Genomic DNA, 46659 nt, shown 5'->3' with positions numbered 1-46659 from the left:
CATACATTAAGGAATGGTGCGGAAGAATATTTTATATCAGAGCGGCCCCGCGCCCGCCCCCACGCGCCGGCGCGCCTCGGTGCGTCGGGCGCGGGCTCAGTGGCCCGGGTTGGTGCCCTTCGCCGCGGCCTCGGCGTTGAAGATGTCGGGTTCGAGGTAGATCACGCGGGCGATCGGCACCGCCGCGCGGATGCGGGCCTCGGCGGCGTTGATGGCGTTGGCCACCTCGGTCGCCGTGTCGTCGCTCTGGACGGAGATCTTCGCGGCGACGAGGAGCTCCTCGGGGCCGAGGTGCAGGGTGCGCATGTGGATGACGCCGGTGACGGTGTCCCCGTCGACGACGGCGGCCTTGATCTTCTCGACCTCGTCGGTGCCGGCGGCTTCGCCGAGCAGCAGGGACTTGGTCTCGGCGGCGAGCACGATGGCGATGACGATGAGCAGCACGCCGATGCACAGGGTGCCGATGCCGTCCCAGACGCCGTTGCCGGTCGCCAGGGCGAGGCCGACGCCCGCGAGGGCGAGGATCAGGCCGATGAGGGCGCCGAAGTCCTCCAGGAGGACCACGGGGAGCTCGGGGGCCTTGGCGCGCTTGATGAACTGGCTCCACGAGAGGCTGCCGCGGATCTCGTTCGACTCCTTGATCGCGGTGCGGAAGGAGAAGGACTCCGCGACGATCGCGAAGACGAGGACGCCGACCGGCCAGTACCAGTGCGTGATCTCGTGCGGGTCGTGGATCTTCTCGTAGCCCTCGTAGATGGCGAACATGCCACCGACGGTGAACAGCACGATGGAGACGAGGAAGGCGTAGATGTAGCGCTCGCGCCCGTATCCGAAGGGGTGCTCCGGCGTCGCCTCGCGCTGGGCCTTCTTGCCGCCGAGCAGCAGCAGGCCCTGGTTGCCGGAGTCCGCGAGCGAGTGGACGCCTTCCGCGAGCATCGACGAGGAGCCGCTGAAGAACCAGGCCACGAACTTGGCTACAGCGATGGCGAGGTTGGCGGCGAGTGCCGCCACGATCGCCTTGGTACCGCCCGACGCGCTCATGGTTGCGATGTGTCCCTTCCTCGGTGCGGCGCCCCGGTCCGGGGCGCCGCGCTACGGCCGCAGATTCTCACAGCCACCGAGAGGGACGGTACGTCAGACCACCACCGTGGCCCGGAAGACGGTGCCGGTTCCGGACAGTTCGGCCTTTTCGCCCGCCGGCACGAACACCGACTCCCCCGGGGCCAGCGTCAGTTCGCCGGACACCGGGGAGGCGGCCTTCGGGGAGCCCGCCGTGCACAGCAGGATCTGCGGGGTGGTGTCGGGCAGCACCCGGGCGGTGCCGCCGGGGGCCAGGACGAAGCGGGAGAGCCGGAATTCGTCGATGGGGGTCTCGTAGACCTCTTCGCCGTTGCCCTCGGGGCGCATCACTCCCGGGTCGCTGGGCGCGAAGACGGTCACCTTCAGCAGCTCCGGGACGTCCACGTGCTTGGGGGTGAGCCCGGCGCGCAGCACGTTGTCGGAGTTGGCGAGCAGTTCGACGCCGAGGCCGTCGATGTAGGCGTGCGGGACTCCGGCGCCGAGGAACATGGCTTCGCCGGGCTGGAGCCGGACGTGGTTGAGCAGCATGGCCGCGATCACGCCCGGGTCGCCCGGGTAGTCGTGGACGAGCGTGGCGTACGGCTCGTACGGTCCCCCGAGCCGTACGGCGGCGGCCGCGGCCTCGGTGACCGTACGGGCCATCTCGGTGCGGTCGGCGGTCAGTACGGCGGTGAGCACCTCGCGCAGGGCCGCTTCCTCGGGGTGGGCCCGCAGGAGGTCGGCGTAGGGCTTGAGGGAGTCGACGCCGAGGCCCTCCAGCAGCTCGGCGGCCTCCAGCGGCGGGCGGAATCCGCACAGCCCGTCGAAGGGGGTGAGCGCGCAGATCATCTCGGGCTTGTGGTTGGGGTCCTTGTAGTTGCGGTGGCCCGCGTCGATCGGGACGCCGCGCCGTTCCTCGTCCTCGTAGCCCGCCCTGGCCTGTGCCAGGTCGGGGTGGACCTGGAGGGAGAGCGGGGCGCCCGCGGCGAGGAGCTTGAGGAGGAAGGGCAGCCGGGGGCCGAACTTGGCGACGGCCGCGGCTCCCAGCTCGCGCTCGGGGTCGGCTGCGATGACGTCCGAGAGGGTGGTCTCGCCGGCGCCCCGGTCGAGGCGGGAGGGCGCGCCCGGGTGGGCGCCCATCCACATCTCGGCCTGGGGCTCACCGGTGGGCTCGACTCCGAGGAGCCGCGGGATCGCGGTGGTGGATCCCCAGGCGTAGGGGCGGATCGTGTTCGTGAGGCGGTCCATCGGTCGTCTTCCTGGGTCAGAGGCGCGCGGGCGCGCCTCAGCTGTGTCCCCCGGAGGCCAGCGCCAGGTAGGCGGTGGCGAAATCCGTGACGGCGAGGAGTTCGGCGAGCTGTTCCAGCTCGGTGCCCTCCTCCGGTTCGAGCTCGCTGATGGCCGTGTCGTGGCTGAGGGCGAGCTCGCGTGCGGCAGGGGCGGCTGTCAGTCCGCCTGCGGGCCGGTCGCGCAGCAGGACGATGCGTGCGCGGAGGGCCTGCGGTTCTTCCACTCGGTCGCGGAAGAAGTCATCGGGATCGGCGCCGGCGGCGAAGGAGCCGGCGAGCAGGACTCCGTGGGCCGGCAGGGCCTCGGGGAGGTCGGCGGCCAGTGCGGGGCGGCCGGCGAGCTCGGCGAGGGTGGCGGCGAAGCGGCGGCCGGCCGCTCCGGCTCCGGTGCCCTCGCTCCAGATGAGCGGGAGGGAGTCCGCGAGCTCGGAGGCGAGGGTCTTGGCCGGGTTGGAGTAGGTGGCGATGGCGGGGCCGCAGCGGGCGGCGGTGCGGTCGAGCCGGTCGGCCACGGCCTCCAGGGTGCCGGGGGCTGCGGCGATCAGGCCGACCCGGTCCAGGAGCACCAGCAGCGGGGTGAGCAGGGCCCACAGGGCCCCGGGTCCGGCGGCGGCCGACTCGTCATACTCCTGGTACGGGGCTTTCGCCATCGGTACGAGGAGTCCGTGCGCTCCGTCCACCGCTTCGCTGAGCGGCGAGCGCTCGGGGGCCACGGCGACGACGGTGGAGCCGCGCCGGTAGGCCTGCTCGGCGAGGACGGCGAGGCCGGGCTCGGTCCCGTCGGTGGTGGCGATGAGCAGCAGGTCGACGGGACCGGCCCAGCCGGGCAGGGTCCAGCGCAGGGCCCCGGCGGCGTGGGCGACGCCGGTGGGGTGGAGCCTGATGACGGGCGCGGAGGCTCCGGCGAGCGCTCCGAGCAGGTCGGCGACTCCGGTCGCGGCGGTGCCGGGCCCGGCGATGAGGACCGCGCGGGGGCGGCCGTCGGGGCGCAGGTCGGCGAGGCCCGCCTCGGTGGCGTGCCGGGCCGCGGTGCGCACCCGGGCCCCGGCGTCTGCGGCGCCGCGGAGCAGGCCGCGGCGGTCGGCGCGGGCGAGATCGTCCGGTGCGTCGAGGAGCGACTCGTCGAGCATTGGCGGCCTCCGGCTATGTCTGTGACGTGACCAGTGGTGACGGAACCAGGGTGGTGACGGTGACGGTTACCAGTCTCAGCGTTTGCGCGGGGTGGCTGTGGCAGGTCAGGCGGGTCGGCGCGCCTCGTCCACCAGGAGCACCGGGATGCCGTCGCGGACCGGGTAGGCCAAGCCGCATTCGCGGCCACCGGTGCAGATCAGCTCGGGGGTCTCCGCGTCGGCCGACTTGTCTTCCAGGGGGGCGTGGCAGGCGGGGCAGGCGAGGATCTCCAGGAGACCGGCTTCGAGCGGCATGGGGGCGCTTCCCTTCGGGATACGGACGGGCCAGGTCAGCGTACCGCCGAGTCATGTGCGGTGCGGGCCGGAAGTGTCGGTGCGGCGCCGTTGCCGGGGCTCCGCCCCGGACCCCGCGCCCCAATCGCCGGCGGGGCTGATTTTTGCCGGGCCGGGGCCTGCGGGTGCGGGCGGGCCCGGAGTCTGCGGCCCGCCCGCGGAACTAGGCCCGGATCAGGGCCAGTACCTCGTCGCGGACCTTGGCGAGGGTCACCGTGTCGCGGGCCTCGACGTTCAGTCGCAGCAGCGGCTCGGTGTTGGAGGCTCGTACGTTGAACCACCAGTCCGTGCTGGTCACCGTAAGGCCGTCCAGTTCGTCCAGGGTGACGTCCTGATGGCCCCCGTACGTCTGTTTGACGGCGGCCAGGCGGCCCGCCTGGTCGGCGACCGTGGAGTTGATCTCGCCCGAGCCCGCGTAGCGGTCGTAGGAGGAGACCAGGGCGGAGAGGGGACCGTCCTGGCCGCCGAGGGCCGCGAGGACGTGGAGCGCGGCGAGCATGCCGGTGTCCGCGTTCCAGAAGTCCTTGAAGTAGTAGTGCGCGGAGTGCTCGCCGCCGAAGATGGCGCCGGTCTTCGCCATCTCCTCCTTGATGAAGGAGTGGCCGACGCGGGTGCGGACCGGGGTGCCGCCGTGCTCGCGGACGACCTCGGGTACGGACCAGGAGGTGATCAGGTTGTGGATCACGGTGCCGGCGCCGCCGTTGCGGGCCAGCTCGCGGGCGGCGACCAGGGCGGTGATGGCGGACGGGGAGACGCCCTCGCCCCGCTCGTCGACGATGAAGCAGCGGTCGGCGTCGCCGTCGAAGGCGATGCCGAGGTCGGCGCCCTCGGCCTTCACGCGGGCCTGGAGGTCGACGATGTTCTTCGGGTCGAGGGGGTTGGCCTCGTGGTTGGGGAAGGTGCCGTCCAGCTCGAAGTACATGGGCACGAGGTCCAGGGGGAGGCCCTCGAAGACGGTGGGGACGGTGTGGCCGCCCATGCCGTTGCCCGCGTCGACCACGACCTTCAGCGGGCGGATGGCGGTGAGGCCCACCAGGCCCTTGAGGTGCTCGGCGTAGCCGGTGAGGGTGTCCTGCTCGGTGACGGTGCCCGGGACGGTGCCGGCGGGGATCGCGGGGGCGCCCTCGTCGCTCCACTTCTCGGCGAGCTCGCGGATGGTGGAGAGGCCGGTGTCCTGGCCGACCGGGGCGGCGCCGGCGCGGCAGAGCTTGATGCCGTTGTACCGGGCCGGGTTGTGGGAGGCCGTGAACATCGCGCCGGGCAGGTTCAGCTTGCCGGAGGCGTAGTACAGCTGGTCGGTGGAGCACAGCCCGATCAGGGTGACGTCCACGCCGCGGGCGGCGGCGCCGCGGGCGAAGGCGCCGGACAGGGCGGGCGAGGAGGGCCGCATGTCGTGGCCGATGACGATCGCGCTCGCGCCGGTGACCTCTACGAACGCGGCACCGAACAGTTCGGCCAGGGGCTCGTCCCACTCGTCCGGTACAACGCCTCGTACGTCGTACGCCTTGACGATGTTCGATAGATCGGTGGCCACTGCCTGCCCTCCTGAGGGTGATGTGCGGTGGGGCACAACCTACCGTGGAGGCGCATCCGTCAGTCGGACGATCAGAACAGTCGGATGAACGTCAGGAGTCCGGTGAGCGCAGGACCCGCAGGTGTCCGCGCCGGGTCTCGCCCGTGGCGGGACCGCCCTGGCCCGTGCCGCCCCGGGCTTCGGCCGTGCGCTCCGGAGGGCGGGCGGCTTCGCGTACGGCGTTGGCGAGGGCTTCGAGGTCGTCGCCGGTGGGGCGGGAGGGCGGGGAACCGTCGGTGAGACGTACGACCTCCCAGCCGCGCGGGGCGGTCATGCGCTCCGAATGCTCGGCGCACAGGTCATAGCAGTGTGGTTCGGCGTAGGTGGCGAGCGGGCCGAGAACTGCGGTCGAATCGGCGTAGACGTACGTCAGTGTCGCGACGGCAGGGCGGCCGCACGCAGTGCGCGAACAGCGACGTACAAGGCTCACGACGTTGGACGGTACCGCACTCTTGACCGGGCCGCGACGACTCTCCCCCCGGCCGCTCCCCCGTGTCGGCTGATCACCCCCGCCCCGGCGGGGGTGTGCGGGCTACGCTGCGGGGGTGACGGACAGCACCCTGCCTCCCCTTCCCCCGCCCCTTCCCGACGCCTCCGCCGCCGGCGGCGAACCGCGGGTGCGGCGGCGCGACCGGCACGGGCGGGGGATGCGCGGGCCGGTGGCCCCTCCGCAGGTGCCGCTGTCGGCGAGCCGGGCGGAGCTCTTCGGCGACCTCGTACGGGATTCCGTGGAGCGGCTGGAGCGGCGCTGGCCGCAGCTGGCGGAGGTGGAGTTCATGGTCGGCGACGTCCCCGGCCCGCCGGGCGGCGCGGACGCCGGCTGGAACGACGAGGCGGTACCGCTGGGGGGTCTGGCCGAGGCCGGGGACGGGCGGCCTGCGCGGATCGTGGTGTTCCGGCGGCCGGTGGAGATCCGCACGAAGACGCGGGACGAGAAGGCGATGCTCGTGCACGAGATCGTGGTGGAGCAGGTGGCCGAGCTGCTGGGCCTGTCACCGGAGACGGTGGACCCGCGGTACGGGCAGGACTAGGTCGGATCGGACCCTGGCTCAGGCCGTCAGGCGCTGCGCCGGGAAGGGCGCGAGGTCGGGCTCCGCCCAGGTCTCCTTGCCGGCCGCCAGGGTCTCGGGGCGGTAGTACCGGGACAGCAGGTCCTTGTCGAACAGGTCGGGGTGACGGTCGGCGAAGGCATCGAAGTCAGCGGCTTCGGTGCCCTCGGCGTCCCCGGCCGCGTGGCCGACCAGCTCGACCCAGGCCCGGGTCATCGTCGCGTGGTACTTCTGCGGGGCGCCGGCCGCGGTGGCCGTGCGCTGGATGCCCTCGGCTACGAGTCCGGTCGCCGCGGGCACGCCGTGGCGGCGGACGGCGAGCCAGGTGAGGTGTACGTGCTGACGGTGTCCGAACCGGTCGCTGGTGGCCATGACCTCGCCCAGTATTTCTTCGAAACTCATGCGTCCACGGTACGCGGCCGTTCAGTCCGTGAGGACCGACAGATCCTGCGCGGCCTTGGGGACCGAGACCGTCGCGTGGTCGTCCGACGCGGTCTGGACCGTGAACATCGGGGTCCCGTCGCGTGCCAGCGTCAGGGTGCGGGCCGCGTAGACCGGGCCGCCGGAGACGGTCTCCACCGTCAGCGCGTAGGAGCCCTTGCCGCCCGCCGGGGCGAGCGTCACGTTCTGGGTCGTGCCCGCCTTGACGGTGACCTCCTGGCCGGCCTGCTCGCCGCCCTCCGTGCCCGGTGAGGCCGTCACCTTGACCTTGGCGTCGGATCCGGACGCAGTCAGCGACAGCACCGTCGCGTTCTCGTCGGTGCGGTTGTCGGCCACGGTCGCCCGCGGGCCCACCGGAGCGGCCGCCTGGATGAAGCCGACGTCCTGCTTGGCGCCGCTGCCGCGGACCACCCGCAGCGCCGCGACCACCGGGACGGCCTTCTTGCCTTCGGCCGGGGCCAGTACGAGCGAGCCCGGTTCGCCGCGGGTGACGTCCTTGAGGTCGACGCTCGCGGTCATCCCGGCCTTGACGTGGATCTGCTCGTTGCCCGCCGGGCTGATGGAGCCGGTCGCGCCGGCGAGGCGGATCCTGAGGTCCGCGTCCTCCTCGCCCGGGGCGAAGACGACCAGCCGTACGTTGGTGGCGTCCGCCGGGATGCCCGGCATGACCAGCGTCCCCGTCGGGTCGACGGAGGCGGGCAGCCAGTCGGAGCCGACGCCTTCCTCGCCCGACTGGGTGGTGGCCCCGACCCGGCCCGCGCGGGTGGTCACGTGCGCGGTGAGGTCCGCGAGCTGTGCGCCGGGGGCGATGGAGGACAGGGAGATGGCCTTGCTGGACTTGGGGTCGATGCGGATGTTCTCGCTGGTGCCCGCCTCGGCCTTGACCGCCCCGTCCGGGCCGAACAGCTTGATGTCCACCACGGCGGCGTTGTCGTCGGGGTTGGTGAGGTGAACGTAGTCCTCGCGCCCCTTGGCGGTGCTCACGCCGGGGAACCAGAAGTCGGTGCCGGGGGCGGTGCAAGCGGCGCCGAGGAGTCCGCGGGTGCGGCCGACCGAGACCACGGTGGTCTGCTGCGCGGTCCAGCCGGGGGCCAGGACCCCGTCGGCGGTGCCGGTGAGCGCGGGGGCCTCGGCGCCGGAGGCCTTGGCGCCCACGGGCTTTCCGGGCTCCTTGAGCTCCAGTACGGGCTTGGCCTCCTTGGTCGCGCCCAGCAGCCGGGCCGTGCCCTTGCCGCCGGCGGCGGCCGCGCCCGGGGTGATCGAGGTGTACACGGTCTCGGCGATGTCCGAGGTGCTGGGCGCGGGGCACACCAGCAGGGACCGCTCCACCGGCATCCGGGCCGCGCCCTTGCCGGACGCGGCGGGGGCGCCGTCGGCGGCGGGCGCGATGAGCGTGGCCAGGCCGGTGACGGCGGCCAGCGCGGCCGTCACGGCGGCGAGCGTCAGGGGTACGCGCTGCTTCATTGCTGGGGGCTCCCGTCCGGACGCGGGGCGTGCTGTCCGTCGTGCTGCTGTCCATAGGTGTCGTACGGCTCGTACGGGTACTGCTCGTACTGCTGCTCGTGGGGCTGCGCTGCCTGGTGCTCCTGGTACGGCTGCTGTTCCCCGTACTGCTGCGGCTGCTGCTGCGTGTACGGGTAGGGCTCGTACGGCTGCTCGTACTGCGGCTGCTCGTACTGCGGCTGCTCGTACTGCGGCTGCTGCGGCTGGGGCTGCTGCGGTTCCTGCTGGCCGTAGGCATAGCCGCCCTGGTCCCCGTACGCCTGCTGGTAGGCGTACGCGTCGTCCCCGTACACCTGCTGCTGCGGGATCTGCGCGTACGGGTCGGCCGCGACGGCCGCCTCGGCGGGGGCTTCGGCCTCCGCCTCGGACTGCTCGCGCAGCCGGCGGGCGCGGCGGCCCTCGCCGGCCTCCTCGGCGGGCGCGGTCTCCTCCTCGGGGAGGTCGTCGTCGAGGCTGGTACGGCGGCCCGGGAGGGCCATGACCAGGAGCACGAGGGCGAGCAGGCCCTGCGCCCAGTGCCAGGCGGACCGGGTGAGGGCGTCCCGGTGGACGAGGTCGAGACGGCCGCCGGCGGCGGGGAGTTCGAAGCCCTGGGCCCAGCCGTCCAGCGTCTTGGCCTTGAGGGGCTTGCCGTCCAGGGTGGCCTGCCAGCCGGGGGCCGCCTTGTCGGCGATGCGCAGGGTGCGGCCCGCCTCGCCCGCCGGGATCTTGGTGTGGGCCTCGACGGGTCCCGAGGCGACGGGGACGGGTGCCTCGCCGTCCTTGGCGGGCACGATGACGGCCCTGGCGACCTGCCGGTCCACGCGCCACAGGGCGCTGCCTTCGAGCTTGCTGAGCCGGCTGAGGCCGGGGGTGGCGTCGAGGACGCGGCCGATCTGCTGCGGGGCTCCGTCGCGGACCAGGACGTAGCGGATGGCGAAGCCGCCGAGCTGGTCGGTCTGGTCGGCACCGGATCCGGCGACGAGGCTGGAGACGACCTTGTCGAGGCGGCTGTCGCTGCCTGCCTGGGCGGCGAGTTCGGCGTCGCCGAGGCGGCCGCCGGAGCCGCGGACGAGGCTGTACGAGAGGGCGGCGGGCGAGGTGGCGCCGATGACGAGGGTGCGGGCCTGGTCGCGGGTGCCGCTCTCTTCGGCGACGAAGGCGGGGACCTGTACGGGGTCGCGGCGCTCCAGCGGTCCGGCGGCGCCGCTGAGCATCCAGCCGGCCGCGCCGATCAGGGGTCCGGCGGCGGCGGCCAGCGCGATGAGGGCGGCGAGCGGCTGGCGCCAGCCGAAGCTGCGGGCGGCGACGCGTTCCTTGGCTCCGTCGGCGCCGATGGCGGCGGCGGCCAGCAGGGCGAGTCCGTAGACGAGGGTGGCGGGGCCGGCCCAAGTGGTGCGGTTGACGAGGACGGCGAGGACGAGCGCGGCGAGCGCGGCGGCCCAGGCGGTGCGGACGGCGAACTGCCGGTCGGTGCGCAGCAGGGCGCCCAGCGCGGCGAGCACGATGCCGATGAGGATCAGCCCGCCGGCGGTCCGGGGTCCGCCGGGGCTGATGCCGAGCAGGTCCAGGGCGGTGGCCGAGCCGGCCCCGTAGGGCAGTCCGGCCTCGCGCAGGAAGCGGGCGGGGTGCAGGAGCAGGCTCAGCGACCAGGGCGCGAGGGCCAGGAGCGGCACGGCGAGCGTCGCGAGGAGGCGCGGGCCGTACGTCTTCCAGTGCGCGCGGCGCAGGACCAGGGCGGCGGCTCCGAGTGCGGCGGCGAGCGGCCAGACGACGGGGGTGAAGGCGGTGGCCAGGGTCAGCAGGAGGGTGTAGGTCCAGACCGAACGCCAGCTGCCTCCGGGGCCGTCGGAGCCTGCCGCGCCGCCGAATCCGAGGGCGGCGACGGCGGAGCGGGCGATGAGCGGGAGCAGGATCGCGAGGACGGCGGTGCCGAGGCGGCCGCCGGCGAGGGCTCCGGTGACGGCGGGCAGGAAGGCGTAGGCGATGGCGGCCCAGGCGCGCAGCAGCCGGGATTCGACGAGCGGCCGGGAGGCGAAGTAGGCGGTGAGTCCGGCGAGCGGGACGGAGCAGACGAGGAGCAGGGTCAGGGCGGCGTTGGTGGAGCCGAAGAGCAGGGTGGAGAGGGCTCCGAGGACCGCGAGGTAGGGGGGTGCGCCGGTGGTGGTGCCGGTGCCGACGGGCTGCCAGTCGTCGGCGTAGACGTGCCAGAGGGCGAGTCCGCTGCCGGGGGCGGGGAGCAGGGCTCCGCCCATGAGGGCGCCGCCGCCGAGGAGGGAGCGGCAGGCGACGACGGAGACGAGCAGGAGGAGGCCGAAGAGGACGGGCGCGGGCTTGCGGGCGATCCGCTTGATGCGCGCGAACTGTTCGATCTCCAGGTAGTCGGCGTCGTCTCCGCCGGGTCCTGATTCGACGGCTCCGCCGTGCCGGCCCGCGTTGTTGCTCTCGGTGTCGCGGTCGGCGCCGAAGTAGCCCGCGAGCTGTTCGGCGTTGGCGCGCAGGGTGGCGCCGGGCGGCGGGAAGAGGGGGCGGAGTTCCTTGGCGGGGACGGCGGGACGCCCTCGTCTACGGCGGGCTCCGAGGATGCGGCCGGGGCGGAGCAGGGTGGCGAGGAGGCCGGTGATCTCGTCGACGGCCTGTCCGGGTGCCTTGCCGATGAGGTAGGCGAGGGCGCGCAGGACGGTGCCGACGAGGACGCGGAGCAGGACGTACGGGAGGGCGCGGCCGGAGCTGTTGGCCAGCATCGTGTAGACGGCGCCGGCCTTGTCGACGCGGTGCGGGCTGGCGCTGGTGCGGCCGGCGCAGTCGACGGTGCGGCGTTCGCGGGCGGAGGCCTCGGCGTGCCGGACGACGGCGTCGGGGGCGATGAGGACGGTGTGGCCGGCGCTCTGGGCCCGCCAGCACAGGTCGACGTCGTCGCGCATGAGGGGCAGTCGGCGGTCGAAGCCGCCGAGGGCGTCGTACACGTCGCGGCGGACCAGCATGCCGGCGGTGGAGACGGAGAGGACGGGCTGGACCTGGTCGTGCTGGCCCTGGTCCTGTTCGCGGCGGTCGAGCCCGGTCCAGCGGCGGCCGCTGCGGGCGATGGTGACGCCGACTTCGAGGAGCTGCTTCTTGTCGTACCAGCCGCGCAGCTTGGGGCCGATGACGGCGGCGTCGGGGTTCTCCTCGGCCACGCGCAGGAGTTCGGCGAGGGCGTCGGGCTCGGGTGCGCAGTCGTCGTGGAGCAGCCAGAGCCACTGGACGGGTTCGCCGTGGGGCAGTTCGGGGAGGTCGTAGTTGTCGTCGCGCCAGGTGCGGCTGACGGGGTCCCAGCCGGAGGGGCGCTTGAGGTACGGGAGGTCTTCGGGGCTCAGGGTGCCCGCGGTGCGGGCGGCCTCCTCCACCGCTGCGCCGAAGCCGGTGCGGCGGGCGAGGTGGAGGACGCGTTCGTCGCCGAGGGCTTCGCCGAGCAGGCGCGCGGAGTCGTCGGCGCTGCCGGTGTCGGCGGCGATGTGGTTCTGGGCGGGGCGCTCCTGACCGAGGAGGCCCGCGAGGGTCCGGGGCAGCCAGCGGGAGCCGTCGTGGGCGACGAGTACCGCGGTGACGACGTGCCGGGGGAACTCTGGTGCGGCGGCAGCCTGGTGGGAGGCGCTCGACTGGCTGTGCAGGGACATCGCGGTACGGGCCCTCCGGCCGGGGGTCCGGGGGTGGTGTGCCCTCGGAGGCTGCTGGACAGCGCCCCACACTAACGGCTGGGAACAAGTCGGTCCGCCTCCTGCGGGGAAGGTGCGGGAGGCGGACCGTTTGTTCTGCTCGTTGTACCGCTCGTTGTGCTGCTCGTTGTACTGCTGGTCGTGCTGCTTGCCGTGCTGGTCGTTGTACTGCGATTTGTGTTGCTATGCCGGCGGCCGGGCCGTCGGATATGTCGTCGTGCGCGGTGCCGTAGGCGCCGATCGCCGCGCGCCGAGGGCGTTTCAGACGGCGGCCTTCTTCAGACGCCGGCGCTCGCGCTCGGACAGGCCGCCCCAGATGCCGAATCGCTCGTCGTTGGCGAGGGCGTACTCAAGGCATTCGGAGCGGACTTCGCACGCGAGGCAGACCTTCTTGGCCTCGCGGGTGGAGCCGCCCTTCTCCGGAAAGAAGGACTCGGGGTCGGTCTGGGCGCAGAGAGCTCGCTCCTGCCATCCGAGCTCTTCGTCCGCCTCCTCGACCAGCAGTTCCTGAACCAGCTCGGTCATGTGCGCCCCTCGCTCTGTCTGTGCGTCCCCGTGGTGTTGCCGTTACTCATCGCTACGTAACGACACGAGTGAAATTACAAGTGCGAGGCTCCAGCGCAGTCAAGCCGAGATCTGCTATTGGGCCTCTTATTCACTCTGCGGAACCAAGCCTATGCAGAAAGTGTTCATATCGCCAAAAATCGTGACACATGCCACACGCATCACGCGCGACACCCTCTCCCCTGTAGTCGACGCGTCACTCTGTGGTGTGGTTCCGATCCAGCCTAAGAAGCGGCGTAGATCACATTTCAGCCACAGGGCGACATCGCACCTCTTGACAGGTTTGAGACGGCCACAGCAGTTGTGGCGCGACTTGCAGCGCCACATCCCCTGGTGGGGAGTGCACAAACCTTTCTCCGGGCACGGTAACCGGATGAGGTGAAACTTTTCTACCAAATCGGACATTGGGTTGACAGTCCGGCCCTTCAACCGGTCTTCTTGTTGCCATGTCAGCGCCCTCAGCCGCCACCCGGACCCCCATTCGTGGGTTCCTGTGCGCTGCCCAGGTTCGCTGTTGCTGTTGCAGCTGTTGATGCCTACGGAGCTCCGGCTCCGCTGAGCTCCAGCCCGGCCCCCCACAGCAACCGCCTGCACGACTGACATCCGTCGAGGAACCCCCCGATGAACAGCACCAGCACCCTGCCCCCCACGGCCACCCCCGCCGCCGCCCCCGCGATGGTCGAGAGCGACCTCCAGATCGCCGGCGACATCCTCTCCGTCCAGCACCTCCTGCGGCCCGCCCGCGAGCATCCGGCCACCGTCGCCGAGTTCGTGGGCCTCGCCCGCTCCATCGCCGGGGACCGCTCCCAGTGGGAGCACCTGGTCCGCTACGACGCCACCACCCGCTGGTACCACCGGCTGCGCACCGGCCCCGGCTACGAGGTCTGGCTGCTCAGCTGGGTCCCCGGCCAGGGCAGCGGCCTGCACGACCACGGCCCGTCCTCCGGCGTGCTGACCGTCCTGGACGGGGAGCTCACCGAGCACACAGCCCGCGGCCCGCTCACCCTGCGTGCCGGCTCCCAGCGGGTCTTCGCCCCCGGCTACGCCCACGAGGTCGCCAACGACGGCCTCGAAGGGGCGGTCAGCCTGCACGTGTACTTCCCCGGTCTGACCGAGATGCCGATGCACAACTGCGCCCCGGCCCGGCCGCAGGCCGTCACGGTCTGAGTCGCCTCGGTCCCACCGGAGCGCGGCCCGCCGCAACCGGCCTGACAGACTGCGCTGCATGCGCATTGTTGTTCTGGCCGGCGGCATCGGCGGCGCCCGTTTCCTCCGCGGACTCAAGTCGGCGGTTCCCGACGCGGACATCACCGTCATCGGCAACACCGGTGACGACATTCACCTGTTCGGGCTCAAGGTGTGCCCCGATCTGGACACGGTGATGTACACCCTCGGCGGTGGCATCAACGAGGACCAGGGCTGGGGCCGCACCGACGAGTCCTTCACCGTCAAGGAGGAACTCGCGGCGTACGGGGTCGGACCCACCTGGTTCGGCCTCGGCGACCGCGACTTCGCCACCCACATCGTCCGAACGCAGATGCTCGGCGCGGGCTACCCGCTCAGCGCCGTCACCGAGGCCCTCTGCGACCGCTGGCAGCCCGGCGTCAGGCTGCTCCCCATGTCCGACGACCGGGTCGAGACCCACGTCGCGATCACCGAACCCGGGACCGGCGAGCGCAAGGTCATCCACTTCCAGGAGTACTGGGTGCGGATGCGCGCGGCCGTGGACGCCGAGGCCGTCGTCCCCGTGGGCGCCGAGCAGTCCAAGCCCGCGCCCGGCGTACTGGAGGCCATCGCGGCCGCCGACGTGATCGTCTTCCCGCCGTCCAACCCCGTGGTCTCGGTGGGCACCATCCTCGCCGTGCCCGGGATCCGCGAGGCCGTGGCCGCCGCCGCGGCGCCCGTCGTGGGCCTCTCCCCCATCATCGGGGGCGCTCCCGTGCGCGGGATGGCCGACAAGGTGCTCGCCGCCGTCGGCGTGGAGTCCACCGCCGCCGCCGTCGCCCTGCACTACGGCACCGGGCTGCTCGACGGCTGGCTCGTGGACACCGCGGACGCGGACGCCGTCGCGGAGGTGGAGGCCGCCGGCATCACGTGCCGGGCGGTTCCGCTGATGATGACCGACCTGGAGGCCACCGCGGCGATGGCGCGGGCCGCGCTGGAACTGGCGGAGGCCTCCCGGTGACCGCCCCGCACGCTCCTCACCCGGACCTCCCCTCGTACGAGGTGCGGGCGCTCGGCGGGATCCCGGAGGTGCGGCCCGGCGACGACCTGGCGGCGCTGATCGCGGCCGCCGGGCCCGCCCTGCGCGACGGGGACGTCCTGCTCGTCACCTCGAAGATCGTCTCCAAGGCGGAGGGCCGGATCGTCCGCGCCGACTCGCGCGAGGCCGCGATAGACGCCGAGACCGTACGGGTCGTCGCGCGCCGGGGTCCGCTGCGGATCGTGGAGAACCGGCAGGGCCTGGTCATGGCCGCGGCCGGGGTCGACGCCTCGAACACCGCCGCCGGCACCGTCCTGCTGCTGCCCGAGGACCCCGACGCCTCGGCCGCCGCGATCCGGGCGGGGCTGCGGGAGGCGCTCGGCGTCGACGTGGGCGTGATCGTGACGGACACCTTCGGGCGGCCGTGGCGCACCGGGCTCACGGACGTGGCGATCGGCTCGGCGGGCGTACGGGTCCTCGACGACCTGCGCGGGGGCACCGACGCCCACGGGAACCCGCTGAGCGCGACGATCGTGGCGACCGCGGACGAGCTGGCCTCCGCGGGCGACCTGGTCAAGGGGAAGTCCTCGGGGCTGCCGGTGGCGGTCGTACGGGGCCTCGCGCACGTGCTCGGCGAGGGCTCCTCGGCGGCGGACCTGGTCCGCTCCCCCGCGGACGACATGTTCCGGCTGGGCACCTCGGAGGCGGTACGGGAGGCCGTGACCCAGCGCCGTACCGTACGGGCCTTCACCTCCGAGCCGGTGGACCCGGGCGCGGTCCGCCGGGCGGTCGCGGCGGCCGTGACGGCCCCGGCTCCGCACCACACGACGCCGTGGCGCTTCGTCCTGCTGGAGTCGGCGGGGGCCCGGCTGGAACTCCTCGACGCGATGCGGGACGCGTGGATCGCGGACCTGCGGCGCGACGGCAAGTCCGAGGAGTCCATCGCGAAGCGGGTCCGGCGGGGCGAGGTCCTGCGGGCCGCGCCGTACCTGGTGGTGCCGTGCATGGTGACGGACGGCGCGCACGACTACGGGCACGCGCGGCGGGACGCGGCGGAGCGGGAGATGTTCGTCGTGGCCATGGGCGCGGGCGTGCAGAACTTCTTGGTCGCGCTGGCCGGGGAACGGCTGGGCTCCGCGTGGGTGTCCTCGACGATGTTCTGCCGTGACGTGGTCCGCAAGGTCCTGGGCCTGCCGGAGCACTGGGACCCGATGGGCGCGGTGGCGGTGGGCCACCCCGCGTCTTCGCCGCCGCAGCGCCCGGCCCGCGCGTCGGAGGACTTCATCGAGGTCCGCTGACACCGACCGCCGGGAAGGGCGGGTAGGGGACGAGCCCCGCAGGGCTACGCTCAAGGCATGGCCGGCCGCTTCGACCCCCTCACCCGCACCGCGATCCGCGGCGGCCGCACGGACGTGCCGCCGGCCGCGCAGAGGCAGCAGCCGCCGCCGGGGGATCCGGCCACCGGTACCGGCACCGGCAGGAGCCGGGTCTGGAGTCCGCCCGGGCCCGTCGACCTCGGGCTCGTGCTCGGGCCGCTTCGGCGGGGGCCCGCCGATCCCACCTTCCGGGCCGCGAACGGCGCGGTCTGGCGGGCCAGCCGGACCCCCGCCGGTCCCGCCACCCTCAGGGTGGCCGCGCAGGAACGGGAGGTCCTCGCCGAAGCGTGGGGGCCCGGCGCCGACTGGGTGCTCGACCGGCTTCCCGAGCTGCTCGGCGCCGCCGACGATCCGGCCGCCTTCATACCCCGTCACAAGCTGCTGCACGCCAGTCACCGCCGCCGCCCCGGTCTGCGGCTGACCCGTACCGGCCTGGTCCTGGAGTCCCTGATCCCGGTGATCCTGGAGCAGAAGGTCACCACCGACGAGGCGTACCGCGCCTGGCGCCGCCTGGTCATCCAGTACGGCGAGCCCGCCCCCGGCCCGGAGCAGGGCCTGTACGTCCCCCCGACGCCCCGCACCTGGGCGATGGTCCCCTCCTGGGACTGGCACAAGGCCGGCGTGGACTCCAAGCGCTCCGCCACCATCGTCCGCGCCGCCCGCGTCGCCGCCCGCCTCGAAGAGGCCGCCGCCATGGACCTGCCCGCCGCCACCGCGCGGCTCCAGGCCGTTCCCGGCATCGGGCCGTGGACCTCCGCCGAGACCCTCCAGCGCAGCAACGGCCACCCCGACGCCGTCACCACCGGCGACCTGCACCTCCCGGGCATCGTCGGCTACGCCCTCGCCGGGGACCGGGACGCCGACGACGCGACCATGCTGGAGCTCCTCGCCCCGTACGCCGGCCAGCGCCACCGCGCGGCCCGCCTGATCCTGCTGGCCGGCCCGGCCGCGGTCCCGCCCCGCCGCACCCCCCGGATGCCCCGGGGGGACATCGGGAGGCTCTGAGCCCCCGGTGAACCACGGCCCTAGCGGCCCTGGAGCTTCGCCGATGAAACGCGGGTCGGGGGGAGTTCCCCGTAGAGCAGTCGGCCCGGGCATTCCGTGGCGAAGCCGTCGCGGTGGCCGGAGATGACGTTCAGGCGGACGCTGCTGCCCTTCGGGTAGAGGTTGCCGCCGCCCGAGCGCAGCGTGGTCTTCGCGCGGGGGTCCGCTCCGAAGAGGCCGAGCTTCCACGCGGTGAGGCGGGCCACCGCGTCGACCGCCGCCTTCGGCGGGGCCGTGTTGGTGAAGGTGCCGATCACCGCGACGCCCATGCTGTCCGTGTTGAACCCCATGGTGTGCGCGCCCATCACCGGCTTGGCGACCCCGCCCGCCCGGCCCTCGTAGACCGTGCCGCACTTGTCGACGGCGAAGTTGTAGCCGATGTCCCGCCAGCCCTCGCTGACCACGTGGTAGCGGTACAGGCTGCGCAGCACCGCCGGGGCGTCCTTGCAGGCGTAGCCGTTGCCGGAGGCGGTGTGGTGGACGAAGGCGGCCTTGACCGTGTTCGTGTAGACGAAGCCCCGCTCGCGCAGGCTCTCGTCCGCGCCCCAGCCCTTGCGGGTGACGATGCGCGGGCGCGGGCCGATGAAGGGGCGGGCGGCGGCGCTCAGCGAGCTGTCGGCGAGGACCGCGTCGGCGGTGGAGTCGGCCTTGTTGAGGGAGGTGATCTCGTTGGCGCCGAGGGGGGCCATGGGGACGTTGACGGAGGAGGACTCCGTCATCTCCATGGTCATGCCGGGGAGCAGCGGCAGTTCGCCCTTGTCGTCGCCTTCGCCCGCGGGTCCCGGCGCGGGCCCCACACCGGGCGCCGTCTCGGGCCCCGCGCCGTTCTTGGCGTCCGCCGCCGGGCGGCCGGAGGTGTCCCCGGGGTCGACCATTTCGATCCGCATGCCCCGCGGGAGCTTGGTGTACTCGTGGGTGCCGCCCTCCGCCCGGACCCGGACCTGGATGCCGTTCGACGGGCCGACCCAGAGCGGGGCGGTGCTGCCGCGGACCCGGCCGGAGCCGCGTTCGGCCGTGCCGGGGTCGGCGGCGTGTTCGCTGTTGTGGTTTTCGACGTCCTGCCAGTCGGACCAGGCCGCGGTGGTCGCGGAGCGGGTACGGACCTGGACGCGGCCGTCGAGCCGGCTGCTCGCGTCGTCCCAGACGACGCCGACGAGCGAGAAGGTCCTGGCGTCGCGCGCGCCGAGGCCCTGCGTCTCGGGCAGGCGGGGCGAGGCGCTCATTCCGGGGACGCCGGGGCTGCGGTCCGCCGCGGGTCCCAGGGGGACGAGCGGCACCGACTCGGTGGACCCGGCGGGGGCCGCGGGTGCCTCGGGGGCGGCCTGCGCGGCCGGGGCCGTCGCCGTGGCCGCCAGGGCCGTAGTGGGGAGCGCGAGCGGCAGGGCCAGTACGGCAGCCGTCGCGACGCCGATCGAGGAAGCAAGGAATCCACGCATGGAAAGGATGCTGGGGACTCCCGGCGGCGCTCGCCATCCGAGAACTGACGCTCCGTCTGATGGAGCCCCCTGTACCCCTCCGCCGTACGGGGGACCGCGCTGCCGCCGTACGGAGGAGGGGGCCGCCGGGTCCCGCGTAGGCTCTGGGGCGTGAACGCCACTGACCGCACCCCTGCCGACCTGCTGCGATCCGCGCTCGCCGCCGATCCCGGCCGCCCGCTCGTCACCTTCTACGACGATGCCACGGGCGAGCGCGTCGAATTGTCCGTCGCCACCTTCGCCAATTGGGTGGCCAAGACCGCCAATCTGCTCCAGGGCGACCTGGGCGCGGAGCCCGGCGACCGGCTCGCCCTGCTGCTCCCCGCGCACTGGCAGAGCGCGGTGTGGCTGCTCGCCTGCACCTCGGTCGGAGTCGTCGCCGAGGTGGGCGGGGATCCGGCCGACGCGGACCTCGTCGTCTCGGGGCCGGACACCCTCGACGCGGCCCTGGCCTGCTCCGGCGAGCGGGTCGCGCTCGCTCTGCGGCCGCTGGGCGGGCGGTTCCCGCAGCCGCCCGCCGGGTTCGCGGACTATGCCGTGGAGGTGCCGGGGCAGGGCGACCGGTTCGCGCCGTTCCAGCCGGTGGACGCGGACGGCCCGGGCCTGGTGGTCGGCGGCGAGGAGCTCTCGTACGCCCGGATCTGCGAGCGGGCACGCGAGGACGCGGCGAAGCTCGGCCTCGGGGAGGGTTCGCGCGTGCTGACCGGGCTCGGCTACGACGGCTGGGAGGGGCTCTGCGCCGGGCTCTACGCGGCTCTCGCCACCGGCGGCTCCGTGGTGCTGTGCCGGAACCTGGACCGGCTGCCGGCCGAGGGGCTGGCGCAGCGGATCGAGAGCGAGCGCGTCACCCACACCGTCTGACCGCCGCGCCGCCCCGGCCGTCCGGCCGCCGCGCTGCCCGGCACGGCGGGACCGCCCGCCCCGTCCGGCCGTACCCCGTCACCCACACCGCCCAACGGCGTCCGCGGGCGATTTGTCACCCACATGGCCCAGTACAGGGCCCTGCCCCCGGGCCGCCTGGGCAACCCGGGGGCACGATCGGCTAAGGCCGTGCTCACCCGTACGGCCTGCCGGGACGGGTGAGGGGACGGAACGCGAGTGACGGACAGCGCGGGCATACCGGGCGGCACCGAAGCGGCCGGAGGCACTCCGAAGCCTCCGAACGGCCGTAGGCGCCGGCTGCTGCGCTGGGCCGGGATCGGGACCTCCCTGTTCGTCCTCGCCGGGGTGGCCGGAGGCTGGTGGGTCTACTCCAAGCTCGACGGGAACATCACCGAGGACACCTCCGCCGCCGCCGAGCTGCGCCGCTACGACCGGGAGCGCCCGGTCCACCTGGCGGGCGGCGCGCAGAACATCCTGCTGATCGGCTCGGACTCCCGCTCCGGCGAGGGCAACTCCCGCTACGGGCAGGACGAGGGGACCCAGCGCTCGGACACCACGATCCTGCTGCACCTGCCGGCGGACCGGAAGAGCATGACGGCGGTGTCGATACCGCGGGACCTGATGGCGGAGATACCCGCCTGCCTGAAGCCGGACGGGAGCCGCACCACGGAGCAGTTCGCCCAGTTCAACGGGGCGTTCGAGTGGGGCGGGGCGGCCTGCACGATCCGTACGGTGGAGGCGCTGACCGGGATCCGGGTCGATCACCACATGGTGGTGGACTTCAGCGGGTTCAAGAAGATGGTGGACGCCGTCGGCGGGGTGGAGGTCTGCCTGAAACGGCCGGTGGACGACCCGGAGGCCCAGCTGAAGCTGCCGGCCGGACGCCAGACCTTGCAGGGCGAGCAGTCGTTGGGCTTCGTACGGGCCCGCTACAGCCTGGGCAACGGCAGCGACACCGAGCGCATGGAGCGCCAGCAGCTGTTCCTCGGCTCGCTCGTGAAGAAGGTGCAGAGCAGCGGAGTGCTGCTCAATCCCGCGAAGCTCTATCCGCTGCTGGACGCCGCCACTTCCTCGGTGACCACGGACCCGGGGCTGGCCTCGCTGCGGGGGCTGTACGAGCTCGTACGGGGCATGCGCGACATCCCGACCGACCAGATCAAGTTCCTGACGGTGCCGCGCCGGCCGTACGCCGCCGACGCGAACCGGGACGAGCTGCGGGAACCGGACGCGAGCCAGCTGTTCAAGCGGCTGCGGGCGGACGAGCCGCTGAGCATCGCGCCGCCCGAGCCCACACCCCGGCCGGCCGACCCTTCCGGGCCCGCTTCCGCTTCCGCTTCCACCTCCGCAGCTGCTTCCGCACCCGCTTCCGCGCCCGTTTCCACCCCCCGGTCAACACCCCGGTCCACTCCTCAGAGCGACCGGGCCGCGGAGAGCGGAGCGGACGGGAAGGCGACCGCGAAGGCTCCCGGTAAAGCCGACGGAGACGGAAGCGCTGACGCCCCCACGCCCGTCCCCACCTTCACCGGAACCACCGCGGGCGTGGCCGACTGCCGGTAAAGCAATACCAAAAGCCGGTGCCGGGGCCGAGCTTGTTGAGGCGATTGCCCCGTTGTAAGAGCGTGGAATTCATCACCAGCATGGTTTGCGACGGAGCTGTCCGGATAAGGTGAGCGATCCGGTGACCGGCCAGTACCGAGGCCGCACACCAGCAGCCGGATCGTTGACCGGGCGCCCTGGGGAGGCGCGTCGCGAAGCACCGACGGAGGATTCGAGCAAACCGTGGATGCGCAAAGCCGTGGACGGGCCGACGAGATCGACCCCGCAGACCAGTGGGTGCTCAACCCCCGCACCGGCAACTACGAACTGCGACTGGAACAATCCGCTGCGCAAGCGCCCGCGCAGCGCCGCGCACCCGGCACCACACCGCGCAGAACCCCCGGTTCCCCCGCCTCCCCGGCCGTCCCCGGACCGCGCCGCGGTGACGCCCCGCCCGGCGGAGGCCGGCGCGGCGGGCGCCCGCGCAAGGGCGGAGGCGGCGGGCGGAGCAAGAAGATCCTGGTCATCACCGGCGGAACCCTGGCGTTCGTGCTGGTCGTCGGGTCGATCGCCGGGTACCTGTACTACGACCACCTGAACGGCAACCTCAAGGTCACCGACGTCGGCAACGCCGGTTCGAGCGGCGGCTTCAAGAAGGACCAGGCGATCAACATCCTGGTCATCGGCACCGACAAGCGCAGCGGTGCGGGCAACGAGGGCTACGGGGACTCCGGCAGCGTCGGCCACGCCGACACCACGATCCTCTTCCACGTCGCGAAGGACCGCTCCAACGCCACGGCGCTGTCCATCCCGCGCGACCTGATCACCAACGTGCCGGCCTGTCCCACGAAGCAGCCGGACGGGTCGACGAAGAACATCGCCGGCGAGCACGGCGTGCGTTTCAACACCAGCCTCGGGCAGGAGGGCCGCGACCCGGGCTGCACGATGCGCACGGTCAAGGAACTCACCGGGATCCAGGTCGACCACTTCATGATGGCCGACTTCAACGCGGTGAAGAACCTGAGCACGGCGGTCGGCGGAGTGCCGGTCTGCCTGGACAAGGCCGTGGACGACAAGGACTCCAAGCTCAAGCTGTCGGCGGGCGAACACCGGCTGCAGGGCGAGGAGGCGCTGGCCTTCGTAAGGACCCGGCACGCCTTCGGCGACCGCAGCGACCTCGACCGCATCAAGACCCAGCAGCAGTTCCTCAGTTCGATGATGCGGGAAATGAAGTCGAAGCAGACGCTGACGAGTCCGCAGAAGTTCTTCTCCCTCGCCGAAGCGGCCACCAAATCGCTGGGCGTGGACTCGGGAATAGGGTCTATCGGCAAACTCACTGATCTTGCCGGTGAGTTGAAGGACATCCCGCTCAAGAACATCACCTTCACCACTCTTCCGGTTCTCGACAACCCGGCGGAGCCGGTCGGCAAGAAGGCCACCGTGGTGATCAACTCGGGGCAGGCCGATCCGCTGCTGGAGATGATCCGCGGGGACGTCTCGCTGACGGAGGTCGAGAAGAAGGAGCAGGCCGCGAAGGACGCGGCCGGCGCGCAGGAGCAGGCGAAGCTGGACGCGCTCATGCAGGGACCCCGCGCCGCGGCCAAGGACGTCCGGGTGGACGTCTACAACGGCGGCGGGCCGGCCGGTTCCGCTTCCTCCACGCTGACCTGGCTGCAGAACACCAAGGGGGTGCTGAAGTCCGGGAACCTGGGCAACGCGCCCGCCAAGGTGGACACCACGCAGCTGGAGTACGCGCCCAACCAGGCCGACCAGGCCCGGGCGCTGGCGGACATGATGGGACTTCCGGCGACGGCGTTGAAGATGGGCACGGCCGACGCCGCACCCAAGACTCCGATGAAGCTGACGCTCGGCGCGGACTTCAAGGGGGCCGGGGTTTCCCAGACGGCTCCGCAGAAGGCGCCCGAGGACATCCAGCGGGTCGAGGCGGACAAGTCGGTCTGCGCGAAGTGACCGACGGGGCGGCCACCGGGCCGTACCCGAGCACCACATAGCATTCCGGAACGGTCGGACCGGCAGTATGCCGACACAGAGTGAGCTTGAGGGGGGACGCGTGAGGCACAGCAGCGTGCAAGGGGAGGGGGCGGCGGCCCAGGCCGGCGACGGCATATCCGCCGGCCGTCCGAACGCGACCGGATCCGTACCCCCGCCGCGGAGCGGGTCCCGCCGCCGCGGCGGCGGTGGCGGCGGCCGCGGGCAGCGCCCGGTCCGGCGCGGCCGCAGACGCGTACTGCGCTGGGTGGCCTGCATCGTGGCGCTGCTCATACTCGGTACGGCGGCGGGCGGTTACCTCTACTACCGCCACCTCAACGCGAACATCCGCAGCGGCCAGCGCCTGAGCGGCGACAGCGGGGTCGCCAGGACCGAGGCCGACGCGGCGGGCCGGCGCCCGATCAACGTCCTGATGCTCGGCTCCGACGTCCGCGACGAGGCGAACGCGAAGCTCGGTGGCGGCTGGGCCGACATCGGCGGCCCCGCGCGGGCCGACGTGCAGATGCTGATCCACATCTCTGCCGACCGGAAGAACGCCTCGGTCACCTCGATTCCGCGCGACACGGTCGTGGACATCCCGGAGTGCACCGACCCCAAGACCGGCGAGAAGTTCAAAGCCACCAAGACGATGATCAACGAGAGCCTCGCGCGCGGGGGTCCCGGCTGCACCCTGGCCACCTGGGAGAAGCTGACCAACGTCTACATCGACCACTGGATGATGATCGACTTCACCGGTGTCGTGAGCATGGCCGACGCGATCGGCGGCGTCGACGTCTGCGTCAACCAGAACGTCTTCGACCAGTCGAAGCCGGGGTCGGGGACGGGCGGTTCCGGCCTCAAGCTGAAGGCGGGCACCACCAAGGTCCAGGGCGAGCAGGCGCTCCAGTGGCTGCGCACGCGGCACGCCTTCGGCAGTGACCTGGGCCGGGCCAAGGCGCAGCACATGTACATGAACTCGATGATGCGCTCGCTCAAGAGCCAGAACGCCTTCAGCGACATCCCCCGCCTCACGGGCCTGGCGGAGGCGGCGACGAAGGCGCTGAAGGTGTCGGAGGAGATCGGGTCGGTCAAGAAGCTCCTCGACCTCGGCCTCGCGCTCAAGGACGTACCGGTCAACCGCATCACGATGGCCACGATCCCGGTGCAGGAAGCCCCGTGGGACAGGGACCGGTTGATCGTCAACCCCGCGGACTCCGAGAAGATGTGGACGATGCTCCGCAAGGACGTCGCCATGGACTCCAACGGCGCCCCGGCCGACAGCGGCAAGCCCGGTGCGAGCGCTTCCCCGTCCCCCGAGCCCTCCAAGGCCGCCCCGACCACCGACCCGGCGAAGATCGCCGTACAGGTGGTCAACGGCACCGGGGTCGGATCGGCCCCGGCGCCCAGGCGGGCCACGGCCATCTCGGGCCAGCTGGTCTCCAAGGGGTTCGCGCTGGCCAAGGCGGACGGCTCGCTCACCCCGGAGAAGACCACGATCGTCCGCTACGCCACGGACGCCCAGGCGGCCGACGCGCAGAGCGTGGCGACGGCCCTCGGGATTCCGGCCGACTCGGTGCAGAAGACCGCCGAGGCCACCAAGATCACGGTCGTGGTGGGCGCGGACTGGCGGGAGGGCAACGTCTACCCGAAGCAGGCGGCGCCCGATGCCGGATCGGTCCCGGAGTCGGCCGAGGTCCTCAACGGCACGGACACCAGCTGCATGGACATCTACAAGCCCTTCCGCTGGTGACCTGAGACTCCGCGGGTCATACGAAAAGGGGTGACCCGGTCCGTCCGGACCGGGTCACCCCTTTCGTGTGCGTACGCAGGCTCAGGCCTCGCTGGACCCCGCCGTTTCCACTGCCCGGCTCAGCGACGGGCGGCGGCTGGCGATGACCTTGGCGGCCAGCGAGCGCGGGCTGGTCAGGAAGCCGAAGCCCCAGCACATGTGCATGGTCGCCAGGGCCACGGGGATCTGCGCGCGGGCCTTGAGCGGGAGCCCCTTGCCGGCCGGGACCGACCCGGCGGTGATCGCCGCGAGGTAGCCGACCGGGATCACGAAGGCCCACGGGGTGAGCGCCGCGCCGGCTACCACTCCGGCGGCGATCGCGCAGACGGCGGCCGGCGGGGCGAGGTAGCGCAGGTTGATGGAGCCCGCGTGGTAGCGGGCCACCACGCGCCGCCAGCGCCCGTAGTCCTTGTACTGCTTGGCGAGCGCCCGCACGGAGGGCCTCGGGCGGTACTGGACCAAGAGCTCGGGCGAGAACCAGATGAGCCCGCCGGCCTCGCGGATGCGGAAGTTCAGCTCCCAGTCCTGGGCGCGGATGAACTCCACGTTGTAGCCGCCCGCGCGCTCCAGGGCCTCGCGGCGGAAGACGCCGAGGTAGACGGTGTCGGCGGGGCCGGCCTCGCCTCCGGTGTGGAAGGCGGCGTTGCCGACGCCGATCTTCGAGGTCATCGCGGCGGCGACGGCGTCTTCCCAGGCGTTCTCGCCCTCGGCGTGCATGATGCCGCCGACGTTCTGCGCGCCGGTCTCCTCCATGAGGCGGACCGCGGTGGCGATGTAGTTCGGGGAGAGCATGCCGTGGCCGTCCACGCGGACCACGATCGGATGGCGCGAGGCGCTGATGGCGGCGTTCAGAGCCGCGGGGGTGCGGCCGGTGGGGTTCGGCACGGTATGGACCCGGGCGCGTTTATTGGACGCTGTTTCCCGTACGAGTTCGGCGGCGATCTCGTCGGTGCGGTCCGTGGACGGCCCCAGCGCGATCACCACCTCCATCTCCCCTGCGTACTCCTGTCCGAGGATGTGGCGGACCGAGTCACGCAGATGGCGCTCCTCGTTGAGCACCGGCATGATCACCGAGACTGCGGGCTGCTGGACGGGCATGTGGTCCTTCAAGGTCGGGTATCGGTGTCACGTTACCGCGTACGGGGGACACGGGTGCGCGGCGGATGAGCGGTACGGACAGAGGCTGATCGTATGGACCTACTGTTCTGACGAATCAGCTGAATGCGAGCTTCCGAATCCAACCGAATCGGCCCGACCCGACCCGCTGACCCCGCGGAGGTTTCCCCCGTGTCCCAGCCGCACCGTCCCACCCGGCCCGCCCGGCCGACGCAGCGCGCGCCGCGGGAGCCCCGCCGGGCGGACAAGCCCCGCTGGGGGGTCCGGCTCGCGGCCGGCCTGTCGGTGGTGGTGCTGGGCTCCGGCGCGCTCGGCCACGCCGTGATGACCGGGCTGGACACCGGCATCCAGCGGGTGGACCCCTTCAAGGACATGAAGAACCGCCCGCAGGCGGGGCACGGGGTGAACTTCCTGCTCGTCGGCACCGACGGCCGCGAGAAGATCACCGCGGAGGAGAAGCGCGAGTACCGCCTGGGCGGGGCACCCTGCCACTGCACCGACACCGTCATGCTGGTCCACCTCTCGGCGGACCGGACCCGGGCGAGCGTGATCAGCATCCCCCGCGACAGCTACGTGGAGCTGCCCGCGCACCTGGACGAGTCCAGCGGGAAGCAGCACGGGGCGCACCCCGTGAAGCTCAACGCCGCCTACGCCGAGGGCGGGCCCAACCTGACCGTGCGCACGGTGGAGAACATGACCCGGGTGAAGATCGACCACTACCTGGAGGTCGACTTCACCAGCTTCATGAAGACCGTCGACGCCATGGGCGGCGTGGAGATCTGCACCGCCAAGACCATGCACGACCCCAACACCGGCCTCGACCTGCTCCCCGGCACCCACCGGCTGAGCGGCGGCCAGGCACTGCAGTACGTGCGCTCGCGCCATGTGGACGGAGCTTCGGACCTCGGCCGCATGCAGCGTCAGCAGCGGTTCATCGCCGCCCTGATCAAGCAGGCCACCCAGGGCGGGGTACTGCTCAACCCGGTCAAGTTCAAGGAGGTCAGCTCCACCCTGCTCGGGTCGGTGCGGGCCGACAAGGGCTTCGGATCGGAGCAGATGCTGGCGCTCGGGCAGGCGATGCGGGACTTCACCCCCTCCTCGTCGGAGTTCGCCTCGGTGCCCGTGGGCGACGCCTCCTTCCCGGTCAAGGGCCTCGGCTCCACCGTGAAATGGGACGAGGCGAAGGCCGCGAAGCTCTTCGAGGCGCTGCGCGAGGACCGGCCGCTGGCCCCGGCCCCCGCCCCCGGCCGGCCCGCCCGCCAGCAGCCGGCGGTACCGGTGGACGTGGCCCCGCAGCAGGTCCGGGTGCAAGTGGAGAACGGGACCAGGATCGACGGGCTGGGCACCCGGGTGGACTCGGCGCTGCGCGCCACCGGTTTCGACACCACCGGAGCTCCGGGGACCGGCGCGAGCCGCGAGGTCAAGCGCACGGTGATCACGTACGACCCGCGCTGGGACCGCACGGCCCGTTCGGTGGCCACCGCGCTGCCCGGCAGCGAGCTGCGGGCCGTCCCCGGCCAGGGGAAGACCGTGGTGGTCATCGCGGGCGCGGACTACCGCAAGGTGGTGGCGGTGCGCGCGGAGGACCCGTACCAGGGCGAGTTCGGTGTGGTCACGGGCGACCAGGTCGTCTGCGCAAAGTAACGGGAGTAACGGGAAGCAAGGCGGAGGCAGGGCCGGGACGGGCCCCCGCCCGCCGCGGCCGTGTCAGAGCTCGTCGAAGCCCTGGGCGGCGCGCTGCTCGCGCAGGTGCAGGATCGCCTGGCGGCGGGCCAGGCGGTGGGTGCGGCGGATCTGGGCCTCCTGGTAGCGGCGCTCGTCCTGCTCGGTCTCCGGGACGACCGGCGGGACCTGGCGGGGCTTGCCCTCGGAGTCCACGGCGGCGAACACGAGGTAGGCGCTGCCGACCTGGGTGGCGGGGGTGGACTCGTTCCACCGCTCGGCGAGGACCCGTACGCCGATCTCCATGGAGGACCGGCCCGTCCAGTTGACCTGTGCCTTCACATGGACGAGGTCGCCGACCCGCACGGGGGCGAGGAAGGCCATCTCGTCCATGGACGCGGTGACCGCGGGGCCGCCGGAGTGCCGGCCCGCCACGGCGCCGGCCGCGTCGTCCACCAGCTTCATGATCACCCCGCCGTGCACGGTCCCGAGGAGGTTCGTGTCGTTGGCGGTCATGATGTGGCTGAGGGTGGTGCGGGAAGCCGAGACCGGCTTGCCCTCCGGCTCGCCCGGTATCTCTGTCATGTAGCCACCTTAAGTGCGCCGCCGAGGCATCAGCTCTGCAACAGCACCGGTACGAACACCCTCCCGGGCTGTTCGGCGCCACGCCCGGCCAGGCATTCTTGGGCCCATGAGTGACTGGGACGGGTGGAGCGGCGAGCAGGGCGAGCGCGGCCGCCACGATGACGGGTACGGGCGCGGCAGCGGCCAGGCGCAGCCCGAGGGTGCGCAGCGGATGCGGCACGTCCAGCGGCCGGTCCAGCCGGCCCGGCAGGCTCCGCAAGCTCCGCAGGCCCAGCGCGGCCAGCAGCAGCCGCGCCGCCCGGCGCAGCCTCCCGTACCGCCGCCCGCGGGACCCGGCGGCCCCGCGGCCCGGCCCGCGTACGTACCCGGGCAGCAGGACGGCTCGTACGGCAGCGGCAGCGGCAGCGCCGGTACCGGCGCCGACGGCTACGACAGCGGTTACAACACCGGCCAGGTCTACGGCGGTGGCAACGGCCAGCAGCCGCCCACCGGGCCGCGCCCGCGCACCGGCGGCTCCGGCGACGGCTCCGGCGGTCCGGCGGGACCGGCCCCGGACTGGCGCAAGCGGATCAAGATCGGCTCGATCGTGCTGGTCTCGGCCCTGCTCGTGACGGGCATCGGCACCTACTTCTGGGCCGACTCGAACGTGCGCCGCGAGGTGGACCTCTCCAAGGTCATCGAGCGCCCGAAGGAGGGCGACTGCACGACGTACCTGATCGTGGGCTCCGACAGCCGCGAGGGCATGTCCGACGAGGAGAAGAAGAAGCTCCACACGGGTTCCGCCGAGGGCAAGCGGACCGACTCGATGATGATCCTGGCGAGGTGCTCCAGCGGGAACACGATGGTCTCCCTGCCGCGCGACTCGGACGTGGAGATCCCCTCCTTCGTCGGCTCGCAGTCGGGCAAGAAGTTCGCGGGCACGGGCAAGCGGACCAAGCTGAACGCGGCCTACGCCGAGGACGGCGCGGAGCTGCTGGTGCGGACGGTGGAGTTCAACACCGGCCTGCGCATCGACCACTACGCCGAGATCGGCTTCGCCGGCTTCGCGAACATCGTGGACGCGCTGGGCGGGGTGGAGCTGAACATCGAGAAGGGTTTCAAGGACGAGAAGTCCGGGGCCGACTTCAAGGAGGGCACCCAGACCCTCAACGGGCAGCAGTCCCTGGCCTACGTACGCACCCGGTACGCCTTCGCCGAGTCGGACCTCCAGCGGACGAAGAACCAGCAGAAGTTCCTGTCGGCGCTGGCGAGCCAGGCGGCGACCCCGTCGACGATCCTGAACCCGTTCACGCTGTACCCGGTGCTGGGCGCGGGCCTGGACACGCTGATCGTGGACAAGGACATGGGCCTGTGGGACATGGGCCAGATGTTCTTCGCCATGAAGGGCATCAGCAGCGGTGACGGCGTCTCCATGAACATGCCGATCTCCGGGCAGCGCGGCGGCAACCTCGTCTGGGACAAGGCGAAGGTGCAGCAGCTGGTCCAGCAGATCCAGAAGGGCGAGAAGGTCACCGTCCGCGGCAACTGACGGCGGCGGCCCTCCGTCTCCCCGGACCCGGGATCAGGCGTCCGGGGTCGGGCGCCCGGGATCCGGGATCGGGCGCCCGGGATCAGGCGTCCGAGGAGAAGCGGATCGCCGCGGCGGGCAGCTGCGCCCCGCACCAGACCCGGGCCCCCGCGCGGAGCTCGTTGTCGGCCCCCACGACGGCGCCGTCGCCGATGACCACGGCGTCCAGCACGGTCCGCGCGCCGACCGAGGCGCCGGCGCCGATCAGGCTGGCGGCCACCTGCGCGTCGGCGCCGATGACCGCACCCTCCAGCAGGATGGAGCCCTGGACGACCGCCCCCGCCTCGACGCGGGCGCCGGCGCCCACGACGGTGCCTCCCGACAGCTTGGCCCCGGCCGCGACCCGGGCCCCGGGCAGTACGAGGGACTCGCCGCGGCGGCCGGGGACCGCCGGGGAGGAGACGACACCGCGGACCAGGTCGGCGGAGGCCTGGATGATCGCCTCGGGCTTGCCGAGGTCCATCCAGTACGTGTTCTCGGTGACTCCGTGCAGCTTGGCCCCGGAGGCGAGCAGGCCGGGGAAGGTCTCGCGCTCGACGGAGACCGCGCGGCCGGCCGGGATGGAATCGATCACGCTGCGGCGGAAGACGTAGCAGCCCGCGTTGATCTGATCGGTGATGATCTCTTCGGGGGTCTGCGGCTTCTCGGTGAAGGCCAGCACGCGCCCGTCGGCGTCGGTGGGGACCAGGCCGAAGGCGCGCGGGTCCTCGACCCGCACCAGGTGCAGGGAGACGTCGGCGTCGGCCGCCTTGTGCGATTCGACGAGACCGGCGATGTCCAGGCCGGTGAGGATGTCGCCGTTGAAGACGAGGACGGAGGAGTCCGGTCCGCCGGTGAGCAGCCGCGCCGCGTTGCGGATGGCGCCGCCGGTGCCCAGGGGCTCGTCCTCGACCACGTACTCCAGGTGCACGCCGAACTCGGCTCCGTCGCCGAAGTAGGGCTCGAAGACCTCGGCCAGGTAGCAGGTGGCCATCACGATGTGGGTGACACCGGCGGCGGCGGCCCTGGCGATCTGGTGGGCGAGGAAGGGAACGCCTGCCGTGGGGACCATCGGCTTCGGCGTGTTCACCGTGACGGGGCGCAAACGCGTCCCTTGTCCGCCGACCAGCAGGATCGCTTCCGTCATTTGCGTTCTCCCCAACCGGTTCCGGCGTACGAAGGTCCAAATTTAGCCCATCGGAGTGGCCCCCAGAGGCCCGAGCCGGATGTATACGCCGGGCCGCGCACCCGTACAGCCGAAGCGCCCGGCGTGTCCCCAAATGACCGGGCCACGCTGTCGATCTTGACTCCTACGATCCTTCGCGCGGGTCCCCGGACGCTCGCCGGACGGGGACGGACCGTGACCGCCCTCCGGCACCCTCCGGCACCCCTCCGGCACCCCCTGCGCCACCCCCCAGAAGGAGTCGTCCGCATGCCCACCTCCCCCGCCGGTCTCCGAGGTCTCAGAAGAAGACTCCGCCTGGTCTGTTCGACGGCCACCGCCCTCGGTGCCGCGCTCGTCCTCACCGTGCCCGGCCCCGCGCTGGCGGCGCCGGGTGACCTGGACCCGACCTTCGGCGGGGGCGCCGGCTTCGTCATCACGGACCTCCCCTATTACGAGGACAGCCGGGACATGGTGCTCCAGCCCGACGGCAAGATCCTCACGATCGGCACCCTGACGCCGGCCGAGGGCGGCGTGAACGGCAGCGACTTCTCGCTGCTCCGCTACAACCCGGACGGCTCCCCGGACACCACCTTCGGTGACGGCGGCGCGGTGACCACGGACCTCAGCCCCAACGACGAAGGCCAGGCGGTGGCGGTCCAGCCGGACGGAAAGATCGTCGCGGCCGGGCTGCGCGTCATGGAGGAGAACGGCACCAGCTGGGGACAGTTCACGGTGCTGCGCTACAACCCGGACGGCTCCCCGGACACCACCTTCGGGACCGGCGGCCAGGCGTACCCGGACTTCGGCCGCGGATCCTCGGCCGGCGCGGTACGGATCCTGAGCGATGGCAAGATCCTCGCCGCCGGAGCGGCCCAGGACAGCTTCGCGCTGGCGCGCCTCATGCCCAACGGCAGCCTGGACGCCACCTTCGGCGGCGGGGACGGCCAGGTGACGACCGCGTTCACGGGCGGCGGTGCGTCCATCGAGGACCTGGCGCTCCAGGCCGACGGCAGGATCGTCGCGAGCGGCCGGACCGGGTACACGTCTCCGAACTTCTCCACCGATGTGGCCCTGGCCCGCTACAACCCCGACGGCAGCCCCGACACGGGCTTCGACGGCGACGGGCAGCTGACCGTCGACTGGGGAACCACGGGGGACGACGCGAGCGGCGTGGTGCTGCAGCCCGACAACAAGATCGTCGTGGCGGGTTACGGCTCCGAGGGCTTCACGGTGGCCCGCTTCACCACGGGCGGCAGCCCGGACACCGGCTTCGGCGGCGACGGCCGCGTGGGCACCACCTTCGAGACCGGCTCCGGCGCGGCCCACGACGTGGCCCTCCAGCCCGACGGGAAGATCGTCGCCGTCGGGGTCGGGGGCGGCGCCGACGGCGGCCACGACTACGCCGTGGCCCGCTACAACCCGGACGGCGGCCTGGACACCACCTTCAGCGGCGACGGCAAGGTGACCACCGACGTGGGCTTCGATTTCGCGGACGACTTCGAGGAGGCCCACTCCGTGGCCCTCCAGCCGGACGGGAAGATCGTCGTGTCGGGGGTCACGAACGACTCCACCGCCCGCGCGGTGCTCCGCTACGAGGGCACCGGAACCACCCCGCCCCCGCCGCCTCCGAGCGCGGACCTGTCGGTGACGAAGGCGGGCGCCACCACCCTCGCCCTCGGCGACTCGGTGTCCTACACCGTGCGCGTGACCAACAACAGCGCCACGACCACGGCGACCGGCGTCCAGCTGACCGACGCCCTCACCGGCACCGCGGGCGGCACGGTCCTCGGCGCCACCACCACCCAGGGCAGCTGCACCACCACCCCGGCCCAGGCCTCCTGCGCCCTCGGGGGCCTCCTCCCCGGCGCCACCGCCACGGTGACGGTCACCGCCGAGCCCTCGCGCGCGGGCACCCTGACCGACACGGCCACGGCCTCCGCCACCCAGGCCGACCCCGTCGCCGGCAACAACACGGCGGCCGTCACCACCACGGTCTCCAACACCCGCGGCTGCACCATCGTCGGCACCAGCGGCAACGACACGATCAACGGCACCTACGGCAACGACGTCATCTGCGCCCTGAGCGGCAACGACACCGTCAACGCCTCCTTCGGCAACGACACGGTCTACGCCGGCCCCGGCAACGACCGCGTGGACGGCAGCTACGGCGACGACAACCTCATCGGCGGCCCCGGCAACGACACCCTCATCGGCAACTTCGGCAACGACCGCCTCAACACGGTCGACGGCGTCTCCGGCAACGACACCGCCAACGGCGGCTACAACACCGACACCTGCACCACCGACCCGGGCGACACCCGCATCAGCTGCCCCTGACCGACCCCCGTCCCGTACGCGGACGGCCCCCGGTGCAAACAGAACCGCCCCCGGCGTAATGCCGGGGGCGGGTTCGTTTGTGCAGGTCAGGCAGGTTACGCCGGGAGGTTGCGGGCCATGACGATGCGCTGGACCTGGTTCGTGCCCTCGTAGATCTGGGTGATCTTCGCGTCGCGCATCATGCGCTCGACCGGGTAGTCGCGGGTGTAGCCGTAGCCGCCGAGGAGCTGGACGGCGTCGGTGGTGACCTCCATGGCCACGTCCGAGGCGAAGCACTTGGCTGCGGCGCCGAAGAAGGTGAGGTCCTCCATCGCGCCACCGGCGGAGACGCGCTCCGACTTGGCGGCGGCCGCGTAGGTCAGCTGGCGGGCGGCCTCGATCTTCATGGCCATGTCCGCGAGCATGAACTGCACGCCCTGGAAGTCGCCGATCGGCTTGCCGAACTGCTTGCGCTCCTGGACGTACCCCTTGGCGTAGTCCAGGGCGCCCTGGGCGATGCCGAGGGCCTGGGCCGCGATGGTGATGCGGGTGTGGTCCAGGGTCTTCATCGCGGTGGCGAAGCCGGTGCCCTCGGCGCCGATCATGCGGTCCGCCGGGATGCGCACGTTGTCGAGGTAGACCTCGCGGGTCGGGGAGCCCTTGATGCCGAGCTTCTTCTCGGGCGCGCCGAAGGAGACGCCTTCGTCCGACTTCTCGACCACGAAGGCGCTGATGCCCTTGGAGCGCTTCTCGGGGTCGGTCACGGCCATGACCGTGTAGTACTCGCTGACGCCCGCGTTGGTGATCCAGCGCTTGACGCCGTTGAGGACCCAGAAGTCCCCGTCGCGCACCGCGCGGGTCTTCATGCCGGCCGCGTCGGAGCCCGCGTCGGGCTCGGAGAGCGCGTAGGAGAACATCGCGTCGCCCTTGGCCAGCGGGCCGAGGTACTTGGCCTTGAGCTCCTCGGAACCGGAGAGGATCACCGGGAGCGAGCCGAGCTTGTTGACGGCCGGGATGAGGGAGGAGGACGCGCAGACGCGGGCCACTTCCTCGATCACGATCACGGTGGCGAGGGCGTCGGCGCCCGCGCCGCCGTAGGACTCGGGCACGTGCACGGCGTGCAGGTCGCTGGCCACGAGGGCGTCGAGCGCCTCCTGCGGGAAGCGGGACTCCTCGTCGACCGCCGCTGCGAAGGGCATGATCTTCGCCTCGGCGAGCGCGCGGACGGACTCGCGGAGCATGTCGTGCTCCTCGGCCGGGCGGTACAGGTCGAAGTCGGCAGAACCCGCCAAGATCTCTCACTCCCCAGGTGGTGCGTGATGCTAACTACCGTTAAGTAACCCGAAGCTTAGTGTCCGGGCGCCGACAGCGACACGGGCGTCACGCGTGAGTTGCGTGACAGCGGAGTGACAGCAGCAGGAACAGCGGGGCGGTCGGCGGAATACATCCCCGGTCACGGGCCCGACTATGCTCGGTTGCCGCATACGGCCCCGCACCACCAGGAGCACGCATGGCCCCCCTCAAGATCACAGTGATCGGCACCGGATACCTCGGCGCGACCCACGCCGCGGCGATGGCAGAACTGGGCTTCGAGGTGCTCGGGCTGGACGTGGTGCCCGAGAAGATCGCCATGCTGGCGGACGGGCGCGTACCCATGTACGAGCCCGGGCTGGAGGAGCTGCTGGCCTCCCACGTGGCCGGGATGCCCGGCTCCACCGGGCGGCTGCGCTTCACCACCTCCTGGGAGGAGCTCGGCGCCTTCGACGGCGACGTCCACTTCCTCTGCGTGAACACCCCGCAGAAGCACGGCGAGTACGCGTGCGACATGTCGTACGTCGACTCCGCCGTGGAATCCCTCGCCCCGCACCTGACCCGGGCCGCCCTGGTCGTCGGCAAGTCCACCGTGCCCGTCGGCTCCGCCGAGCGCCTCGCCGCGAAGCTGACCGAGCTCGCCCCGGCCGGCGAGGAGATCGAACTCGCCTGGAACCCGGAGTTCCTGCGCGAGGGCTTCGCCGTCCAGGACACCCTGCACCCGGACCGCATCGTCATCGGCGTCGACGGCGAACGCGCCGAGAAGCTGCTGAGGGAGGTCTACGCGACCCCCATGGGCGAGGGCACCCCGATGGTCGTCACCGACTTCCCCACCGCCGAGCTCGTCAAGACGGCCGCCAACTCCTTCCTCGCCACGAAGATCTCCTTCATCAACGCGATGGCCGAGGTCTGCGAGGCGGCCGGCGGCGACGTGGTGAAGCTGGCCGAGGCCATCGGCCACGACGAGCGCATCGGCAAGAAGTTCCTGCGCGCCGGCATCGGCTTCGGCGGCGGCTGCCTGCCCAAGGACATCCGGGCGTTCATGGCGCGGGCGGGCGAACTGGGCGCCGACCAGGCCCTCACCTTCCTGCGCGAGGTCGACTCCATCAACATGCGCCGCCGCGGGCACATGGTCGAGCTGGCCCGCGAAGCCGTCGGCGGCTCGTTCCTCGGCAAGCGGGTCGCGGTGCTCGGCGCCACCTTCAAGCCGGACTCCGACGACGTCCGTGACTCCCCCGCCCTGAACGTCGCCGGGCAGATCCACCTCCAGGGCGGCCAGGTCACCGTCTACGACCCCAAGGGCATGGACAACGCCCGCCGGGTCTTCCCCACCCTCGGCTACGCCGACTCCGCGATCGCCGCGGCCCGGGGCGCCGAAGTCGTCCTCCACCTCACCGAATGGCGCGAGTTCCGCGACCTCGACCCCGTCGCCCTCGGCGAGACCGTCACCGACCGCCTCATCCTCGACGGCCGCAACGCCCTGGACCCCGACCGCTGGCGCGCGGCCGGCTGGACGTACCGCGCCATGGGCCGCCCCCGCGCTTGATCCACTTCGTTGTGGAACAGGGGCTTTCACATCCTGTCACCGGATTGTTGACCCGCGGCCACCCAAGGCTCACGGCATGCGTCGCTAGACTCACGGCCGATGACCAGTAGGAGCACGAGAAGCCCTGTCCGCCCCACCGCAGGCGCGCCGGGCTCGGCCCCGCGTGCCGGGCGGGGACACATCGACTCAGCCCTCCGGGGCCGCGCCGGCCACCTGGCCATGGCGGGGTTCTGGCTGGCCACCCGGACCCTGATGGTGGTCCTCCTCGTGGTGAACCTCCACGGCACCTCCTCGGTGCGCGTGGAGATCACCCGGACCTACAACAACTGGTACGACGTCCTCGTCACGGGGACGATGCCGCACAACGACGTCATGTGGCAGTACCCGCCGGCCGCCGCGGCGGTCTTCCTCTCGCCCGACCTGCTCCCCTTCTTCAGCTACTTCCAGGCCTTCGTCGCGCTGACCGTCGTCTGTGACGCCCTGATCGCGATCGGCCTGGTCCGCGCCGCCCGCCGCCCCGACGGCAGCATGGCCGGCGCCGTGCTGTGGCTGACCACGCTGCCGCTGCTGCTGTCGCTGCCCTTCGGGCGCTACGACCTCCAGGTCACCCTGCTCGCCGTCGGCTCGCTGCTGTGCCTGCGCTTCCGCCGCAAGCTCGGCGGCGTGCTGGCCGGCGTCGGCGCCCTGGTGAAGGTGTGGCCGCTGCTGACCCTGATCGGCACTCCGCGCGGGCGCACCACCCGTGACGCGGTCGTCGCCGCCATAGCGGCCGCCGCCGCGCTGCTCGCCGTCCTCGCGCTGTTCTTCCGCGACACCCTCGGCTTCCTGGACAACCAGGGCAACCGCGGCATCCAGGTCGAGTCCCTCGGCGGCTCCGCCCTGATGTTCGGCAAGCTCGTCGGCGCCTGGTCGGGGAAGACCGAGATCCGCTACGGCGCCTACGAGTACCTGGGCCCGTACGTCTCCAGCGTGGCCATGCTCTCCATCGCGCTGACCGTCGCCGGCTTCGGCTGGCTGCTGCTGTGGCGGGTCAAGGCCCGCCGCTGGTCGACGGCGACCCCGCTGGACGCCGCGCTCTGCGCCATCCTGGTGTTCACCATCACCAGCCGGGTGCTCAGCCCGCAGTACCTGATCTGGCTGGTCGGGCTCGCCGCGGTCTGCCTGACCTGCCGGCACACCACGCAGCGCCCGGTCGCCTGGCTGATCGTCGCCTCCACCGCGCTCAGCACGGTGATCTACCCGCTGACCTACGGCTCGCAGATCCTGCCGGGCACGGTCGTCGGCACAGTCCTCCTGGGCCTGCGCAACGGACTGCTGGCCTGGGCCGCCGTCCTGTCCTGCGTCCGGCTGTGGAGGGCCTCCGTCACCCGCCTCCCGGGAGCCGGGCCGGCGGCCCCGGCCACGGACGCGGCAACGGCCGCGGCCAAGCCCGGGGTTCCGGTGCGCGTCTGAGGGGTCTATCCCGTCTGGGACGTTCTACGGTGCTGCGCGGCGCGGGCGGTGAACTCCGCGTCGCGCACCACCCGCTGGGCATTGCCCCACGTCAGCAGCGCCAGGTCGGTCTCGGGCCAGCCCCGCTCCAGCAGTTCCGCGATCAGCCGCGGATAGCCCGAGGGGTCTGTCAGGCCCGTCGGCCGGGGGATGCCCGGCTCGGCGCCGAAGCCGGCGCCCAGGCCCACGCAGTGCGGGCCCGCGACGGCCCGTACGTGTTCCACGTGGTCGGCCACCGCGTGCAGGGAGTCCCCGGTGCGCGCGGTGTCGAAGGTGACCATCGCCAGGCCGTTCGCCGCGCGCAGCGCGAGCAGCACCTCGTCGGTCACGTTGCCCGGGTGCGGGTTGAGCGCGGCCGCCGCCGTGTGCGAGATGATCACCGGCGATTTGGAGGCCGCGGCGACCTGGCAGGCCACCACGGGCGGGCAGCCGGTGAGGTCCAGGATCATCGCCAGCCGGTTCGTCTCCCGCACCACTTCGTGGCCGAAGGCCGTCAGCTCCTCGGCGGCCCACGGGGCTCCGGCCGGCGCGAGGATCCGTACGCCCAGCGCGTGGAAGGCGTGCAGAGCGCCGAGCGAGTCGTTAAGCGTACGGCCGGGAACGGGACCGAGGAAGGAGGCGATGCGGCCGCGGTTGCGGGCGTCGGCCAGGTCGTCGGCGTTCAGCGCGAGGCAGAGGCTGTCGGGATAACGGCGCATCAGGGCGAGCGCCACGTCGATCTGTTCGAGGGTGTCGGACACCACCTGGTCGGGGGCCTGCGTCCCGCGCGCCGCGGGCTCCTCGCCCGGCGGCACGAGCAGCGACCAGAACTGGGCGCCCACTCCCCCGGCGCGCAGCCGCGGGATGTCGGTGTCCACGCCCGTGTCGGGGGTGTCGATGTCGTGGTACGGGCTCTGGCGCAGGGTCCAGACGAGGGTGTTGCACCCGTCCGCGACGGGATGGACGGACAACAGCGCGTCAGCCCGGTCCAGGGCGCTGGGCACCAGGGTGGCGGGGGTGTCCTCGGCTCCGAGGGAGCCCGGGCCCACGGGGGTCACCGGGCTCGCGTGCGGTTCATCCTGCAGGTCGGCCATGGCGGTCGCTCCGGTCTCGGCGGCTGTGCTCGTATGGAAAGCAGCGGGGAGAGAAGCAGGGAATGGTGCCACCGTGACACGTGAGGCGTCGGGGGCGCCCGGCGGATGTGGCGTTCGGGTGTAAGGGCTGGTCACACCGGGTCGCCGCATCCGCCGGGCGGGCCGCCGCGGGGGCTCGCGGGGGGGGTGCCGCAGGGGCTACCGCGCCGGGAGCACCGCGTTGGACGGGCCGCGGGAGGCCGACTGCTCGCGCGCCACCGCTTCGGCGTCGCGCAGCACCCGTACCGCGTTCGACCAGGTCAGCTTCGCCAGGTCGGCCTTCGACCAGCCCCGGGTCAGCAGCTCGGCGATCAGGTTCGGGTACCCGGCCACGTCGTCGAGCCCCGCCGGGGTGAAGGCGGTGCCGTCGAAGTCCCCGCCGATGCCGACGTGGTCGACTCCGGCCACCTCGCGCATGTGGTCCAGGTGGTCGGCGACCGTGGCGGCCGTGGCCACCGGGCGCGGGTGCTCCGCCTCGAAGGCCCGGTGCAGGACCATCGCCTCGGGGGTGGTGTCGAGGGCGTGGAACCCGTGCGCGCGCAGGTTCTCGTCGGCCGCCAGGGTCCACTCGACGGCCGCCGGGAGGATGAACTTCGGCACGAAGGTGGCCATCGCGACCCCGCCGTTGGCGGGCAGCATCGCCAGCACGTCGTCGGGAACGTTGCGCACGTGGTCGCAGACCGCGCGGGCGGAGGAGTGCGAGAACACCACGGGCGCCACCGAGACTTCAAGGGCGTCGCGCATCGTCGTCGCGGCGACGTGCGAGAGGTCGACGAGCATGCCCACGCGGTTCATCTCGCGGACGACCTCGCGGCCGAACTCGCTCAGGCCGCCGTGCCGGGGCTCGTCGGTCGCCGAATCCGCCCAGTCGATGGTGTCGTTGTGCGTGAGCGTCATGTACCGCACGCCGAGCTGGTGCAGGGCGCGCAGGGTGGCGAGCGAGTTGTTGATGGAGTGCCCGCCCTCGGCGCCCATCAGCGAGGCGATCCGGCCCTCGGCGCGCGCCGCCTCCATGTCGTCGGCCGTCAGCGCCCGCACCAGATCGCGCGGGTAGCGCGCGATCAGCTGGGCGACGACGTCGATCTGCTCCAGGGTGGCGCTGACCGCCTCGTCGCCCGCGTAGTCGGAGCGCACGTAGACGGACCAGAACTGCGCGCCGACCCCGCCGGCCCGCAGCCGGGGGATGTCGGTGTGCAGGAACTCGGACTGGTCGCCGGCGATGTCGCGCCGGTCCAGGTCGTAGCGGACCTGGTTGCGCAGCGCCCACGGCAGGTCGTTGTGCCCGTCGACGACCGGGTACTCGCAGAGCAGCTCGCGCGCCCGCGCGAGCCGGTCCATCCCGTTGACCGCGCTCACCTTCCGAACCCGAACGAATCCTGGCCCGCGATCTTCGTACGCAGCCGCTTGCCCTTCTCGGTGGCCTGGTCGTTCAGCTCCTGCTGGAAGTCGCGCATGCGGCCCAGCAGCTCCGGGTCGTGCGCGGCCAGCATGCGTACGGCCAGCAGGCCGGCGTTGCGGGCGCCGGCGATCGAGACGGTGGCGACGGGAACCCCGGCGGGCATCTGGACGATCGACATGAGCGAGTCCATGCCGTCGAGGTACTTCAGCGGGACGGGGACGCCGATGACCGGGAGCGGGGTGACGGAGGCGAGCATGCCGGGCAGGTGGGCGGCGCCGCCCGCACCCGCGATGATCGCCTTCAGGCCGCGCTCGGCGGCCTGCTCCCCGTACGCGACCATCTCGCGCGGCATCCGGTGGGCGGAGACCACGTCCACCTCGTAGGGGATCTCGAACTCGTCGAGGGCCTGGGCGGCGGCCTCCATGACGGGCCAGTCGGAATCCGACCCCATGACGATGCCGATGACGGGACCTGCGGTACCTGCTGCGGAGGTGCTCATTCTGTGATGGATCCTCTGAGATAGCCGGCTGCGTGACGTGCGCGCTCCAGCACATCGTCAAGGTCGTCGCCGTAGGTGTTGACGTGGCCGACCTTGCGGCCGTGTTTCACGTCCTTGCCGTACATGTGGATCTTCAGCTGGGGGTCGTGGGCCATGCAGTGCAGGTACGCCGCGTACATGTCGGGGTAGTCCCCGCCGAGCACGTTGGCCATGACCGTCCAGCGGGCGCGGGGGCGCGGGTCGCCGAGGGGGAGGTCCAGGACGGCCCGGACGTGGTTGGCGAACTGGGAGGTGATGGCACCGTCCTGCGTCCAGTGGCCGCTGTTGTGCGGGCGCATGGCCAGTTCGTTGACCAGGATCCGCCCGTCGGTGGTCTCGAAGAGCTCCACGGCCAGGTGGCCGGTGACCCCGAGCTCCTTGCCGATCCGCAGGGCCAGGGCCTGGGCCTCGCCGGCCAGGGCCTCGGAGAGGTTGGGGGCCGGGGCGATCACCGTGTCGCAGACCCCGTCCACCTGGACGGACTCCACGACCGGGTAGGCCACCGCCTGGCCGTGCGGGGAGCGGACGATGTTGGCCGCGAGCTCGCGGACGAAGTCCACCTTCTCCTCGGCCAGGACGGGGACGCCCGCTCTGAACGGGGCCTCCGCGTCTTGCGGCGTGCGGACGAACCACACGCCCTTGCCGTCGTACCCGCCGCGCACCGTCTTGAGGATGACGGGGAAACCGCCGACCTCGCGGGCGAAGGCCGCCGCGTCCTCGGGATCGCTCACGATCCGGTGGCGGGGGCTGGGCGCGCCGATCTCGTCGAGCTTGGCGCGCATCACCCCCTTGTCCGCGGCGTGCACCAACGCGTCGGGCCCCGGGCGGACGGGGATGCCGTCCGCTTCCAGGGCCCGCAGGTGCTCGATGGGTACGTGTTCGTGGTCGAAAGTGATCACGTCACAGCCGCGCGCGAAGGCGCGCAACGTCTCCAGGTCGCGATAGTCGCCGATGACGACGTCGCTCACGACCTGGGCCGCCGAGTCCTGTGGGGTGTCACTGAGGATCTTGAATCTGATGCCGAGGGGGATACCCGCCTCGTGGGTCATGCGGGCGAGCTGACCGCCGCCGACCATGCCGACTACCGGGAACGTCACCCCTCCAGAGTATCCGGCGGTATTCCGCCATATGGACGTGACCCTGGCCGGTACGCGGCTGTGGGCGGGTGGGTGTGCCGTGTGTCGCACGGTGCCCGAAGGCGCAGACGTACCGGTGGGGCGAGACTTAACATGAGGGGGATTGGGAAAGTCTGATGCCCCGTACGGGGCGCCCGAGGACAGGACTGAAGCCTCAGATGAGCAAGCCGGAGAACAGATCCGTCCTCGGCCGGGTGCGCGCGCTCGTGCGCGAACTCGCCCGGTTCGGGGCTGTCGGCGGGCTCGGCGTCCTGGTCAATCTGGGTGTCTTCAACCTGATCCGCAGCGTCACCGACCTCCAGGTCGTGCGCGCGAGCGTGATAGCCACTCTGGTGGCCATCGGCACGAACTACCTGGGCTTCCGCTACTTCGCCTACCGGGACCGTGCCGACCGGACCGGGTCCGGGCGCACCCGGGAGCTCGGCCTGTTCATCGCGTTCAGCGCGATCGGCCTGGTCATAGAGAACGGCATCCTGTACGCGGCCACCTACGGCTTCCACTGGGACGGGCCGCTGGCCTCGAACTGCTTCAAGTTCGCGGGCATCGGCCTCGGCACCGTGTTCCGCTTCTGGTCCTACCGGACCTGGGTCTTCAAGGCCCTGCCCGCGGCGGCGCCGGCCTCGCTGGTCGTCGAGCAGCGCGACGGCCAGGCCGAGGTCCCGGTGCGGACCCCGGAGACCGCCGCGAACTGAGCCCCGGGCGCGCGCCGCGTACGGTCAGCGGACCGTCTGCGGCGGTTCGGTGCGTTCCGGTGCGGTCTGGCTGAGGAAGAGCGCGAACACCGGCGGCTGGGTCTGGAGCAGCTCCAGGCGGCCGCCGTCCGCCTCCGCGAGGTCCCGGGCCACGGCGAGGCCGATCCCGGTGGAGTTGCGGCCGCTGATGGCCCGCTCGAAGATCCGGTTGCCGAGGTCCGGCGGAACCCCCGGTCCCTCGTCGGTGACCTCCAGCACCGCCTGGTTCCCGATCACGCGGGTCCGTAGCGCCACGGTGCCGCCCCCGTGCATGAGGGAGTTCTCGATCAGGGTCGCCAGGACCTGCGAGACCGCCCCCGGGGTGCCCACGGCCCGCATGCCGGTCTTCCCGGAGCGCACGATGGCCCGTCCGGCGCTGCGGTAGGCCGGGCGCCACTCCTCCACCTGCTGCTTGACGACCTCGTCGAGGTCGAAGGGGACCGCGGAGCCGGTGCGGGGGTCCCTGGAGTTCGTCAGCAGCCGCTCCACCACGTCCGTGAGCCGCTCCACCTGGGTGAGGGCGATCGTCGCCTCCTCCCGTACGGTCTCCAGGTCGTCGGTGACGGTGATCTCCTCCAGCCGCATCGACAGGGCCGTCAGCGGGGTCCTCAGCTGGTGCGAGGCGTCCGCGGCGAGGCGCCGCTCGGCGGTCAGCATCCGCCCGATCCGCTCGGCGCTGGAGTCCAGTACGTCCGCGACCCGGTCCAGCTCGGGGACCCCGTAGCGCTTGTGCCGGGGGCGCGGGTCGCCCGATCCGAGGCGCTCGGCGGTCTCGGCGAGGTCGGTGAGCGGGGAGGCCAGCCGGTTGGCCTGGCGTACGGCGAGCAGGACGGCCGCCACGACCGCGAGGAGGGCTACGGCGCCCACCACGGCCAGGGTCCGCCCGACCTCCTTGGTGACCGTGGAGCGGGACTCCTCCACGACGACGACCTCGCCCTGGTCCCCGCGGGCGGTGCCCCGGATGACGCTGTCGGCGGGGCGCTGGCCGACCTCGACGGCCGGCTGGCCCGGGATCATGATCCGGGCGTACCGGCCGGCGTCGAGCTGCGCGGCGAGCGCGTCGGGGTCGACCGCCTTCTTCTCCAGGACGTCGCTTCCCACCATGCCGACCATCCGCAGCGCCTCGGACTCGATGCGGTCCTGGGCGCTGCTGGTGATGGTCCGGGTCTCCACGATGACGAGGGAGATGCCGAAGACGGCGATGACGACGAGCACCACGGCGAGCGTGGAGTTGATCAGGCGGCGGCGCATGCCGAAAAGCATGCCCTAACCCGGGCGCGGGAAGCGGCGGGTGCCGGGGCCGGGAAGCCGCTCAGCTCTTCTCGAAGCGGAAGCCGACCCCGCGGACGGTGGCGATGTAGCGGGGGTTGGCGGCGTCGTCGCCGAGCTTCTTGCGCAGCCAGGAGATGTGCATGTCGAGGGTCTTGGTGGAGGACCACCAGGTGGTGTCCCAGACCTCGCGCATCAGCTGGTCGCGGGTGACGACCCGGCCGGCATCGCGGACGAGGACCCGCAGCAGGTCGAACTCCTTGGCCGTGAGCTGGAGCTCTTCCTCCCCCATCCACGCACGGTGCGATTCGACGTCGATCCGCACCCCGTGGGTGGCCGGCGGCTGGGAGGCCTCGTTGGCGCCGCGCCGCAGCAGGGCCCGGACCCGGGCGAGCAGCTCGGCGAGGCGGAAGGGCTTGGTCACGTAGTCGTCGGCGCCGGCGTCCAGGCCGACCACCGTGTCGACCTCGTCGGCACGGGCGGTCAGGACCAGGATGGGGAAGCCGTGGCCCTCGGCGCGCAGCCGGCGGGCGACCTCCAGGCCGTCCATGCCCGGCAGACCGAGATCGAGGACGACGAGATCGACGCCGCCCTGCAATCCCGCGTCCAGGGCCGTGGGGCCGTCCTCCCGGACCTCGACTTCGTACCCTTCGCGGCGCAGGGCGCGGGCCAGGGGTTCCGAGATGGATGCGTCGTCCTCGGCGAGCAGTACACGCGTCATGTGGGTGATGGTAGTCCGCGGCGGGGGAAAGCAGGGGCCCGCCCGGACACCCCTGCCGATCTGGCCTTATCGACTACTAACGGCCTTCGAATGTACCCAGTTGGTTCCGCCGTAACCTGTGATCCATATCTCAAGTACTTTCATATGCGCCAGTGTCGTGTCGTATGGTGTCGAGACGCCTGATGCACTACCTCAGAGAACATTCGCGCCAAAACCAGCCGAAAGTCTCTATTTCCGTCCGGATCGGACGGGCATTGTTGTCGCACCGCCCGTTCCGGGCCAGATGACAGTGAATGACCTATGGGCCGGCCCTTCGCGCGATGAAGCGCGGCAGGGCATGGATCCCGGTTACGGATCTTCCTTCGTCTCCGCCCCGGTGGAGCGACCCCCGGGCGTGGGGTACGGGACAGCCGTCGCCGGTACCGGCCACCCTCCCCGGGCGACGGTGAGCTCACGAAGCCACGCGTCCCGAGCAAGCAAGGATCGACCATGGCTTCCAGCCTGACGAAGGACTCGGCGGACCCGTCCACCGAGAAGACCTTCTTCGGACACCCCCGTGGCCTGGCCACTCTGTTCATGACCGAGATGTGGGAGCGCTTCTCCTACTACGGCATGCGCGCCCTCCTCGTGTACTACCTGGTCTCGGGCGGCGCCGACGCCGCCACGGGCAGCCAGGGCGGCGGTCTGGCGATGACCGCGGCCACGACCACGGCCATCTACTCCGTGTACGTCTCGATGGTCTACCTCATGGCCATGCCTGGCGGCTGGTTCGGTGACCGCGTCTGGGGTGCCCGCAAGACGGTCGCCATCGCCGGATTCGTGATCATCGCCGGTCACGTGTCGCTGGCCATTCCGGGCCAGGCGATGTTCTTCGTCGGTCTGATCCTCGTGGCCGCCGGTTCCGGCCTGCTGAAGGCCAACATCTCCACGATGGTCGGTCACCTGTACGACGGCCCGGAGGACCCGCGCCGCGACGGTGGCTTCACGCTCTTCTACGTCGGCATCAACCTCGGTGCCTTCGTCGCCCCGCTCGTCGTCGGAACGGTCGGCAAGGAGTACAACTGGCACCTGGGCTTCGCCCTCGCCGCCGTCGGCATGGCCCTGGGCCTCGCCCAGTTCCTGCTCGGTGCCAAGCACCTGAGCCCGAAGAGCAGCCTGGTCCCGAACCCGCTGTCGCCCGAGGAGCGCAAGGCCGTCCTCACCAAGGCCGCCCTCGCCGTTCTCGGTGTCGCCGTCTTCTACGGCGCCGTGGTCGCCCTCGGTGCCTACACGCTGAACTGGGCCCTGGTCCCGCTGACGCTGGCCGGCCTGTTCATCCCGATCGCCGTGCTGACGCGCATCAAGCGCGACAAGGACCTGTCGGGCGCCGAGCAGAAGAAGATGACCGCGTACATCTTCTTCTTCATCGCCGCCGCGGTCTTCTGGATGATCTACGACCAGGGTGGCTCCACGCTGTCCCTGTTCGCGGACGACAAGACCGCCGACACCGTCTTCGGCCTCGGCTTCTCTGCCACCTGGTACCAGTCGCTGAACCCGCTGTTCGTGATGGCCCTGGCCCCGGTCTTCGCCTGGCTGTGGCTGTGGCTGGCCCGCAAGAACGCGGAGCCGAACACCATCGTGAAGTTCGCGATGGGCCTGGTCCTGATCGGCGCCTCGTTCTTCGTCTTCATCATCCCGATGAACATGGCGGGCGGCGACGTCAAGGTCTCCCCGATGTGGCTCGTCTCGATCTACATGATCCAGACCATCGGTGAGCTGTGCGTCTCCCCGGTCGGCCTCTCCGTCACCACGAAGATGGCCCCGCAGAAGTACGCCTCCCAGATGATGGGTGTCTGGTTCCTCGCGGTCACCGCCGGTGACTGCATCACCAGCCTGCTCTCCATCGGCAACGTGGACCTGAACGGCACCTGGGTGATCGCCTTCGAGGCCCTCGCCGCAGTGGTCGCGGGCTTCGCGGTCTACTCGTACCGCAAGCGGGTCCAGTCGCTGATGGGCTCCGTGCACTGACGTCTTCCGACGCCTGACGCCTGACGCCTGACGCTCCACGGAACGGCCCCGGGCCCCCCCCCCCGGGGGCGGGGGCGGATAAAAAAAAACCCCCCCCCC

At 72.0% G+C, this 46659-nt stretch carries 37 protein-coding genes; 16 read left to right on the top strand and 21 right to left on the bottom strand.

Going from position 1 to position 46659, the window contains the following annotated elements; translation table 11 throughout:
- Positions 1 to 96: 96 nt before the first annotated feature.
- The 6 genes from ACFXDJ_RS33670 to ACFXDJ_RS33645 all read right to left on the bottom strand — a co-directional run bounded on the left by ACFXDJ_RS33670 (position 97) and on the right by ACFXDJ_RS33645 (position 5814).
- Complete coding sequence (locus ACFXDJ_RS33670) at positions 97 to 1041, bottom strand: cation diffusion facilitator family transporter (RefSeq protein WP_384654326.1); 945 nt, start codon at positions 1039 to 1041, stop codon at positions 97 to 99.
- A 93-nt stretch (positions 1042 to 1134) separates the two neighbouring features.
- Positions 1135 to 2307, bottom strand: a complete 1173-nt coding sequence (gene manA, locus ACFXDJ_RS33665) for a mannose-6-phosphate isomerase, class I (protein ID WP_384654329.1) — start codon at positions 2305 to 2307, stop codon at positions 1135 to 1137.
- A gap of 37 nt (positions 2308 to 2344) precedes the next feature.
- Complete coding sequence (locus tag ACFXDJ_RS33660) at positions 2345 to 3478, bottom strand: SIS domain-containing protein (RefSeq protein WP_384654332.1); 1134 nt, start codon at positions 3476 to 3478, stop codon at positions 2345 to 2347.
- A 105-nt stretch (positions 3479 to 3583) separates the two neighbouring features.
- Positions 3584 to 3772, bottom strand: coding sequence for a Trm112 family protein (locus ACFXDJ_RS33655; protein ID WP_384654334.1), 189 nt, complete (start codon positions 3770 to 3772; stop codon positions 3584 to 3586).
- Positions 3773 to 3974: 202 nt separating this feature from the next.
- Positions 3975 to 5345, bottom strand: coding sequence for a phosphomannomutase/phosphoglucomutase (locus ACFXDJ_RS33650; RefSeq protein WP_384851157.1), 1371 nt, complete (start codon positions 5343 to 5345; stop codon positions 3975 to 3977).
- 91 nt (positions 5346 to 5436) lie between these two features.
- A complete protein-coding gene (locus ACFXDJ_RS33645) occupies positions 5437 to 5814 on the bottom strand; it encodes a DUF3499 domain-containing protein (protein ID WP_384654340.1) in 378 nt (125 codons plus the stop codon).
- Positions 5815 to 5929: 115 nt separating this feature from the next.
- Here ACFXDJ_RS33645 and ACFXDJ_RS33640 point away from each other — a divergent pair, with 115 nt between their 5' ends.
- The gene (locus ACFXDJ_RS33640) at positions 5930 to 6415 is read left to right on the top strand and encodes a metallopeptidase family protein (RefSeq protein ID WP_384654342.1); all 486 of its coding nucleotides are present in this window, start codon (positions 5930 to 5932) and stop codon (positions 6413 to 6415) included.
- A gap of 18 nt (positions 6416 to 6433) precedes the next feature.
- Here the strand turns inward: ACFXDJ_RS33640 and ACFXDJ_RS33635 are convergent, their stop codons facing one another.
- The 4 genes from ACFXDJ_RS33635 to ACFXDJ_RS33620 form a co-directional block, all read right to left on the bottom strand.
- Positions 6434 to 6835, bottom strand: a complete 402-nt coding sequence (locus tag ACFXDJ_RS33635; protein ID WP_384654345.1) for a hypothetical protein — start codon at positions 6833 to 6835, stop codon at positions 6434 to 6436.
- 21 nt (positions 6836 to 6856) lie between these two features.
- Positions 6857 to 8338: a DUF5719 family protein gene (locus ACFXDJ_RS33630; RefSeq protein ID WP_384851155.1), complete on the bottom strand. Its 1482-nt coding sequence runs from the start codon at positions 8336 to 8338 to the stop codon at positions 6857 to 6859.
- Positions 8335 to 12012: a glycosyltransferase family 2 protein gene (locus tag ACFXDJ_RS33625; protein ID WP_384851153.1), complete on the bottom strand. Its 3678-nt coding sequence runs from the start codon at positions 12010 to 12012 to the stop codon at positions 8335 to 8337. Before ACFXDJ_RS33625 ends, ACFXDJ_RS33630 begins: the two co-directional genes overlap by 4 nt.
- Positions 12013 to 12312: 300 nt before the next feature.
- Positions 12313 to 12576 (bottom strand): WhiB family transcriptional regulator, encoded by a 264-nt coding sequence (locus ACFXDJ_RS33620; RefSeq protein ID WP_112450237.1) that lies wholly within the window; start codon positions 12574 to 12576, stop codon positions 12313 to 12315.
- Between the two features lie 660 nt (positions 12577 to 13236).
- On the opposite strand from ACFXDJ_RS33620, the gene ACFXDJ_RS33615 reads away from it, so the two are divergent.
- Genes ACFXDJ_RS33615 through ACFXDJ_RS33600 form a run of 4 tightly spaced genes read left to right on the top strand, consistent with a single transcriptional unit; the run spans position 13237 to position 17199 of the window.
- Positions 13237 to 13782, top strand: a complete 546-nt coding sequence (locus tag ACFXDJ_RS33615; protein ID WP_384654354.1) for a cysteine dioxygenase — start codon at positions 13237 to 13239, stop codon at positions 13780 to 13782.
- A gap of 58 nt (positions 13783 to 13840) precedes the next feature.
- Positions 13841 to 14800 (top strand): 2-phospho-L-lactate transferase, encoded by a 960-nt coding sequence (cofD, locus tag ACFXDJ_RS33610; RefSeq protein ID WP_384654357.1) that lies wholly within the window; start codon positions 13841 to 13843, stop codon positions 14798 to 14800.
- Complete coding sequence (locus ACFXDJ_RS33605; RefSeq protein WP_384654360.1) at positions 14797 to 16116, top strand: coenzyme F420-0:L-glutamate ligase; 1320 nt, start codon at positions 14797 to 14799, stop codon at positions 16114 to 16116. The genes cofD and ACFXDJ_RS33605 overlap by 4 nt, the downstream gene beginning before the upstream one ends.
- 57 nt (positions 16117 to 16173) lie before the next feature.
- A complete protein-coding gene (locus tag ACFXDJ_RS33600; protein ID WP_384654363.1) occupies positions 16174 to 17199 on the top strand; it encodes a DNA-3-methyladenine glycosylase family protein in 1026 nt (341 codons plus the stop codon).
- A gap of 20 nt (positions 17200 to 17219) precedes the next feature.
- On the opposite strand, the gene ACFXDJ_RS33595 is transcribed toward ACFXDJ_RS33600, so the two are convergent.
- Positions 17220 to 18674 carry a peptidoglycan recognition protein gene (locus ACFXDJ_RS33595; protein ID WP_384654366.1) on the bottom strand — a complete coding sequence of 485 codons (1455 nt, stop codon included), beginning with the start codon at positions 18672 to 18674 and terminating at the stop codon, positions 17220 to 17222.
- A gap of 150 nt (positions 18675 to 18824) precedes the next feature.
- Between ACFXDJ_RS33595 and ACFXDJ_RS33590 the strand changes: the two genes are divergently transcribed.
- From ACFXDJ_RS33590 to ACFXDJ_RS33575, 4 genes are all read left to right on the top strand, one after another.
- Positions 18825 to 19574: a TIGR03089 family protein gene (locus ACFXDJ_RS33590; protein WP_384654368.1), complete on the top strand. Its 750-nt coding sequence runs from the start codon at positions 18825 to 18827 to the stop codon at positions 19572 to 19574.
- Between the two features lie 237 nt (positions 19575 to 19811).
- Complete coding sequence (locus ACFXDJ_RS33585) at positions 19812 to 21152, top strand: LCP family protein (protein ID WP_384654371.1); 1341 nt, start codon at positions 19812 to 19814, stop codon at positions 21150 to 21152.
- 222 nt (positions 21153 to 21374) lie between these two features.
- Positions 21375 to 23102 carry an LCP family protein gene (locus ACFXDJ_RS33580; protein ID WP_384654374.1) on the top strand — a complete coding sequence of 576 codons (1728 nt, stop codon included), beginning with the start codon at positions 21375 to 21377 and terminating at the stop codon, positions 23100 to 23102.
- Positions 23103 to 23202: 100 nt separating this feature from the next.
- The gene (locus ACFXDJ_RS33575; protein WP_384654377.1) at positions 23203 to 24870 is read left to right on the top strand and encodes an LCP family protein; all 1668 of its coding nucleotides are present in this window, start codon (positions 23203 to 23205) and stop codon (positions 24868 to 24870) included.
- Positions 24871 to 24951: 81 nt separating this feature from the next.
- Here ACFXDJ_RS33575 and ACFXDJ_RS33570 read toward each other — a convergent pair whose 3' ends face one another.
- Positions 24952 to 26007, bottom strand: coding sequence for a glycosyltransferase family 2 protein (locus tag ACFXDJ_RS33570; RefSeq protein WP_384655323.1), 1056 nt, complete (start codon positions 26005 to 26007; stop codon positions 24952 to 24954).
- 123 nt (positions 26008 to 26130) lie between these two features.
- Here ACFXDJ_RS33570 and ACFXDJ_RS33565 point away from each other — a divergent pair, with 123 nt between their 5' ends.
- A complete protein-coding gene (locus tag ACFXDJ_RS33565) occupies positions 26131 to 27669 on the top strand; it encodes an LCP family protein (protein ID WP_384655326.1) in 1539 nt (512 codons plus the stop codon).
- Between the two features lie 63 nt (positions 27670 to 27732).
- On the opposite strand, the gene ACFXDJ_RS33560 is transcribed toward ACFXDJ_RS33565, so the two are convergent.
- On the bottom strand, positions 27733 to 28272 hold the full coding sequence (locus tag ACFXDJ_RS33560; protein WP_384655328.1) for an acyl-CoA thioesterase: 540 nt from the start codon (positions 28270 to 28272) through the stop codon (positions 27733 to 27735).
- Between the two features lie 106 nt (positions 28273 to 28378).
- Between ACFXDJ_RS33560 and ACFXDJ_RS33555 the strand changes: the two genes are divergently transcribed.
- Positions 28379 to 29800: an LCP family protein gene (locus ACFXDJ_RS33555; RefSeq protein ID WP_384655331.1), complete on the top strand. Its 1422-nt coding sequence runs from the start codon at positions 28379 to 28381 to the stop codon at positions 29798 to 29800.
- An 82-nt stretch (positions 29801 to 29882) separates the two neighbouring features.
- Here the strand turns inward: ACFXDJ_RS33555 and ACFXDJ_RS33550 are convergent, their stop codons facing one another.
- Positions 29883 to 30965 carry a sugar phosphate nucleotidyltransferase gene (locus ACFXDJ_RS33550; protein WP_384655333.1) on the bottom strand — a complete coding sequence of 361 codons (1083 nt, stop codon included), beginning with the start codon at positions 30963 to 30965 and terminating at the stop codon, positions 29883 to 29885.
- A gap of 285 nt (positions 30966 to 31250) precedes the next feature.
- Here ACFXDJ_RS33550 and ACFXDJ_RS33545 point away from each other — a divergent pair, with 285 nt between their 5' ends.
- A complete protein-coding gene (locus ACFXDJ_RS33545) occupies positions 31251 to 33320 on the top strand; it encodes a calcium-binding protein (protein ID WP_384655335.1) in 2070 nt (689 codons plus the stop codon).
- 95 nt (positions 33321 to 33415) lie between these two features.
- Here ACFXDJ_RS33545 and ACFXDJ_RS33540 read toward each other — a convergent pair whose 3' ends face one another.
- Positions 33416 to 34591, bottom strand: a complete 1176-nt coding sequence (locus ACFXDJ_RS33540) for an acyl-CoA dehydrogenase family protein (protein ID WP_384655337.1) — start codon at positions 34589 to 34591, stop codon at positions 33416 to 33418.
- A gap of 218 nt (positions 34592 to 34809) precedes the next feature.
- On the opposite strand from ACFXDJ_RS33540, the gene ACFXDJ_RS33535 reads away from it, so the two are divergent.
- The gene (locus ACFXDJ_RS33535; protein WP_384655340.1) at positions 34810 to 36156 is read left to right on the top strand and encodes a UDP-glucose dehydrogenase family protein; all 1347 of its coding nucleotides are present in this window, start codon (positions 34810 to 34812) and stop codon (positions 36154 to 36156) included.
- 99 nt (positions 36157 to 36255) lie between these two features.
- A complete protein-coding gene (locus ACFXDJ_RS33530) occupies positions 36256 to 37608 on the top strand; it encodes a glycosyltransferase 87 family protein (protein ID WP_384851151.1) in 1353 nt (450 codons plus the stop codon).
- Positions 37609 to 37613: 5 nt separating this feature from the next.
- Here the strand turns inward: ACFXDJ_RS33530 and ACFXDJ_RS33525 are convergent, their stop codons facing one another.
- From ACFXDJ_RS33525 to ACFXDJ_RS33510, 4 genes are all read right to left on the bottom strand, one after another.
- Positions 37614 to 38720 carry a membrane dipeptidase gene (locus ACFXDJ_RS33525; protein WP_384655346.1) on the bottom strand — a complete coding sequence of 369 codons (1107 nt, stop codon included), beginning with the start codon at positions 38718 to 38720 and terminating at the stop codon, positions 37614 to 37616.
- A 198-nt stretch (positions 38721 to 38918) separates the two neighbouring features.
- Positions 38919 to 40097: a dipeptidase gene (locus ACFXDJ_RS33520; RefSeq protein WP_384655361.1), complete on the bottom strand. Its 1179-nt coding sequence runs from the start codon at positions 40095 to 40097 to the stop codon at positions 38919 to 38921.
- 14 nt (positions 40098 to 40111) lie between these two features.
- Positions 40112 to 40657 carry a 5-(carboxyamino)imidazole ribonucleotide mutase gene (gene purE / locus ACFXDJ_RS33515; protein ID WP_384655349.1) on the bottom strand — a complete coding sequence of 182 codons (546 nt, stop codon included), beginning with the start codon at positions 40655 to 40657 and terminating at the stop codon, positions 40112 to 40114.
- Positions 40654 to 41793, bottom strand: a complete 1140-nt coding sequence (locus tag ACFXDJ_RS33510; RefSeq protein ID WP_384655352.1) for a 5-(carboxyamino)imidazole ribonucleotide synthase — start codon at positions 41791 to 41793, stop codon at positions 40654 to 40656. Before ACFXDJ_RS33510 ends, purE begins: the two co-directional genes overlap by 4 nt.
- 197 nt (positions 41794 to 41990) lie before the next feature.
- On the opposite strand from ACFXDJ_RS33510, the gene ACFXDJ_RS33505 reads away from it, so the two are divergent.
- Positions 41991 to 42524 carry a GtrA family protein gene (locus tag ACFXDJ_RS33505; RefSeq protein WP_384655354.1) on the top strand — a complete coding sequence of 178 codons (534 nt, stop codon included), beginning with the start codon at positions 41991 to 41993 and terminating at the stop codon, positions 42522 to 42524.
- A gap of 24 nt (positions 42525 to 42548) precedes the next feature.
- Here the strand turns inward: ACFXDJ_RS33505 and ACFXDJ_RS33500 are convergent, their stop codons facing one another.
- Complete coding sequence (locus ACFXDJ_RS33500; protein WP_384655356.1) at positions 42549 to 43814, bottom strand: ATP-binding protein; 1266 nt, start codon at positions 43812 to 43814, stop codon at positions 42549 to 42551.
- Positions 43815 to 43875: 61 nt separating this feature from the next.
- Positions 43876 to 44553, bottom strand: coding sequence for a response regulator transcription factor (locus ACFXDJ_RS33495; protein ID WP_215035026.1), 678 nt, complete (start codon positions 44551 to 44553; stop codon positions 43876 to 43878).
- Between the two features lie 489 nt (positions 44554 to 45042).
- Here ACFXDJ_RS33495 and ACFXDJ_RS33490 point away from each other — a divergent pair, with 489 nt between their 5' ends.
- Entirely contained in the window at positions 45043 to 46560 is a 1518-nt protein-coding gene (locus ACFXDJ_RS33490) for a peptide MFS transporter (protein WP_384655359.1), read from the top strand.
- Positions 46561 to 46659 lie beyond the last annotated feature (99 nt).

This window comes from Streptomyces sp. NPDC059443 (genome assembly GCF_042750105.1).
GTDB lineage: Bacteria > Actinomycetota > Actinomycetes > Streptomycetales > Streptomycetaceae > Streptomyces.
Note: the sequence above shows the minus strand (reverse complement) of the source record. Positions and strands in the feature narration are given on the sequence as shown.

What these genes read in the sequence shown, in the direction of transcription:
- ACFXDJ_RS33500 (WP_384655356.1), bottom strand. Translation starts at nt 43,814, where the DNA reads ATGCGCCGCCGCCTGATCAACTCCACGCTCGCCGTGGTGCTCGTCGTC.
- cofD (WP_384654357.1), top strand. Translation starts at nt 13,841, where the DNA reads ATGCGCATTGTTGTTCTGGCCGGCGGCATCGGCGGCGCCCGTTTCCTC.
- ACFXDJ_RS33525 (WP_384655346.1), bottom strand. Translation starts at nt 38,720, where the DNA reads ATGGCCGACCTGCAGGATGAACCGCACGCGAGCCCGGTGACCCCCGTG.
- ACFXDJ_RS33495 (WP_215035026.1), bottom strand. Translation starts at nt 44,553, where the DNA reads ATGACGCGTGTACTGCTCGCCGAGGACGACGCATCCATCTCGGAACCC.
- ACFXDJ_RS33530 (WP_384851151.1), top strand. Translation starts at nt 36,256, where the DNA reads ATGACCAGTAGGAGCACGAGAAGCCCTGTCCGCCCCACCGCAGGCGCG.
- ACFXDJ_RS33620 (WP_112450237.1), bottom strand. Translation starts at nt 12,576, where the DNA reads ATGACCGAGCTGGTTCAGGAACTGCTGGTCGAGGAGGCGGACGAAGAG.
- ACFXDJ_RS33625 (WP_384851153.1), bottom strand. Translation starts at nt 12,012, where the DNA reads ATGTCCCTGCACAGCCAGTCGAGCGCCTCCCACCAGGCTGCCGCCGCA.
- ACFXDJ_RS33630 (WP_384851155.1), bottom strand. Translation starts at nt 8,338, where the DNA reads ATGAAGCAGCGCGTACCCCTGACGCTCGCCGCCGTGACGGCCGCGCTG.
- ACFXDJ_RS33505 (WP_384655354.1), top strand. Translation starts at nt 41,991, where the DNA reads ATGAGCAAGCCGGAGAACAGATCCGTCCTCGGCCGGGTGCGCGCGCTC.
- ACFXDJ_RS33660 (WP_384654332.1), bottom strand. Translation starts at nt 3,478, where the DNA reads ATGCTCGACGAGTCGCTCCTCGACGCACCGGACGATCTCGCCCGCGCC.
- ACFXDJ_RS33565 (WP_384655326.1), top strand. Translation starts at nt 26,131, where the DNA reads ATGCGAGCTTCCGAATCCAACCGAATCGGCCCGACCCGACCCGCTGAC.
- ACFXDJ_RS33655 (WP_384654334.1), bottom strand. Translation starts at nt 3,772, where the DNA reads ATGCCGCTCGAAGCCGGTCTCCTGGAGATCCTCGCCTGCCCCGCCTGC.
- ACFXDJ_RS33670 (WP_384654326.1), bottom strand. Translation starts at nt 1,041, where the DNA reads ATGAGCGCGTCGGGCGGTACCAAGGCGATCGTGGCGGCACTCGCCGCC.
- ACFXDJ_RS33490 (WP_384655359.1), top strand. Translation starts at nt 45,043, where the DNA reads ATGGCTTCCAGCCTGACGAAGGACTCGGCGGACCCGTCCACCGAGAAG.
- ACFXDJ_RS33535 (WP_384655340.1), top strand. Translation starts at nt 34,810, where the DNA reads ATGGCCCCCCTCAAGATCACAGTGATCGGCACCGGATACCTCGGCGCG.
- manA (WP_384654329.1), bottom strand. Translation starts at nt 2,307, where the DNA reads ATGGACCGCCTCACGAACACGATCCGCCCCTACGCCTGGGGATCCACC.
- ACFXDJ_RS33545 (WP_384655335.1), top strand. Translation starts at nt 31,251, where the DNA reads ATGCCCACCTCCCCCGCCGGTCTCCGAGGTCTCAGAAGAAGACTCCGC.
- purE (WP_384655349.1), bottom strand. Translation starts at nt 40,657, where the DNA reads ATGAGCACCTCCGCAGCAGGTACCGCAGGTCCCGTCATCGGCATCGTC.
- ACFXDJ_RS33595 (WP_384654366.1), bottom strand. Translation starts at nt 18,674, where the DNA reads ATGCGTGGATTCCTTGCTTCCTCGATCGGCGTCGCGACGGCTGCCGTA.
- ACFXDJ_RS33560 (WP_384655328.1), bottom strand. Translation starts at nt 28,272, where the DNA reads ATGACAGAGATACCGGGCGAGCCGGAGGGCAAGCCGGTCTCGGCTTCC.
- ACFXDJ_RS33550 (WP_384655333.1), bottom strand. Translation starts at nt 30,965, where the DNA reads ATGACGGAAGCGATCCTGCTGGTCGGCGGACAAGGGACGCGTTTGCGC.
- ACFXDJ_RS33520 (WP_384655361.1), bottom strand. Translation starts at nt 40,097, where the DNA reads ATGGACCGGCTCGCGCGGGCGCGCGAGCTGCTCTGCGAGTACCCGGTC.
- ACFXDJ_RS33615 (WP_384654354.1), top strand. Translation starts at nt 13,237, where the DNA reads ATGAACAGCACCAGCACCCTGCCCCCCACGGCCACCCCCGCCGCCGCC.
- ACFXDJ_RS33600 (WP_384654363.1), top strand. Translation starts at nt 16,174, where the DNA reads ATGGCCGGCCGCTTCGACCCCCTCACCCGCACCGCGATCCGCGGCGGC.
- ACFXDJ_RS33635 (WP_384654345.1), bottom strand. Translation starts at nt 6,835, where the DNA reads ATGAGTTTCGAAGAAATACTGGGCGAGGTCATGGCCACCAGCGACCGG.
- ACFXDJ_RS33570 (WP_384655323.1), bottom strand. Translation starts at nt 26,007, where the DNA reads ATGCCCGTCCAGCAGCCCGCAGTCTCGGTGATCATGCCGGTGCTCAAC.
- ACFXDJ_RS33555 (WP_384655331.1), top strand. Translation starts at nt 28,379, where the DNA reads ATGAGTGACTGGGACGGGTGGAGCGGCGAGCAGGGCGAGCGCGGCCGC.